Raw genomic sequence first — 57,671 nt, 5'->3', positions numbered from 1 at the left:
GGCAGCAATCAAACGCCGGGCGACACGGTCACTATCAGCGACAGCAACGGCATGATCATCGGCACCGCAGTGGTGCAACCCGACGGTAGCTGGTCGGTTTCGACGACCACGCCATTGGTTGACGGTACGTATGACATCATCATGGTTGTCAATGATCCGGCGGGCAACGCCAGTCTTCCCTCCGACCCGCATACAATCACCGTCGAAACCGCGGCGCCTCTGGCTCAAGCCATTGTCGAAAGCATGGACAAGGATGCCGGCGCCAGTGACTTCCTGACCAATAACGGCAGCGCCGGCCGCTTGATCGAAGGCTCGCTGACATCAGCACTGATTGCAGGCGAAAAGGTTCAGGTTTCCACCGACGGTGGTACGACCTGGTTCGATGCACTGCTCAATGCTGACGGTACCTGGAGCTTCCTCGACCTGACAGCGCACACGGGCGACTGGACTATCCAGACGCGGGTGGTGGATGCAGCGGGCAACTTCACTACCAGCAGCCAGGATGTCTTTCTGGACACCGTGGGCCCGAGTGCACCGACTTCCCTGGACTTCAATGGCTCGGTGGTCACCGTTAACTTCGATGGGAATGGCTTAGAAGTAGGCGACAAGGTTCAGGTCGTGGTCGGGGATCAACGTTTTGAAGTTGAGCTGACGCAAGCGCAGATCGATGCAGGATCAGTGGACGTCACGACGGTTGCTGGCGCGGCGATGACCAACTCCGAAGCACTGATCATCGATGCGGCGGGCAATGCTTCTCAGCATCTGATGCCTGAATTGGAGGTGCTTGATTTTGATAGCGTGCCGGTGGGGGGAGTTCCAGCCGGTGGTACCCAGGATTTTGGAGCCTTTCTGTTCAATTGGGGGGGGGGCCACGCCGACCACACAGCCAGTGGGAGTTCTGGCGGCAGGCACCTCTTTCTCCAATTTCACTACGCCTACAACTGGCTTGGGTGTGATTCTCCAATCCAGTGTCGCCAATCCCATTCTCACCCTTGGTGGTGGCGTAGAGGCTGGCGCCATGTCATTTCTGATTGGGGATATCGATCAACCTGTCACGTTGAACTTTCTTGATGCGGGCGGCAACGTCGTGCACACCGTAAGTTTCAACCCAGCGGCGGGTATCCAGGAAGTGAACTTCCAGCTTCCAGGCGGCAAGACATTCGCATCGGTCGAATTTGTCGGTCCCGCAGGTGGGGATTGGGTGTGGCTAGATAACTTCAAGTTCTCCAATGGCAGCTTCAACCACATGGATCCCCCGGCCACTCAAGAGATCGATGGCACCGGTGCCTACTATGGCGACGATGTAGACAACGTATTTACAGTGAGCGACACCGCCCACTTGAATGACGCCAGCAGCGTCATCAACGGCGAAGCCGGCGTCGATACCTTGAGCCTCACCGGCACTGGCCAAGTCCTGAATCTGAACAACATCGCCGGCAAGCTTGAGTCCATCGAAGTCATCGACATCACCGGCACCGGCAACAACACATTGAATCTGTCGTTAGGCGATGTCCTCGCACAGGGCGAGACCTCGTTGTTTGTTGATGATGGCCATGTGCAAATGATGATCAAGGGCAACGCCGGCGATGTGGTCAATCTGGATGATCTGTTGTCAGGCACCAACGATCCCGGTGACTGGTCCGCCCAAGGCAATGTGACCGTCGCTGGCGTGATTTACAACGTATACAGCCACTCTTCGGTGGATGCCGAACTGCTCGTGCAACAAGGCGTTACCACCAACCTGGTGTAAGCCTGGCGAGTTTGCCGTTTCTTTCTTTTTGAATAATCTCAAGCGGGCACCGAAGGGTGCCCGCCGTGGAGTCATGAGCATGGTCAAGCGTATTTCTCTGTTAAAAATCGCACTGTTGGGAATGGCATTGTGCAGCGCGCCCAAGGTGTTGGCTGTTGAAGCCTTCGGCAGCAACTACTCGGCAGTTGCCCCGGTGTCTTCTGCGCAAGCGCAAGTAGTGGTGTTCCGGCCTGCGACGAGCGATTCCCCAAACGACGCGATCAATGTGTATGTGGACCGTAAGTTCCACGCAGCGCTGTTGCCCGGTGGTTTCTCGACATTATGCGTTGCCGCCGGCGCGCACACACTCAGTGCAAGCCGACACGATGCGCATTCCATTAACCTGGCAGGTGGCCTGACCTATTTCCTTGAGCTCGATGACGACATCACTCAACCTTCGCAGTTCGTCAGACAGGACAAGGCCGAACAACAGCTGGCCGGTATGCGTCAGCAAATTCAGGCGCTGTCTCGGGCATCGACTGTGCAGACTTGCAACTATCAACAGGAAGCCGTAACTGCCTTGAATTAAGTCTGGCAGTTTCAACGTGTGGATAGCACTGCCGCGAAACGGTGGGCTATCCGCGAGTTGGCAAGTGCAAATCAGGATAATTCCTGTATCGCTAAAAGTGCGGCGCCGTTATTTTTCGGTCGTTACATCATTGAAGACTAGCGGTGGACATGGGTGCATCATTGACGTCGGATCGAACGCGACGCTCGGGCAAATTTGACTGGTCAATGGGAGCGAGAATACGTTGATTATCTACTATGTTGGGTAGGTTGGAGCTTCATGGAACTCAATCGGAAGAAGCCTAGTGAGCTATTATCTATTTTTGGAGTGCTACGGAAAGACCGGAAACCGCTTGCTACCGGCGCGCTCAGGGGCCCTTTTATCAGATACTGGTTAGTCCATGACCGGTGTCCACCAATCCGGTCTTTTGTTCCATCAGCTGAACTGCAAGTGTGCAAATACCATTGAGTCCGGTTGAGCGATCAGCCTTTGGTGCGATGGGATAGCCGGGTGGTCCAGTTGAGACACGCAACATACCTATACACATATCGCTTAGACGAAGTACATACTTACGCAATCACAATATGGTTGCTGTTCATATCCCATGCTCTTAATGTAGCCCTGCAGAGCACTACGTCGTCAAAAAATTGAAAACGAGAGGTGTGCCCGCATTCGTGTCCCGAAGCGCTCTCATGAGAGCCGCATGCAGTGGTTCTAGGATCGAGAGGATCACCAGTTATATGCAGGGCCAGCGGGTGGTTGTGCGTGTCGACGCGCATCGCTGATGATGCATACGGTCAACAGCGTCGGCGCTATATACGCCGGTCATTGTTTTACATTCACGACTTTAAGACAGGTCTTGCATCGCGGTTCGCAAGGGTCAGAGTATTTTATGGGTGCCATTTAAATAATTGAGCATCAATCATGAATTACTCATTACCTACCAGCAGTATGATGAGAGTGTTGGTCGCCGATCCTAACTTCGAACAACGGGTTGTCATTGACAAATCTTTAGGGTTTTTAGGGTATTTTAGAGTCTGCCCTGTTGCGTCTTTTGATGAATTGATCAATCTGACCCATTACAGTCCAAATTTTTATGATCGTTTTGATTTGCTGATTATCAATGCTGAACTTGTTTCAAGTGCGGGGCGTGACGTTGTTAACTTTGTCATGAATAATCCTCGCTTGAAGCATGTGCTTATCTCCGGCCCTCATGGTCGGCCAAAGGATTACCAACCATTAACCAGCGGTCCGCAGCATCAGGTGCGGCTGGTCGATACGGTCAACTACTATGTATTGGTCGATTTTCTCTTGTTGATAGATAAAACCTTGAAATATAGAAGAGTGAGTGAAATCCGTGCCTGTGTTGCGGATGCTCAGTATCCGGTTACGAAACATCGGATAGCGGGTTTTCAGTCATGAGTGACGGTTGGAGGCATCCTGGCAATCTTGCAAGTCATTACGCGATGAATAATCGAATACTCATCGTCGAAGATCACCCGGCCGTTTGCATGGCGCTGCGCATTTTGCTGGCCAGCGAAGGGTTCGATGTCGTGGCAGAAACGGGTGATGGTGCGCAGGCGCTGGAATTGTTGGAGACACTTGCGCCCTCCACCATGATATTGGACCTGGGCATCGCCTCGATGGATGGGCTGACAGTTATCAGTGAGGTCACCGCCAAACGCTTTCCAGTGAAAATCATTGTGTCGACGGGGCGGTTGTCCACCAACCTGGATGTGCATTGCATGCAGCTGGGCGCTCACGGGTTTGTCGACAAGAAAAAAGATTTGTCGGAGTTGATCCATGCGGTGAGGGCTGTCCGAGTCGGTGAACTCTATTTTCCGACTTTATCCCCGTCACAGAGCAATACGAGCCACTGGATCAATTAGCGTCCCAGGCTCAAAGGCTTTTTCAATCGAGTTGTTAACCCATCAGGGCCCTACCACTTTTCTGCGCTACCGTTGGCGCCTGCGCAAATGCATAGGGTGACGATGCCCAGCCCCTCCTATGCCGACTCAATACCCATCCTCAATTTCAGCGCCTTGGTTTAAGTCCCCCTTATTTCGGTTAGTCCCCAGCTGTCAGTTCTTGGGTGCTTTTTGAGACAAGTCTCGTTTTCGTGTCTGGGCGCGCGGGTCAAAATCCCCTTCACCCAGGAAACACCATGATCCGAAGGCAACGCCACTCCAGGAGCATTTGATTTCTGAGTGTCACCCATGAGCGTCGCCGCAGGCTTACCAAAACTCAGGACTTCGTGAATGTCGACTACTAGCTCGTCCGAAAACCCAGTCACGGATGCTCAACCCGCACCTTTGCCCCAGGCCGAAACTCAAGCCCATACTCAACCCCAAACCCAGGACACCTTGCTGCAGTGTGTTTCCTGGCTATGTGATTACTACTCAACAGGGCGTTCGTATCAGGCATTGACGGCGGGGCTGCCCAAGGCCGGGGTGCTTTCTCCTTCTTTGGCGCTTGCAAGCTTGGCCAACGCCGGGCTGTCGGCGGGGCTGGTGGAGCGTCGGGCGCAGGCGTTGCCGGCGCAACTGGTGCCGATGATATTGCTGCGCAAGGATCATGGCGGCTGCATTTTGCTGGAGCGCCGCAAAGATCCGGCGGACAAGGATAAGCGTGCCTTTGTGTATTCGGTGATCCTGCCCGAGATCAGTAATGACCCCGTCGAGTTAAGCCAGACCGACGTGGATGAGCTGTACGCAGGCTTTGCCATTCTCGCCAAGCTCAAAGCCAAGGTAGACAAGCGCGCCGGGGAAGAACTCGCGAAGCCGGCCGGCCATTGGTTGTTGAGTACCCTGTGGCGTTATCGCCGTTATTACCGCAGTGCCGCGATCGGTGCGGTGCTGATCAACGTCCTGGCTTTGGCCAGCATCTTTTTCACCATGAACGTCTATGACCGCGTGGTGCCCAACCAGGCGTTCGTGACCTTATGGTCGCTGGCAATCGGTGTCGCCATCGCGATGGTCTTCGAGGCCATCGCCCGTTACGTGCGCGCGCATCTGCTGGACGTGGCGGGAAAGAAGGCCGACCTGGTGCTGGGGACGTTGTTGTTTCGGCAGGCCCTGTCGATTCAGATGGAACACAAACCGGCGTCTTCCGGATCCTTTGCCAACCAGTTGCGCGAATTCGAAGCGGTACGTGATTTCGCGACCTCGGCAACTTTGGCGGCGATCTCGGACCTGCCCTTTGTCTTGATGTTTGTCGCTGTGATCTTCGTCATCGGCGGCCCACTGGGTTGGATTCCGTTGTTACTGATTCCTTTGATCATCGGCATCAGCATCATTATCCAGTGGCCATTGGCACGAACCATGAAGGAAAACCTGCGCGAGTCCTCACTTAAACAAGGCGTGCTGATCGAGTCGATCGAAGGCCTCGAGACACTCAAGGCAGTAGGCGGTGAAGCCTATATGCAGCGTCGCTGGGAAACCTTCAGTGCCTTGTCGGCTGCGACCTCCATGAAGTCTCGGGAACTCACGAGCATAGCCACCGGTACGGTCGCATTCTTTCAGCAGATTCAGACCGTTGCCTTGATTGTGGTCGGCGTCTACCTGATTGATGCGGGCGACCTGACCATGGGCGCCTTGATCGCCACAGTGATGCTCGCCGGTCGAGCTACGGCGCCGCTGGGGCAGGTGGTGGGCCTGGCTGTGCGTTTTCAGCAAGCGAAGGCGGCCATGCAATCGCTCAATGGTCTGATGGCGTTGCCGGTTGACCGCGATAGCCTGCGTGAGTACCTGCCCAAACCCATGATCGAAGGCCAACTGACGCTGAAAAATGTCGGCTTTGCTTATCCGGCACCACCAATGCAGCCAAATCCTCCAGTGCTGCAAGGTATCAACCTGAGCATCGAACCGGGTGAGCGAGTGGCGATTCTCGGCCGCATCGGGAGTGGAAAATCCACGCTGCTGCGCGTGATGGCGCGTCTGTATTCACCGGTCGACGGGCAAATGTTCAGTTCAGGGTTGGACGTCAATCAGATCGACCCGGCCGACTGGCGCAAGGCATGTGGTTACGTAGGACAAGACGCTCGCCTGTTCTACGGTTCATTGCGCGAGAACGTCATGATCGGCCGCCCTGAAGCGACCGCCGATGAGTTTCTGCGGGTGTTGCGATTGAGTGGGCTGGACCAGGTGGCCGCCCGTCACCCGCAAGGCATCAATCTGCCGATCGGTGAAATGGGTGAAGGTTTGTCGGGGGGGCAAAGGCAGTTGGTGTCCCTGGCCCGCACGCTGCTGGCGCGTCCGCAGCTATTGCTGCTGGATGAGCCGACCAGTGCCATGGATACCCAGACCGAGGCGATGTTTTTGCAACATCTGCAAAGAGCGACGCAAGGGCAGACCCTGGTGGTGGTGACGCACCGTCCCTCGCTGCTGGCCCTTGTCCAGCGCATCGTCGTGGTCGAGGACGGCAAGGTCGTCGCCGATGGGCCCAAAGACACTGTCCTTGCCGCGATGAACGCCAATAACCGCAAACCGACGGCTGCGAAGGGCGCTGCCGAACGTCCCGCTTCCGGCAGCGCGTCATCCATGACTGTGCACGCGACAAGACCTGCAGCTGTGCCGGTTGCCGAGGCCGGATCGACAACATCGCAGGTGGCTCAATGATCAGGAAATTCTTTGGGCGCAGTGAGAGCGCCGCGCTGCAACCCGGCGATGCCGCGTACATGAACGACATTCAGGAATCGCTGCTGACCCAGACCACGCCCGGTTCGAAATTGATATTGCATCTGATCGGCGCCGTCCTGATCGGGGCGCTGGTGTGGGCGTATTTCGCCCGAGTCGAGGAAATCACCATGGGTGAAGCGAAGATCATTTCCAAGAGCCGCGAGCAAATCATCCAGAGCCTCGAGGGCGGGATCCTCGCGGAAATGAACGTGCGCGAAGGCGACGTGGTGGAGAAGGGGCAGGTGTTGCTCAAGATCGATCCGACCCGTGCCCAGGCCAGTTATCGCGAAGCCTTGTCGAAGGTCATTGGTCTGAAGGCCAGCATCACCCGGCTGCGGGCGGAGGCTTATCAGCAGCCCCTTGAGTTCGAAGAGATGGTGAAAGCCGACGAGGCGGTGGTGCAGCAAGAAACCCAAGCCTACAACGCACGTAAAAATGCCTTGAACGAGAGCATCAGCGCGCTGCAGAAAAGCTACGCGCTGTCCAGCCGGGAGATTCAGTTGGCGGAGCCGCTCGCGGCAAAAGGATTGATGTCGGAGGTGGAAATCTTGCGTATGCGCCGTCAGGCCAACGAAATCAAGTCGCAGATCGTCGAGCGGGTCAACCGCTATCAGGCCGAGGCCAACTCGGACCTGGCCAAGTTCGAATTGGAGCTGTCGCAAACCAGCGAAAACCTGGTCGGCCGGGCTGATGTGGTCGAGCGCACAACGGTGACGGCGCCGGTGCGTGGCACGGTGAAGAACGTGCGTGTGAATACCCAAGGCGGTGTGATCCAGCCCGGCGAGCCCATTCTGGAAATTGTGCCGTTGGAGGATCAGTTATTGGTTGAAGGAAAAATCCGCCCGGCCGATGTTGCGTTCCTGCGACCGGGCCTGCCGGCCACCGTGAAAATCACGGCTTACGATTACAGCATCTATGGCGGCCTGAAAGGTCAGGTCGAGCACATCAGCCCGGATACTTTGAAGGATGATCAAAAAGCCGCTGCCGGTCGTCCCGACGATACCTATTACCGGGTGCTGGTACTGACTGAAACCAGCTCGCTGGAAGCGGGAGGCAAGTCCTTGCCGATCATTCCCGGAATGGTCGCCTCTGTGGAAATCCGCACCGGCGAGAAAACCATTCTCGACTACCTGCTCAAGCCCGTGCTCAAGGCACGGGAAGCTTTTCGGGAGCGATAGACATGGTGCGTAATTCTTGCAGTTTTCCACTGAATTCGATTGCTCGGTGGGTATCGGTATGGGTACTGGCCGGGATGCATGTCGGTGTCACGCAGGCTGACGACGAACTGTTGCAGTTCACGCCGGAACCGACGTCAGCGGAACAGCGCCGGCCCGCCGCTGCGAGCAGTGCGGCAAAGAAAGTAGCCAATGACGGCACGCTTGCATTCACCCCGGTGGTGCCGGCGGGCAGGGCGTCCATTGAGAAGGCCTCTGAGGTCGATTCCGTTGTATCGGGCAAGTCAGGCGGGCGGGTTACTGCCCGGGAGCCTTTGCGTCAGGCGGACCCAAAGGTCGGCAGCGTCTCCGCCCTGGCTTATACCGGTCTGCCGAGTCGTATGGCTGAGCGTGCACGCAATGGCCATATAGTCGTCGGCCCGTCGGAGCGGGAGTTGCAGGCGATTTTCCGTCGAGCGGTGGAGGCCGCTGTGGCGCGCAGCCCCGCCGTGCTGCGTTCCAGCGGACAGCAACAGGCCGCGGTTTCCGATGTAGAAGCGGCAGAGGGGCAACGTTGGCCGCAGATTGATGTGGGCACCCAGACCCAGGCCTTGCAGTTCGGCAAAGGCTCTGAAAACGAGCAGGGTTCCGGCGGCGTCAATGTGGCAGTGTCAACCATGCTGTATGACTGGGGGCGGGTGGACAATACGATTGAAAGTCGCAAACGGTTGGCCTCTGCCGCCGATGAAAATCTCGCCGCCGAAAAGGAAAACATCGGCTTTGAGGTGGTGATGACCCTGGTCGAACTGGGCAAGCAACGCATCATTGGTGATCTCAGCCAGGACTTCGCCAACCGCATGACAGAACTGGTGGATATGCTGGCCGGCATCGTGGCTGTGGACCCCGGCCGCACAAGCGAATTGACCCAAGCGAAGGCGCGGCTACTGCAAGCCCAGGCCCTGCGCGATACGGCGGGGGCGAAGGCGAGGGATGCTGAAATCACCTTGCACAAGCTGGTGGGCGAGCGCCAGGTCGCCATTCCGGACAAGCGCGAATGGAACATCGGACTCACTGATCTGCAGCGATTGTTGGCTGCCGCGCAGAATCACCCGACCATTCTTCAGGCTGCCGCGCAGGCAGAATCGGCGGAGCTCGAGGCAAAAGCTGTGCGAGCGTCGGGTTTGCCGCAACTGAACTGGATCGTCAGTAAGAACACCGCTGAAGATTCACTCGGCCGCGAGCAGGCGTGGCAGACCAATCTGAGCATGAGCTGGGCCGCGTTCCGCGGTGGCTCGACCCGCGCCTCGGAGCGGGCGGCCCTTCAGCGTGCCGACGCCAGCCATCACGAAACCGCTCAGCAGCGTCGGGATTTGGAATTCAAGATTCGCACCGCTGACAATGATGCACGTACTCAACTGGAGCGGGCCGAGTTGTACCGCAATCTATCGGTGGAATCAGATCGTATTCGCGAAGCCTTTTACTTACAGTGGCACCATTTGGGAAAGCGCACCCTACTTGACGTTCTCACGGCCGAAAACGACCATTACGGCAATCAGGTCAGTGAAATCACCAATCGCTTTGATGGCTATCAATCTATCCTGCGCCAATACGCCAGTGCCGGGACGCTCACACAGTGGTTGCAAGGCAGGGAATGAACTTCAAAAGCCGTGGACGCACATCTTACGTAGTACCCATGACTTGTGTTTCCGCTTATTCAGGATCTAGATCCCTTTGAAAAAGATGCCCGTTTTCCACTTGTGCATTTCCTTCTGCCTGCTGTGTTTTTTGGCTCTCGGACAAGCTGCTGCTTTTGCCGCCACCGAAACGCGACTGATCGTGCGTACGCCCGAGCTTGCGCCGTCCGTGACTTTCAGTGCCGAGACTCAGGCATGGCTCGCTTCCAGATCTTCGGTACAGATAGCCTATTGGGGGAGGACGCGCCCGCCGCTGTTCTTGGGGCTCGACCCCGACGGGTTCGAAGGGGTGACAGCCGACATGCTCGGGTTGCTGCAGCAAATGTTGGGAATACCCTTTCGCTTGCTACATTACCCGACTCGGGATGAAGCCTTACAGGCGATGGCGAAAGGTGAGGTGGACATGTTGGCCTTGAGCGATGTCGCCGAGGATGACAGCCAACTGTACACCGCATCCAAACCTTACCTGCTGAACCGCGATGTCATCGTCCGACGGGTCAATCAAGCCCACAAATCTACCGTCGACTTGAGTGGTGAACGTCTGGCCTATATTGCCGACAGCAGTACATCCGTGAGCCGACTGAAAGAAAAATACCCTAACAGCAAGCTCGTTCCCTATGCCGACTACTTGAATGCGATAGCGGGCCTGGCCTATGACCAGGCAGATGTCGTTATTATTGACTGCGTGACCGCGGAGTTTCTGATTGCGCGCTTTTACCGTAATGAACTTTACATTGCCGGTGACGCTGCCAGCGGCAGCGTTGCCGATCTGGACTTTGCTATCAGCAACCGTCGGCCGCAATTGCTGGAGGCAATCAACCAATCGCTCAACGCCATTCCAGTTGCCAGCATCTTGCGTATCACCTCGCGCTGGGGTTTGAACAATAGCTTTGTGGTTCCTCGTCCTTCATTGACTCTGACTCAGAAGCAATCAGACTGGATCGCAGCACACAAAAATCTCAAGGTTGGGGTCTCCAGTTCCTCTGCGCCGCTTACCTTCTTTGACGAAAATAACCAGTTCAAAGGGTTTGGGGCCGATGTACTGAACAAAGTCAGCCAGTTGACCGGCTTGACGTTCGAGATTGTCCGTCACAGCGGCGTCAACGAAATGGTAGATCAATTACAGGACAATAAGATCGATTTGATTGCGGCGTTAAGCAAAGGGGAGCATTCAATTAATCCGAAGCAGTTCAGCCGCTCTTATCTCGTCAGCCCATTCGTTGTGGTTACCCGACGAACCGAAGCAGGTATTCGCAGTCTGGGTGAACTCAGTGGCTTGCGCCTTGCGATGGTATGGGGCAATCCCGTGTCACCCTGGGTCCAGGAGCACTATCCCAAAATCCATCAGGTGACTGTGCGAAGTGCAACCGAGGGCATTGAGATGCTTGCTGATAAAGAGGTCGAGGGTACCGTCGGCATCAAGTTCAGTGCCGACTACTTCATCTCGCAGCATTTCAACGCCGATCTGCACGTCGCGTCCGTCATCGGGTCTAGCCCGGCAATGATCTCCATGGTCGTATCGCCAGCCAATCAGACCCTCAAGGACATCATCGATGTCGCGTTGCTGGCCATCCCGCCGGAAGAATTGTCGGAAATGTCCGATCGCTGGCGCTACAACGCTGCACCGGCCGTGGCCAGCCCCTGGAATACTTACAAGGATAATGTGATCCAGGTTGTGATTGGCGCGGCCTTACTGCTTCTGGTGTTTCTGGCATGGAACTACTATCTGAGGGTGCAGATCCAGAAACGAGAGAAAGCCGAGCGTGATCTCGAGGATCAACTGCAATTCAACCGCACGCTTCTCGATGGCGCGCCAGTGGCGCTTTATGTGCGCGACATGCAGGGGCGACTGATTCAATGCAATCAGGCCTACCTGAATTTCTTCAATGCCACCCGCGAAAATCTGATGGGTAAAACCCTGATGGAAAGCCAGGTGTTCAGTGACGAGCTCAATGCCAAATACCATCAGACTTATCTCAACACTCTGGAACATGGGCAATCCGCCTTTACCGATATTGACGTTGAAGTACATGGGCAACGCCATCGTGTCTATCACTGGCTGCTGCCATTCCACAATGCCGATGGCCAGTACATCGGGGTGATCGGCGGCTGGCTCGATATCACTGAACGCGAACACCTGATAGAGCAATTAAGCCTGGCCAAGGAAACGGCGATGGAAGCCAATCGCTCCAAGTCAGTATTCCTCGCCAGCATGAGCCACGAAATTCGTACGCCCGTCAGTGCTTTGGTGGGCTTGATCGAACTGCTGCGCCTCAAAGGCGCCAATGCCGAGGATATTGAAGAGAGCCTGGAGGTCGCTCATCAGTCGGCCAAGTCCTTGCTTTCACTGATCGGCGATATTCTCGACCTTTCCAAGATCGAAGCAGGCGAAATGAGCATGGCGCCGCGGCCGACGCATCTGGGAGAGATGACTCAATCGATATTCCGCCTGTTCGACACCAATGCGCGCAAGAAGAATCTCGACTATCGATTGGTCACCGAGGTTCAGCATAGAGGCGTCATGATCGATGCGTTGATGCTCAATCAGATCGTCGCGAACTTGTTGAGCAATGCGATCAAATTCACCGATCGGGGCAGCGTGCAGTTGATGCTGCGCGAGTTGCCAAGCGAGACGGAATCCGGTCGTGCCCGTTATGCCATTCAAGTCAGCGACACAGGAAAAGGCCTGAGCGAGACCCAATGCCAGGAAATATTCGAGCCCTTCGTGCAGGCCGATCCGCAAGCAAACCGCGCCGTGGGTACGGGCTTGGGCCTGAGCATCTGTGCCAGTCTGGCGAAGCTGCTGGACGCGCAACTCAAGGTCGACAGCCAGTTGGGGCTGGGTTCGAGCTTTACCCTGATTTTCGAGGCTGAAGTGGTGCAGGTTGAAGACAGTCTGGCATCGCCGGCACTCGAATCCTCCCATGACCACAAACTGAAGATTCTGGTGGTAGAAGACCACGCGCCAAACCGCTTGTTGCTGTGCCGGCAGCTGGAGTATCTGGGGCATGAGGCTTGGCCTTGCGACGATGGCGAAGCGGCGCTGGCTCAATGGAGAAGCGCGCAACCGCCTTTCGACCTGACTATTACCGACTGCAACATGCCCCGTATGGACGGTTACCAATTGGCCCGTTTGATGCGTGAGGATGAGCAGCAGCGAGCAGTGCGTCTGCACCCGGTGTTTGGTCTGACGGCCAACGCTCAATCGGAAATCATCGAGCGCTGTCTCGAGGCAGGAATGACCCGATGTCTGTTTAAACCGGTGGGAATGGAAACCCTTGCGTTACTGGTTGCAGAAGTGGAACAGACCAGCAAGCGTCGAGTCCAGGCAGAGATCGGTGGTGATAGCGAACTCGACAAAATCAGGCTGCTGAGCCCCGAGTCCTATGCGCCTCTGGTGAACGAAATCGTGCAGACGCACCGTTTGGACGCTGACGAACTGGAACGCTTGGTAAAGGAAGGCAATTGGGATGATTTAGCCAGACGCTCCCATAAAATCCGGGGCGGCGCGCATCTGACGGGCGATCGTGCATTGGACGCCGCGTGCCTGGAGCTTGAGAGACTGGTTACGGAGGAGGGCGAGCCGTTGCGGTGTCGGCAGCAGGCGCAGGCCGTAATCGCTTGTCTTCAGGCTCTTGAGGTCCAGTTGCTGCAGGGCTTGCCGTCGTAAAGTCCGCTGCAGTTGGATAAGGCATACAAGAGAAAAATGTTCAGACGTCTGAAGAACTTTGGCACGCGGGTCTACTCCCGCTAGGCCGTGGAATTGTTTTTGAACTCGCCGAGTATTTTGAGATAAGTCTCATACCACTATCTTGAGGTAGTTAACTATCCTCGAGCTCACGAAGTCTTAATAAACGTTGCTCAATTGCAATCGCTACCCCATTTCCACTAATGGAGGTTTTTCATGGCTATTCGCGCAGTAGTATTTGATTTCGGTGGGGTTCTTTTCGATTGGAGTCCGCACCATCTGTATCGCAAACTGATTACTGATGACCACGAGCGCCAGTGGTTTCTGGAGAACATCTGCACTCAAGTCTGGAACACCGAACAGGATGCCGGACGAACCCTGGTCGAGGCGACTCACAGTCTCACCCAGCAGCATCCGGAGTATGAGTTCTTGATCAAGGCTTACTACGACCGCTGGCACGAAATGTTGAAGGGGCCGCTATCCGCGGGAGTGGACATTCTACTGGCGCTGTACGAAGCGAAAATGCCATTATTCGGCTTGACCAACTGGTCGGCGGAGACCTTCCCCTACGCCCGCAAGCACTATCCGTTCCTGACCTGTTTTAGCGACATCGTGGTATCCGGCGAGGTTAAGCAGATCAAGCCGGATGCTGCGATCTACCACACCAGCCTTGGCCAGATACGCACTCATCTGCCAGATATCCAGCCTGGTGAAGTGGTGTTTATCGATGACGTACTCGGCAATGTCGAGGCCGCTATCGCACTCGGCTGGCGCGGCATTCACCACGTATGTGCCGAACAGACTCGTGGAAGTTTAGAGGCATTGGGCATCAGAGCTTGGTAAAAACTTAAGCGCAACATTCCGGCGGTAGTTGTGGCCTTGACGCCGCCGATATCTCAAATGTTTTCAGACCGTTCCTACATTCGCGAGCGTGCTCTTTTGGGATTAATAGTTTTGTTCGCCTCTAGCAAGTTACAGGTGAACAATCTCCATTAATCTACTGGTGATAAATATCTTATGGATACCCCAAAAAAGAGCCCGGATACGCCTGATACATCAAAAAATACGAATGATGCTGAGTTTCGCGGCACAGTCATTCCTTCGGTTGGTAGTGCTCCCTTGCGGGATAAAATTGCCGCGGAGCAGGATAGTTTCGCCGGTGACAGGCTCATCAAGCAAACCGCTGAGCAGATGCAGACGGGTTCCAGCAATTCGGCAATGACCGATGTTGTAAACAACTCAATTGATACCTCAGTGAGCAAATTGGGCCTGTCGATCACCAGTGCCATTGATAATGCCGGAGGTGGGGCTGTTCAGGTCGGCAATGGCGCCACAATTGATGACGTACGTCCAACACTCAGAGGCGAGGGCGAGCCTCTCACTCGGATTCAACTCTTCAGCGATGGCAAACACGTGGGCAATGTCGTTGTCGACCAACTGGGTTACTGGCAAATAACGGTATCCAACATTTACGCTCTTGAGCCTGGAGAGCATGTGTTCACGGTGGTTGATGCCGCGGGCAATGTCTCCGAACCTTTTACGCTCATAGTCGACATCCCTGAATCGTCTCGACCAGTCATCGATGTGGTGGTTGATAACGCTGGTGTGCCGGTTGACATCGCTAATGGTGGTACGACAGACGATAGCACTCCGACGATCCAGGGGCGCGGAGAACCGGGCAACCAAGTGTTTCTGTATGACGAGGATAGGTTGATCGGTTCTGCATTCGTCGGGCCGGATGGCAGGTACTCCATTGAACCTGGCAGCCGGCTGGCGCCGGGCGAGTACAACCTCAGGGTGTTCATGAACGGCATTCCATCGCATTTATTCACACTGAATGTGACCGATGAAACCGAGCCATCCAAACCGATGATCGACTCAGCTTTTGACGATCATGGAATGGTGGGTGAAATTGCCATTGGCGGTACCACTGACGATACGACACCAACCTTGCATGGCAAGGGTGAGCCAGGTTCTCAGATTAGGGTTTTCGACAACAATAGTTTCATCGGTTACGTCGATGTGGACTCTGCGGGAAACTGGACCTTCATTGTTCCGCCGCGGGTACCGGGTGAACACGTGTTTACCGTAGAGAACACGACAAGCGCAGGAATTGTAACGTCCGATCCGTTTACTTTGAACATAGACGCACCGGACTCGGCCAAGCCGGTGATCGAGTCGGCCTTCGACAATTTCGGTGTGATCGGTGATGTCGCCAACGGCGGCACGACCGACGATAAAACCCCGACCTTGAGTGGCAAGGGCGAGCCGGGTACTCAAATCAAGATTTACGACAACGGTCGCCACATCGGTTATGCCATGGTCCAACCTGATGGCAACTGGATGTTCCCCATTCCCCAGTCGCTGGTGCCTGGCGAGCACGTGTTCACGGTAGTGAATGCTGGCGTCAGCTCTGATCCGTTCACCGTGAACGTTGGCGCACCGGACTCGGCCAAGCCGGTGATCGAGTCGGCCTTCGACAATTTCGGTGTGATCGGTGATGTCGCCAACGGCGGCACGACCGACGATAAAACCCCGACCTTGAGTGGCAAGGGCGAGCCAGGTACTCAAATCAAGATTTACGACAACGGTCGCCACATCGGTTATGCCATGGTCCAACCTGATGGCAACTGGATCTTCCCCATTCCCCAGTCGCTGATGCCTGGCGAGCACGTGTTCACGGTAGTGAATGCTGGCGTCAGCTCTGATCCGTTCACCGTGAACGTTGGCGCACCGGACTCGGCCAAGCCGGTGATCGAGTCGGCCTTCGACAATTTCGGTGTGATCGGTGATGTCGCCAACGGCGGCACGACCGACGATAAAACCCCGACCTTGAGTGGCAAGGGCGAGCCAGGTACTCAAATCAAGATTTACGACAACGGTCGCCACATCGGTTATGCCATGGTCCAACCTGATGGCAACTGGATCTTCCCCATTCCCCAGTCGCTGATGCCTGGCGAGCACGTGTTCACGGTAGTGAATGCTGGCGTCAGCTCTGATCCGTTCACCGTGAACGTTGGCGCACCGGACTCGGCCAAGCCGGTGATCGAGTCGGCCTTCGACAATTTCGGTGTGATCGGTGATGTCGCCAACGGCGGCACGACCGACGATAAAACCCCGACCTTGAGTGGCAAGGGCGAGCCAGGTACTCAAATCAAGATTTACGACAACGGTCGCCACATCGGTTATGCCATGGTCCAACCTGATGGCAACTGGATCTTCCCCATTCCCCAGTCGCTGATGCCTGGCGAGCACGTGTTCACGGTAGTGAATGCTGGCGTCAGCTCTGATCCGTTCACCGTGAACGTTGGCGCACCGGACTCGGCCAAGCCGGTGATCGAATCGGCCTTCGACAATTTCGGTGTGATCGGTGATGTCGCCAACGGCGGCACGACCGACGATAAAACCCCGACCTTGAGTGGCAAGGGCGAGCCAGGTACTCAAATCAAGATTTACGACAACGGTCGCCACATCGGTTATGCCATGGTCCAACCTGATGGCAACTGGATCTTCCCCATTCCCCAGTCGCTGATGCCTGGCGAGCACGTGTTCACGGTAGTGAATGCTGGCGTCAGCTCTGATCCGTTCACCGTGAACGTTGGCGCACCGGACTCGGCCAAGCCGGTGATCGAATCGGCCTTCGACAATTTCGGTGTGATCGGTGATGTCGCCAACGGCGGCACGACCGATGACACCAAACCACTCTTGAGTGGCCAGGGCGAACCCTTTACCCAACTCAAGGTTTACGACAAAGGCAATTTCCTCGGTTATGCCAATGTCGACCATATGGGCAAGTGGATTTTTAATGTGGTGTACCCACTCGGGAAGGGCGAGCATGTATTCACGGTGGAAGGCGCTGGCGTCAACTCGGACCCGTTTACACTGACCATTAGCGAACCGGATTCAGTGAAGCCTGTGGTTGATACCGTGATCGACAATATCGGTGACACGAGTGTCATTGTGAGCGGTGGCACTACTGACGATGCGCGGCCCACTTTCAGTGGCCACGGTGAGCCGTCCACGATCCTCTTTGTCTATGATAAAGGCGAGCCGATCGGCAGCGTAGAGGTAGGGGCGGACGGTAGCTGGAGTTTTACCAATCATGCCAAAAGGCTGGGCGAGGGTGAGCATGTGTTCACTTTTGTCGGCGCTGGAGTGACCTCAGATCCGTTTGTGTTGAATGTGGAAAATGTTCCCGAATCGCGTGCTCTGACCATCGACAGTGCTTTCGATAGTGAAGGTCTCGAGACCGGGACTGTTGAGAGCGGTGCGACGATCGATGACCAACTTCCGATGTTCAGCGGGCGCGGAGAACCTAATGCGCTGTTGTGGATCTACGACAACTATCAACTGGTTGACCAGGTTATTGTCGATGCGCAAGGCAACTGGACATTCGAGCCCGAGAAGCTCAATAACCTGGATCCGGGAGAGCATATTTATATGGTGCTCTCTGACGGGGTGTATTCCGAGCCATTCGTGTTGAATGTAGTTGAGGCCGGCGCCATGGTGGGGGGGGAGGAGGTTGAGGTGTTGACGTCCGATGACCTGCCATTGATGTCTGAGTTACTTCAACCAACTGACGAACTGTTTGCTGGCGAAGCTGACATCTCGCCAGTGGGTGAAGGTGGTTTGGAGCTGTCCGCCGATGAATTCGACGCTAGCCTGAATCATGGCGGATCACCTGTCGAAACGAATGGCAGCATTGTTGTAGCAGTCCCACCTGTAGAGTCGGCGGAGTTGTGGCAGCAACAACCGTATACGCTCTAAGGTAAGGCGTTGGGACGGCCGTCCTGCAATAGGACGGCCGTTTTTGCTGTACCCCCCCCCGCCTTGGTGGGAGGTGCTGCAGGCTGTGATTTTTGATCTTTCTTTTGAGTAGATCGCGGTGGCGTTGAATCCGACGGTCCTCAAGCATGTTGTGGCGCTGTGGGAGCAACTTGGAGACACATCTTATATCGGCGCAATTGCATTGGTTGTGACCAATGAAATCTATCCCTTCATCCTTCATATATTGCTGACTTGCCAGCCACGTAAGCGGCTGGCGATTCCATCTTGCTGACTTGCGCCGGTTGAGCGCCCGATCTTACTACCCCTGTAGGAGATATCGGCCGCCCTCGGCGAGCCCAAAACTTGTGGCAACCAGTTAGTGGGTTTCCAGGTTCATCAAACCACTACAACTGAGGTCTTCCTTAGGCCCCTGCCTTGTGGCGTCAATTATCAGAGTGGAGCCGCATCTTTCATTGGTGTGCCTCGGATAAACGCTCAAGGTCGCTGGTATCAGGCAGCTCACCGGCGATGGATTCAAGAATGTCGGTCACGGTCAAGAGACCGATAAATCCGTCACGCTCGTTGACTACAAACGCGATATGAGTCGACTCTCTACGCATTTGCTCGAGTGCATTAAGAATCGTGAGGCTTCCCGACAATCTGAGCGCGGGGCGTGCTAACTCTACAATTTGCAACTCACTGCCCGCGAGTAACGCTTTGAGCACATCTTTCTTGTGAACGAAAACCTGAATTAAACTCAAGCGTCCATTGCTGCTGACCGGCAATCTGGAATGGGTAGATTGCATCAAGGCACGTTCCAGATCTGTCCGCGGACTGCTCAGATCGAGCTGATCAATATCATCGGCAGGTGTCATGATTGTCCGAATGCTACGTTCGGCCAGCCTTAGCACCCCACTGATCATGACGCGTTCGCGTCGATCAAACACCGGTTCTTCGCTCTCGCTGTCGACCATGTCAACGATCTCATCACCAACCTCATCGAGCTCCAGTTTTTTACCTCCCAACAGACGCATAACGGCGTGTGCCGTTCTGACGCGCATCGAGTGCTGCCCCTGCAAAGACTTTTTGCGACGTGCACGGGCAATCTGGTTGGACAACTCGATGAGGATTGAGAAGCCAATGGCCGCGTAGAGATAGCCCTTTGGAATATGGAAGCCAAGACCCTCAGCCGTAAGACTGAAGCCGATCATCATCAAGAATCCCAGACATAGCATGATCACCGTGGGGTGTGAGTTGACGAAATGGGTCAACGGCTTACTGGCGACAATCATGATACCGATGGAGAAGATAACAGCGATCATCATGATCGAGAGTTCATCAACCATCCCTACGGCGGTGATCACTGCATCCAGCGAGAAGACCGCGTCAAGCACCACAATCTGCAAGACGATCGGCCAGAACAGCGCATAGCTGACGTTGCCCGTACGTTGCGCTACATGCCCTTCGAGGCGCTCATGAAGCTCCATCGTCGCTTTGAACAGCAGGAACACACCGCCGAACAGCATGATCAGATCTCGGCCGGAGAACACATGATCAAATACCGTCACCAATGGCTTGGTCAGCGTTACCATCCAAGAAATACCCGCAAGCAGGCCCAGCCGCATAAGAAGTGCAAGCGAAAGCCCGATTAGTCGTGCCCGGTCGCGTTGCTCTGGCGGCAATTTGTCAGCAAGAATTGCAATAAAAACAAGATTGTCTATTCCGAGGACCAGCTCCAACACGATCAGTGTCAGCAAACCAAGCCAAGCGGTAGGGTCAGCAATCCATTCCATAATTAGTTACTTGCTCTCAGAGGGAGGGGTATTTTTATTAGTCGTTAAAGATGTAGCACGCAGAGAAAATACCCGCTAGAGAGCGAGTGTTTTCTCTTCGTTAGCAAAGTTCCGTCAGCGCTCTTCGAATTGTTCGAGCGCTCGAGCCAGGCTTGCATCTGAAAGTTCCCCTAGATGACTGCTAAGTAATTTTCCATCTGCACTGTAGAACAGGGTCGTTGGTAACGCCATCGAACCCACGACCTGGCCAAGTCGTCCGCCTCCGTCAAATAAAATGTTACTCAGGTTTAGCTCCTGGCTGGAGAGGAACTTATTGACAATGTTCGATCCCTCACCTTGGTTCACGAAGAGAAAGTTCACGTCTGGACGCTCTTCCTGAGCTTTCTGCAGCACGGGCATTTCACGACGGCACGGTGGGCACCAGGTGGCCCATAAGTTGATCACTAGTGGACGCCCCTGGTAGTGCGTGAGTTGTACGGTCTCCCCTGTGGTCGTGCGCACAGGTATTTCCGGTAAGCGCGTACCTTGCTCGTAGACACTCAACGATAGTGTCCCGAAACCCCACAGGAGCATGCCACTGATCACCGACGCCGCCAGTGGCCGACGCAGGATGGCGCTTTTCCAACCCAGGATCAGAGCCCCCAATACCCCCGCGATAATGCCCGGCAACGGGAGAAAACCGCCATCACGCATATCGATGATGCGCCAGAGGTCAGTCCCGTAGTGTTCCCTGTAGATCAGAACAAAGCTCGCTCGGGCTACCAGAAGCCCCAGCATCAACAGCCAGAAAAGTACCGAGTCCAAGCGTTCCCCACCCTTTTTGGCCACTTGACGTCCAATCAGGGTAGCGACCACTAACGCGCTGATCAGCAACAGATGGCTCAGCGAAATGACAAAACTGCCAATATTGAATGTAAGCATCAACGACCTTCCTTAGCTTGGTTCCAGCTCTGAAGAAACGCCTCGGCGTCAACCTGCCCGGTAATACGCTGACTACGACGCTCCTCTGCGTCCGGCCCGATCCATAAAAAGCTCGGAGGGCCCGGTACCTTGTAGCGGCTTAACAACTCACGGCTATCAGCGTTGTCAGCGGTGACGTCCAGGCGTAGCAGCCGTACATCCTTCAAAGCGTCCATGACGGGGGTTTTGCCGAACACTTCCTTTTCCATCACTCGGCAAGACACACACCAATCGGCGTAATAATCTAACAGCACCCATTGACCACTTGCCTTCGCCGAGTCCAGTTCATTCTGTAACTCAGTTGGAGACTTGATGGTGGAAAATGCATCATGCCCAGATGGTTGCGACGCAGTGCTGGCAGTGCTGGCAGTGGTTGCGCTGTAGACCTTCAAGGGGCGCCAGAGATCATCGGAGCCGCCGGCAGCACCGACGGCAAGCAAGCTACCCCAGACACCGAATACGACCGAAGCTATACCGAACATATGAGTCGTCCGGGTTGCTGCCTGGCGTTGATGCCAGGCAGCATAAGCCAGGATCAGCGAAAGCGTGCCCCACAGACCGATCCAAAGCGATTCATCCAACACCGGGCGCAACATGTAGATCGCTGTAGCCAGAAACAGGAAGCCGAAAGCGCCTTTGAGCAGGTTCATCCACGCCCCTGGCTTGGGCAGGAAGCGGTTGCCGACAGTGACGAGCAATAATAAGGGCAGGCCAATGCCTAGGCCCATGGCAAATAGAATAAGACCGCCGTGCAGTCCGTTACCGCTTTGCGCGATGTACAACAGCGCACCGGCCAGGGGGGCGGTCATGCATGGACCCACCAATAGTCCGGACAACGCGCCCAAGATGCCGGCCCCCACAAGGCTGCCACCATTACGCTGGCGGCTGGCGTTTTCCAGGCGATCGCGAAGGGCAGCGGGTAACTGCAATTCGAAAAACCCAAACATCGGCAACGACAGCAGGATGAAGATCGCAGCAAAACTACCCAGCACCCACGGTTGTTGTAGTAACGCCTGGAGGTTGGCACCCAGCATGGCGGCGAGCACTCCCATGGCTGCATAGACCAACGCCATACAAAACACATAGCTGCCAGCCAAGGCAAAACCGCGCCACGGGCTTGCGCCGCTGCCAACTACCAACCCTGCAAGAATCGGCAGCATGGGAAGAGAGCAAGGGGCAAACGCCAACAGCAAACCCAGACCGAAGAAGATTAGCAGGCTCCAGCCAAGAGCTCGTTGCTGAAGGCCACTGGCAAGCGCCTGATCGGGTGCTTCGGCAGGAGTGGTTGCTGGCGGGCTACCGCCTAGGTCAACGACCACCGACTGCGGTGGATAGCACAAGCCGGCATCGGCACAGCCCTGCCAGCTGACTTTGATTTTACCGCGGGCCTCGGCTGGAAGCTTCAACTCCAGCCCCTGCCGATAGACTTGCTGGGTGCCGAAAAACTCATCGCTGTGAACTTCACCGTCAGGAAACGGCGGAGCGTTTTCTTGGGCCAAGCCATCGAATGTTAAACGTTGTTGATACAGGTAGTACCCGTCGGCGACTTGCCAGTAGAGCTGAGTTTCCCCTGAGGAAAGACGCTGAGAACTGAACGTAAATGCTTTTTCTGCGGGAAGAAACTCAGGTTTAACATCAAATAGACTGTCTCCTGCATGGGAAAAGCCTGATAAGAGCATTAACAGTAGAGTAAACAAACGGTACATAAGTAGGCTCTTTCTTGAGAACTTGTGAAGGGTAGCACGAGGTGATTAAGCTGAAATTAAAAATAAACTGTTATTAGTCCGTGCCCGCGCACTACTGCAGCGCTATATGAAATTGATGAATACCAATCAATGGGATCTATTTAAATTGTGACCGCTAGGTATTACTTGCGCGGCATGAGTCATTTCTCGACGGCCACCTGGTAAGTTGGACAGCGTCTGTCCCCCGCCTGCATTCCGCCGCACTGCATAGGAATGAATAATCGGTTGTTATTTACTAACTTTGACGCGATTGCGGATCAACTTCATTACGGTCAGAAGGAAGCCGGTACAAATACGACCGCTAGCGTCGCAGTGATCCTCCCTCCGATCACCGCGGTGCCAATAGCCTGCTGGTTCGCCGAGCGGGTACCGGTGGCTATTCCCAATGGCACCTGCGTCCATTAAGAAATAAAGTCGCGATGAAAGAAATAGCAGACATGCCTTGTCATGGCGGCCATTACCAATAAATTCGCTAGTTCAGGAAAAGTGGTATATCGGAGACTGCTCGACTGACTACCTCTGACCTTTTGCTGCCTGCCGCCGGGGCGCGATCTGAAACTCTAGTTCGCAACCCTTTCGAAAAAATTGATCAGCCTAATCTAAGCCCGGTCATTCCACACATTATCGCTGCCGAAATCACGGCGCTCAGCAATACTCCAGACCACCAAAGTCGATTTGCTGTCGAAATTTTAGCGCCATGGGCAAGCATCAGTACGCGCAGTCCGCAGACTAAATGTGCCAACACGAAGAAAACACCAAGCGCGTAGTGCGGCAGAAGCCTAATGTTCCAGGCATCGTGAATCAACCCAGTAGGCAGTCCCGCGGCGAATGCCCAGTCGGTAGGGATGTCTAGCCAAGTCCTGGCGAAGATGAATACCGAGTTCATGTGTCCCAGGATAAATATTGACATGAACACTCCTGTCGCAATCTGGAACATCCGATAACGATCAGCTGATGTTTCGCTCCATGTCCATACGAGGCGCAGACCGCTGAATATCTGGAATAGCATTACGACCACTAAAAGTGGCTCGAAGACTTTTGCTCGATAAATTGTCCGGCCGATATCCATTACGGCTGCGTGTGCTTCGGGGCTAATGAGGCCAAACAGATGGTTGAAAATATGAAAAAGAACGTAAACCGCCGCAATAGATCCTGCGATCCCATGAGCCACTCGCAGACGTGAAGACGTATGGGGCTGCTGTACGATGACAGCGTTCGTGCTTCGAGACGCCCAATATCCAAATAACAACCAAGCAGGTGTCCAGATCCATGTGTCTGGAATTTTGCTGCCGCCCATATAGGTGAGCACACCGAAGAAGACATAAACCGTTGGTGCGGTCACTGCGAACAAAGCAAATCGCCGCGCGCGAACATTTTGCGCAGTTGTGGTTGAGGTTTGCTGGGGACGACTCGCGATCAACAAATTGATCAGCGGTACGGCGAAGGCTGCGACCAGCAGCAAAGCTGCCAGTAAAGTAGCGCCAGCGGGGATTGGAGCGACTTGGGTATTAGCGACTGATGGGGTGACGGACCAGTGGAAGGCATCGAGAATCCAAGGATATATAGCTGCCGTTAATGCCGCTATCCACACCGTCAAGGTTGTACCAATAAATGGCTTGCTGCTTACGAGCGCACCCTCCAGTTTTGAGTAGGTCGGCATCGTGGTGCTCCTGCTGCCGACGCACTACGGCCTTCGACAATCTTCAGTAGTTATTTTTGGAACCGCTTACAGTTGCTGGACGAAATGCATTCCTTTCGCCAACAAACCTTCACGAAAATAGAAACGTTGTGCCAGATGCCTATCCAGTCCGGTATCGAGTACGAGGTAGTTGCAACCAAGTTGCTTGCCTTCGTCGCGCACGCTTTCCAGCAGTCTCGCTCCCAGTCCTGAATTTCGTAGTGCAGCATCGATAACCAGATCGTCGACGTAGATAAAACGCCCATAGAGCAGGTTTTCGGACTCCCGAAATCCGATGAGTCCTGCCAACTGCTGGTCCTGCCAGAGTCCTGATAATCGATACCCCTCATGGGATTGGCGATTGAACTGTTGGGTAAATGAGGTCACGTCGCCCAAGTTAGGCCGTAGCTGGCGCATTAATTCAAATCCAGCAGTGATCTCAGCTTCGCTTTGCAGCATTTTGAACACCCACCGTTGCATACGCGCCGTCTCACCGAAGATTAGGCGTTACAGCGTATCGATCTTATGGCTTATCCTGTAGGGCCAAAAATCGTAAAAATGACTAGGACATTCAGGTGGACAATCTGCTGCTTAAGGGCGAAGTAGTACCTGCACTCTATCGTCAAATTTACTTGCGCTTCCGTGCGTCGATCGCTGACGGTAGATTGAAACCTGGCGATCGAGTGCCTTCAATCCGGGCGCTAGCATCGGAGCTGAATCTGGCCCGAGGCACTATCGAGTTGGCGTATCAGCTATTGATTAGTGAGGGTTACCTGCTTGCACGTGGGGCGGCTGGAACGGTTGTTTCTCCGCTGATTAAATCGATACCAATTTCTTCTAAATCATCACATGTCTTATTGCCGCAGTATTCACTCATCCATTCCGGGGAGCTTCCGCAGCCATTTCAAATGGGATTGCCCGCCCTGGATGCCTTCCCTCGAAAGCTATGGAATCGAATCGCTTCATACGAATTGCGCAACTCATTTTTGGATGGCGCAATTTACCCTGACGCCAAGGGGCATGCGTCGTTACGAAGGGCGGTCGCGGGCTATCTAGGAGTTTCCCGAGGGATAACCTGCACCCCGGAGCAAATTTTTATCGTCGCCGGCTACCGCGCAGGTCTTGATCTGATAAGCCGCAGCCTTTTGCAACCGGGCGATAGCTGCTGGGTTGAAGATCCAGGATATTTTGCAACTCACGACTTTCTTCGAGAGGCTGGCGCCACCTTGGTACCGGTTCCGGTTGACAGTGATGGGATGGTTGTCGAAGCTGCTGTTGAGCACGTTCCTGATGCTCGTTTTGCAGTAGTGACGCCTACTCACCAAAGCCCACTGTGTGTAGCGCTGTCGATGCCGCGCCGCCAAGCATTGTTGGAGTGGGCAAACCTTAAGCAAAGTTGGATCATTGAAGACGATTATGACAGTGAATATCGCTATCACGGTCGGCCCCTACCCGCACTCAAGAGCCTGGACGTGCAAGACCGCGTTTTATACTGCGGTACATTTAGCAAAGTGCTGTTGCCGGGGCTGAGATTGGCTTATTTGGTGGTGCCAGAAACACTAGTTCCACGCTTCGCTGAGCTGGCCGACAAAATGCAAAGTCATTGCCCTCAGCTTTGGCAGGTGACGACTGCTAAGTTTATTGAGGAGGGACACTTCGGGCGACATCTTAAGAAAATGCGGAATTTGTACGCGCATCGGCGACAGCTGCTGGTAGATGCATTAATCGAAAAACTGGAGCATCGCCTGTGTGTCGATCATCAAGTAGGGGGGATGCATCTGCTGGCGCGTCTTGATAAGGGCGAGGACGACCGCGAAATTTGTAGACGAGCTAAACTCGCCGGGCTTCGTGTTGAAGCCTTGTCTAAATGGTACCTGAAAGCAACGTCTGTACATGGCTTGCTCTTGGGTTTTACCAACGTAGTGGACAAGGAGCAGGCATCGGAGCAGGTAGAGCGACTTGTTCAAATAATGTAGGGAGAAAACTTAATAGCGATGCTCTAAATAGTAGACCGATTATGATGTCCACAGGTGACTGCCTCCGCAGCAATTGCAATCTAGTTGAACTGAGAGATCGTCATTCGTCAGTCTGTATCGTCCACAGTGGGTGGACGGCTCATGAATTCGGATTCCCAATCTGCAAAGGCCCGAACTCGTTAAACAGATGGCGGATTTAGGGATATACCAAGCTGATTGGAAAAATCTTCAGTTTCCAGTTTGGTAGTACCTCCACCAGATCCCCAGACATTAAGTAGGGCGCCGCTTCCGCGCGTGGCGCGAATCCGACTCCCGATCCGGCCAAGCATCCGGCTAGTCGCTCAGATAAATCTTTGGGGACTGAGCGCATAAACCTCTCAGCCTTCATAAATTGTGGTCAATTTCTTAAAGCTTTTCTTAAACCAGCCAAAGAAACCCACCTCTAGCGTCGTGTACGCCTTTGGGCATGGGGTTGAGCAAAGTGGCACAAAGGGCAGGCGTCAGGGCGAGAGACGCGGAGTGGAGCAATGGCAGTCCCGATACCTCGAGAGCCACCCTCCATTGTGCTGTTCTTTAAAATCTAATGACTCCATTTTATTTTCTAATGACCACCGAAGGTAAGGTAGGCATTAATTGCAATAGGCTGTATAAACTAAAATTTTATAATGTCACTTATGGAAACGTTTCAGACGTATCTCATGTTTTGTGCGGAGCGCGGGGGCGGCAGCTTCGCCCACTCAATGCTGGAGCGATACCAGTTGTGAAGTAAGACTTTCGCCAATCCGAACGTGCGTCTCGGAGTGTGGCTTTTCAGCGCTGCACCACGGTAATCCCTCTAGCAATATCCCTGTATCACGACAATTTCACACATGGCGCCTTGCCTGTAACGTTCCTGCCAGACGGCTGGTTATGCCTAGCTGACTCCATTCTTTATGAAAAAAATTCCAATCGTAGTGAAAAGTCATGGGTGTGGCGACTAGGGTAGGGCGCCTGTCCGCGCTTGCCAAGGGGCGCTGCGCATTTTGATCATTAACTTGTCAGTTACGGTCATTGAGTGACAGCGATGCGACTCTTAGTCTGTCGAACATGACTGACGGGGGACACAGAGCTCCCGCAATTTCCGTGATTGCTCGTTGTGGAGTTACCGATGACCGCCGCTCATTACCCGCACCTGCTGGCCCCGCTGGACCTGGGTTTCACCACGCTGCGCAACCGTACCCTGATGGGTTCGATGCACACTGGCCTGGAAGAGAAACCGGGCGGTTTCGAGCGCATGGCGGCGTACTTCGCCGAACGTGCCCGAGGCGGCGTCGGCCTGATGGTCACCGGCGGGATCGGCCCGAACGACGAGGGCGGTGTGTATTCCGGCGCGGCCAAGCTGACCACCGAGGAAGAAGCGCTCAAACACCGCATCGTCACCCGCGCGGTGCACGAGGCGGGCGGCAAGATCTGTATGCAGATCCTTCACGCCGGCCGTTATGCCTACAGTCCGAAGCAGGTAGCGCCGAGCGCGATTCAGGCGCCGATCAACCCGTTCAAGCCCAAAGAGCTGGACGAGGAAGGCATCGAGAAGCAGATCAGCGATTTCGTCACTTGCTCGGTACTGGCACAAACCGCCGAGTACGACGGCGTCGAGATCATGGGCTCGGAAGGGTATTTCATTAACCAGTTCCTCGCTGCGCACACCAACCACCGTACCGACCGTTGGGGTGGCAGCTACGAAAACCGTATGCGCCTGCCGGTAGAAATCGTGCGCCGCGTCCGGGAAGCGGTCGGACCGAATTTCATTATCATTTTCCGTCTGTCGATGCTCGATCTGGTCGAGGGTGGCAGTACCTGGGAAGAAATCGTCATCCTGGCCAAAGCCATCGAGCAGGCCGGTGCGACCATCATCAACACCGGCATCGGCTGGCATGAAGCGCGGATCCCGACCATCGCCACCAAGGTGCCGCGTGCGGCATTCAGCAAGGTTACGGCCAAGCTGCGCGGCTCGGTGAGCATTCCGCTGATCACCACCAACCGCATCAACACCCCTGAAATCGCCGAGCAGATTCTCGCTGAAGGCGATGCCGACATGGTCTCGATGGCGCGGCCGTTCCTTGCCGACCCCGACTTCGTCAACAAGGCTGCCGAAGGGCGTGCCGATGAAATCAACACCTGCATCGGTTGCAACCAGGCGTGCCTCGACCACACCTTCGGCGGCAAGCTCACCAGTTGCCTGGTCAACCCGCGTGCCTGCCACGAAACCGAGCTCAATTATCTGCCGGTGCAGCAGATCAAGAAAATCGCCGTGGTCGGCGCCGGGCCTGCCGGGTTGTCCGCTGCCACCGTGGCTGCCGAGCGCGGGCATCAAGTGACACTGTTCGATTCGGCCAGCGAGATCGGTGGCCAGTTCAATATCGCCAAGCGCGTACCGGGCAAGGAAGAGTTTTTCGAGACCCTGCGCTACTTCAAGCGCAAGTTGCAGACCACCCACGTCGAGGTGTGCCTGAACACCCGTGTCGATGTGGCCAAACTGGTTGAGGGTGGTTACGACGAGATCATCCTCGCTACTGGCATTGCGCCGCGTGTGCCGGCGATTCCGGGCGTCGAGAATGCCAAGGTGTTGAGCTACCTGGATGTGATCCTCGAGCGCAAACCGGTGGGCAAGCGTGTGGCGGTGATCGGTGCCGGCGGTATCGGTTTCGACGTGTCGGAATTCCTTGTGCATGAAGGCGTGGCCACCAGTCTGGATCGTGCCGCGTTCTGGAAAGAGTGGGGCATTGACACTCATCTTGAGGCCCGTGGTGGTGTGGCCGGGATCAAACCTGCGCCGCATGCGCCGGCCCGTGAAGTGTTCCTGTTGCAGCGCAAGAAAACCAAGGTGGGCGATGGCCTGGGCAAGACCACCGGCTGGATTCACCGCACGGGGCTGAAGAACAAGCAGGTGCAGATGCTCAACAGCGTCGAATACCTGAGCATCGACGATGAAGGCCTGCATATCCGCATCGGCGAAAGCGGCGAGCCACAGCTGCTGGCGGTGGACAACATCGTCATCTGCGCGGGGCAGGATCCGCTGCGTGAACTGCATGACGGGCTGGTGGCCGCCGGGCAGAACGTGCACCTGATCGGCGGTGCCGACGTGGCGGCGGAGCTGGATGCCAAGCGGGCGATCAATCAGGGTTCGCGTCTGGCCGCCGAACTCTAAAACCACACATCTCCACTGTTGATCATTCCCACGCAGAGCGTGGGAACGATCAATAAACCAAAATCAAAAGATCGCAGCCTGCGGCAGCTCCTACAGGGGATTTTCTGGCTGTTAGAATGTGATCTTTTTCAGATTTTGCCTTGCCCATGTTTTTTCCATCCCAAGCTCCCCTCGAACATCTTTGTCTGGACTGGCTCACCACCGCCGGCATCGAAGTCGCGATCCTGCGCCTCGATCAGATCGACCCACTGATCAGCGGCAACAAGTGGTTCAAACTCGTCGAACACCTCAAAGCCGCCGACCACGCAGGCGCCGACGGCATCATCAGCCTCGGCGGGGCGCATTCCAATCATCTGCATGCCTTGGCCGCGGCGGGCAAGCGTCTGGGGTTCAAAACCGTGGGGCTGTTGCGTGGCCATCCGCAGGAAACGCCGACGGTGAAGGATCTGCAAGCATTCGGCATGCAACTGCATTGGCTGGGTTATGGCGGCTATCGGGCGCGGCATGAACCGGGTTTCTGGCTGCCGTGGCAGGCGCAATATCCGACGCTGCATGCGGTGCCGGAGGGCGGTGGGGGATTGCCTGGAGCACTGGGCTGCGCAGCACTGAAGGTTCAGGTCGATGCGCAGTTGAGCGATCTGGGCTGGATCGATTACCACGGTTGGTGGCTGGCTTGCGGCACGGGAACGACGTTGGCTGGGCTGGCGCTGGTCGAGGCCGGCAAGCGTCCGGTGTACGGCGCGTTGGCCGTGCCTGACGACCACGGGGTCGCGCCACACGTCGAGGCGATCGTTCGCGAGGCAGGCTTGGCCACAGCGGATTACCAGTTGCTCGACGCCAGCCGAGGCGGTTTCGCCAAGGTCGATGCGCAATTGCTTGGCTTCATCGAACAGACCGAACAGCTCAGTGGTGTGCCGCTGGAGCCGCTGTACACCGGCAAGGCGTTACTGGCGCTCAAGCAGCAGGTCGAAGCGGGCCGGTTTGCCAGCGGCACGCGACTGATCTTCGTGCATACCGGCGGACTCCAAGGACTCCGAGGCTTCAACCGTAATTCCTGAGTAGAAGCGAGCACCCTGTGGCGAGGGGATTTATCCCCGATGGACTGCTTGGCAGTCCCGCGGCTTGATGGGGTTGCTTCGCAACCCGTCGGGGATAAATCCCCTCACCACGATGGCGTTTCCATTCCGGACAATCAGCGATCCGCCCGTTTTGGCATCATCCGTAGCAACGTGTTATCCCTCACCACGTAATGGTGATAAATCCCCGCCAGCGCATGCAGCCCGATCAGCCAGTAACCTGCCGTGGCGATCAACACATGCCAGCCTTCAACCTGTTTGGCGAACGCCTTGTCCTCGCTTACCAGCAGTGGCAGATCGAAACCATAGAACATCACCTGATGCCCCTCGGCGCTGGTGATCAACCAGCCGAGAATCGGCATGCCGATCATGAACAAGTACAACGCCCAGTGCATCAAACGCGCCAGCAGGGTTTGCCATTGCGGCGAAGCCGGGAAGATTTTTGGCGCCGCGCCGACGCTGCGGGCCAGCAGGCGAAACCACACCAGCACGAACACAGTCAGGCCCAGCATGTAGTGGGCTTCTTTGATCAGCGTGCGTCCGCCACTGCCCTTGGGGAACAGACCACGAAATTCCATGCTGGCGTAGACCAGCACCAACAAAACCAGCATCAACCAGTGCAGCAGGACCGATACGGTGCTGTAGCGAGATTCGGAACTTGTCCACGGCATACGGTGTTTCCTCACAGATCAGGGTCGAAACGGGCCGTTCTTGGGCGACGGCATGTTTTAACTGTAATCCGCTTTGACGGATTTGCCTGAGGCTGATCGGTCTTTCAATGCGCTGAATCAAGGTGCAGCCAAAAAAACGCCCCTGTCGATAAGACAGGGGCGTTTTTTCATACGGCGCGGGGCAGATCAGCTCGACTGCGGCATCTCACCATTGGCCAGACGCTTGTTGATGTCGGCAATCACTTCCGGCAGATCAGTGATGGTGTCGATCATGTAGTGCGGGCGCGAGCTTTCGAACAACGCGTGGATGCGCTTGCGTTCGCTGGCCAGCTCATCGCTGCCCAATGCACGGAACCCTTCGTAATCCAGACCCAGCGCGTTGCCCGAGCAGATCAGCGCAACCGTCCACATCCCGGCGCGACGGCCCTCAAGAATGCCTGGCACGGTGTCGTCGATCTTCACGCAAGCGCCGACATCATCGATGCCCAGCGCGATCACGTTGGCCAGTGCCTGGGCTGGCCATGGGCGGCCATTTGGCACTTCGTCGGTGGCGACCACGTGGTCGGCGACGTAGCCATTGGTGGCGGCCAGTTCCACGACTTTATCCATCACCGGTTTCGGGTAGCCGGAGCAGGAGCCGATCTTGATCCCTTGCTGGCGCAGGTTGGCGATGGTTTCCAGGGCGCCGGGAATCAGCGCCGAGTGTTCGGCGATTTTCTCGATCTGCAACGGCATGAAACGGTTGTAGATCGCGGTGACGTCATCGTCGGTCGGGGTGCGGCCGAACACCTTGCGATACCGCTCGGCGACCTGCGGCTGATCGCACAGGGTGCGGATGTGATCCCACTTGCCCATACCCATCGGCCCACGGGCTTCTTCGATGGAGACCTGGACGTCGAACTCGGCGAACGCTTCGACGAAGATCTGCGTCGGGGCGAAAGAACCGAAGTCGACCACGGTACCGGCCCAGTCGAGGATGGCGGCTTGCAGTTTGGTTGGGTTGGTGTAGTTCATGGCGAAAATTCCTGAGTTGGCAATGCAATTCAAAATGTGGGATTTGTGGTGAATCAGATTTCGAGGACTTCCATCTCGCGCAGCACTTCACCTACCGCCGCGACCGCTTCGCGCATCTGCGCCGGGCTGACGTGGCCGATGCAGCCGACGCGGAAGGTTTCGACCTGGGTCAGTTTGCCGGGGTAGAGGATGTAGCCCTTGGCCTTGACCCGTTCGTAGAAGTCCTTGAACTGATAACGAGGATCGGTCGGCGCGTGGAAGGTGGCGATGATCGGCGCCTGAATCGCTGCCGGCAGGAAGCTGCGCAAACCGAGTTTGGCCATCTCTTCCATCAGCGCCTGACAGTTGGCGGCGTAGCGCGCATGCCGCGCCGGCAGGCCACCTTCTTCGTTGTATTGCAGCAAGGCTTCGTGCAGCGCCGCGACCACGTGGGTCGGCGGGGTGAAGCGCCACTGGCCGGTCTTCTGCATGTAGGTGTGCTGGTCGAACAGATCCATCGCCAGCGACTGCGAATTACCGGCGGCAGCGGCCAACGACTCTTTACGAGCGAAGACAAAACCCATCCCCGGCACACCTTCCAGGCATTTGCCAGACGCTGCGATCAGTGCGTCGAAAGGCACTTGCTGCGCATCCACCGGCAAGGCACCGAAGGAACTCATGGCATCGATGATCAGGCGTTTGCCGTGTTGCTCGATAACCTGGGCAATTTCCGGCAACGGATTGAGGATGCCGGTGCTGGTTTCGCAGTGGATCAGCGCGACATGGGTGATATCACTGTCGGCGCGCAGCAGACGATCAACGTCGGCAGCAGTAGTCGGTTCATCTTCAGCGGTTTCGAAAGTGCTGAACGAACGGCCGAGCACTTCGCAGATTTTCGCCAGACGCTTGCCGTAGGCACCGTTGATCAGCACCAGCACCTTGCCGTCGCGGGGTACGAGAGTGCCGATGGCCGCTTCGACCGCAAAGGTTCCACTGCCCTGCAACGGCACGCAATGGTGAGTGGCGGCGCCGTTGAGAATCGCCAGCAATTGCTCGCAGAGGCTGGCGGTCAGTTGGTTGAAGCGGTCATCCCATGACCCCCAGTCGACCATCATCGCCTGGCGGGTGCGGGCCGAAGTGGTCAACGGGCCGGGAGTGAGCAGGATGGGTTCGGCAATACTCATTCGTGTGTCCTCGGAAAGCGCTGTGGGATGAAGCTACGGGGCATACGTTGCAATTCGCCGTTGCATCAATCAAATTGTTTGTTGTTATGCCAGCCATCAGTGAGGGTTATTCATGAACTTGTTCCAACTGCGCGCCTTCGACGCCGTCGCCCGTGAAGGCAGCTTCACCCGCGCCGCCGCGCGGTTGTTCATCAGCCAGCCGGCGGTCACCGGGCACATCAAGTCGCTGGAGGAGCACTACCAGATCACCCTGTTGCGGCGCACCGCGCGACGGGTGGAACTGACCGAGGAGGGCACCAAACTCGCAGCGATCACCCGGGCCATGTTCGGTCTGGCGGAAGAAGCGCAGACGATGCTCGAAGCCAACCGTCAGTTGCTGACCGGGCGCCTGGAAGTGGCGGCTGATGGGCCGCACATGGTCATGCCGATGCTCGCCAGCCTGCGCGCGCGGTATCCGGGGATTACCGTGAATCTGCGTCTGGGCAATGCACAGGAAACCCTCGCCGCACTGTTATCGGAGCACGCCGATGTCGCGGTGCTGACTGAAGTCGAGCCGCGCAAGGGACTGCATCTGCAAGCACTGAATGAATCTCGGATTTGCGCGTTGGTGCCGGCCGGACACCCTTGGGCAGAGCGTGCCGCAGAGGTGAAGCTCAAGGAACTTGATCAGGTGATCATGGTGCTGCGCGAGCCGAGTTCGATTACCCGGCGCACGTTTGATCAGGCGTGTGCGCAGGCGTCGATCCATCCGCGTGTGCTGCTCGAACTGGACAGCCGCGAAGCGGTGACGGAGGCCGTAGCGGCGCAGTTGGGGGTTGGCGTGGTGTCGTCGGTGGAGGTCAGCCATGACCCACGAGTGGTGGCGATTCCGATTGTCGGCGAGGGGCTCGTGAACCGGCACATGATTGGCTGCATGGAGCGGCGGCGGGAGTTGCGGTTGATTCAGGCGTTCTTCGGCTTGGCGCCAGTCTGATACACCGCGACGCACTCATCACTGGCTACACAAGACTTTCGCGAACCATATCGAGAAACGTCGCGACCACCCGCCGCGAACTCTGCTCACGCAAACAGACCAAGGTTTCGGTCAATCTGCGGGTGCAATCGGTAATCGGCAACGCGCATACCCGCGAATCCGCGCCAAACTCCGCCGCCGAAACAACCCCCACACCAATCCCGACAACCACTGCTTCCCGCGCCGCTTCCCGCCCCTCAACCTGAATCGCCGGGCGAATGCGAAACCCGGCCCGGGCCATTTCCTCTTCCAGTGTCTGCCGCGTCACTGAACCGTGTTCACGCAACACCAGCGGCGTGTCGTCGAGGTCCGCCAGGCAAATCGATTCACGCTCCGCCCACGGATGATTGCGCGAAACGAACGCCACCATCGGATCGTTGCGCAACGGCACGCTGAGCAAACGTTCATCACTGACATCCCGACCCAGCAGCGCCAGATCGGCCTGATAGTTGAACAGCCGAAACAGCGATTCATCGGTGTTGCCCGTCTCGATCTTCACGCTGATCCCTGGATAGCGCTCGCAGAACCGCGCAATCTGCGGCAGCACATGCACCGGCGCATCCACCGCCAGAATCAGGCTGCCGGTCTGCAAGGCCTGGGATTCCTGAAGCAGCTCCTGCGCTTCGGCTTCAATCACAAACAGGCGCTGAGTAATCGCCAGCAAGCGTTCGCCGAGGTCAGTCAAACGCACGGAACGTTTATTGCGATGAAACAATAAAACGCCGAAGCGTTCTTCGAGTTTGCGCACCTGGTCGGAAATCGCCGGTTGCGTGAGGAAAAGCCGCTCGGCGGCTTTGGTGAAGCTTCCATGTACGGCCACGGCATGGAAGGCTTTGAGCTGGGCGTGGGACACCGACATGTAGCCTCCAGTAACAAGCTGAGCTTATGTGTGAAATACGATAAATCGATTTTATTTATTAAACAGTAATTGCTTTGATCCGCTCACGCCATCGATGACTGCCCGATCGGACAGCAGCGTTGGCGATGAGCCTGTGCGTGCAACAGCAGGACTCATCTGACCGGTATCGCTTTAGGGATGGGGTGATATCGCAGTGCTCAACAATAAAAAACACAGGCGTTTACTTAACGATTCTGCCGGCACACTCACACCCTGAGGTCAGAACCACAATGAACAAGCACATCGGCAGCATTGCGCGTTGGCGCATGCAGATTTTCGCTATTACCTGGCTCGCGTACGCCGCTTTCTACTTCACCCGCAAAGCGTTTTCGGTGGCCAAACTCGGCATCGGTGAAGACCCGAACTTCATGCTCGACAAAATGACCATGGCCAATCTCGATGCCATCTATCTGGCGGCTTACGCGATCGGCCAATTCACTTGGGGCATGCTTGCCGACCGCTTTGGCCCAAGGGTTGTGGTGCTCGGCGGATTGCTGATTTCCGCTGCGGCGGCACTGGTGATGGGCAGTTTTGCAACGTTGCCGATCTTCGCCACCTGCATGTTGATCCAGGGGTTGGCGCAGTCCACCGGTTGGTCGGGGTTGTGCAAGAACCTCGGCAGTTTTTTCCCTTCCGCACAACGTGGGCGAGTGCTTGGGTTGTGGAGTTCCTGCTATGCGTTTGGCGGTCTGGTGGCGTCGCCGTTCGCCGGTTGGTGGGCGTACACGCTGGTCGGCACCTGGCACGCGGCGTTTATTTCCAGTGCGGTGGTGGTTGCGGTCGTGGCGGTGTTGTTCTTTATCTTCCAGCGCAACAAACCGGAAGACGTCGGTCTGCCAGCGGTGGAACCGGAGCCTGAACTGAGTGCTGAAGAGATCGAAGCCAACAGCAAACTCAGCGTTTGGGAGCCGCTGAAGGAGATCCTGCGCAACCGCACGGTGTTGGTGCTGGGGCTGGCTTACTTCATGTTGAAACCGGCGCGTTACGCGATTTTGCTGTGGGGGCCGGTGATTGTCTTTGAGCAGATGCCCAGCGTCGGCAAGGTGGGGGCAGCGATCATTCCGACCTCGTTCGAACTGGCCGGGTTGCTCGGGCCGATCATGATCGGCTTGGCCTCGGACAAACTGTTCGGCGCCCGGCGCATGCCGGCCTGTGTGCTGAGTCTGCTGGCGCTGACCGTAACCCTGGCGCTGTTCATGGCCGCCTTGCAAACCGGCAGTGTGTTGCTGGTGGTGGCGCTGCTGTTTGTCATGGGCCTGACCCTGTATGGCCCGGACTCGATGATCAGCGGCGCGGCCGCCATCGACTTCGGTAAAGCCAAGGCTGGCGCTACCGCTGCCGGATTCGTCAACGGCTGCGGCTCGGTCGGCGCGGTGCTCGGCGGTTTGCTGCCGGGTTATTTCGATACGGTGACGGTGTTCATCGTCTTCGCCGGTTGCGCGCTGTTCTCGGCGCTGGTGCTGATCCCGCACTGGAACAGCCGTCCGGTCGGCGTGATGGAGCCGCGCGCGTCCATCCCCAATTGCCCGTTGACGATCAAACCTCTGCGTTCCTGAAACCCTTTGCCTCGCGGCCTGCTGCGGCGTTCGCGGCAGGCTGTGTCGTGGCCAACTGACTGGAGAATCCCATGAGACCGTTTTGGCTGGAGCAGGCCTTGCAGGCCGATGCGTCCGCAACTTGCCCGCCGCTGCAAGGCGAAGTGCGCAGTGACGTGTGCATTGTCGGCGGCGGTTACACCGGGTTGTGGACGGCGATCATGCTCAAGCAACAGAACCCCGAACTCGATGTGTTGTTGATCGAAGCCGACATCTGTGGCGCTGGCGCCAGTGGGCGAAACGGCGGTTGCGCGCTGTCGTGGTCGGCCAAGTACTTCACCCTCGAGCGCTTGTTCGGCGTCGAAGAAGCGGTGCGGCTGGTCAAGGAATCGGAGCGCAGCATCCACGCCATCGGCGAGTTCTGCGAGCAATTTGGCGTCGATGCCGATTATCGCCTCGACGGCACGCTTTACACCGCCACCAACCGCGCGCAGGTCGGCTCGACCGACGCCGTGATCGCGGCGCTGGAGCGCAACGGCATCAACTCGTTCAGCCAGCGCCCGGTGGCGGATATACAACGCATGGCCGGGTCGAGCAAGCATCTGGAAGGCTGGTTTTCCCCGGCTGCCGCCAGTGTGCAACCGGGCAAACTGGTGCGCGGGTTACGGCGGGTGGCGTTGCAACTTGGGGTGAAGATCCACGAAAACACCGCAATGACCGGTTTGGAGGAGGGCCGCCCAGCGCGTATTCACACCGCGAACGGTAGCGTGATCGCCGACCGCGTGGTGCTGGCAATGAACGCGTGGATGGCCCGCGCGTTTCCACAGTTCGAGCGCAGCGTGGCGATCGTTTCCAGCGACATGCTGATCACCGAGCCGCGCCCGGATCTGCTGCAGGAAATCGGTTTGACCAGTGGCGTCACCGTGCTCGATTCGCGGATTTTCGTGCACTACTACCACAACACTCCCGACGGCCGGATCATGCTCGGCAAGGGCGGCAATACATTTGCCTTTGGCGGGCGGATGCTGCCGGTATTCGATCAGCCATCGCCGTATGCCGGATTGCTCAAGCGCAGTCTTGGCGATTTCTTTCCGGTGTTCGCTGATGTCAAAGTCGATGCAACCTGGAACGGGCCGTCCGATCGCTCGGTGACTGGTCTGCCGTTTTTCGGCCAGATGAGCAACAGCGGTAATGTGTTTTACGGTTTTGGGTATTCCGGCAGCGGCGTGGGGCCGTGTCACATGGGCGGGCAGATTCTCGCCTCCTTGGTGCAAGGGCTGGATAACCCGTGGACGCGCTCGCCACTGGTCAATGGGCCGCTGGGTTACTTCCCGCCGGAGCCGATCCGCTATCTCGGATCGTTGATGGTGCGCAACGCCATCCGCCGCAAGGAGCGCGCCGAAGACCACGGGCGCCGGCCCCGGCATCTGGACGTGCGCCTGGCAAAATTTGCTGCGGCGGCGGGCAAGGCTGACAAAGGCTGAGCACACCACTTACCTCTGGAGCTGCCGAAGGCTGCGATCTTTTGATCTTGATGGTTAAAAGCAAAATCAAAAGATCGCAGCCTCGTTTCACTCGACAGCTTCTACAGGTTATGTCGCGCGATTGAGCAACCAGTCGAGCAACAAACCGCTGTCGGACGCGGGTTGTGTTGCCCGGGGTTTGGGATTGCGGGTGTAGCCCAGGCACAGAATCGGTCGGTCGGGATCGCTGTCGAGGAAGCTCACCCATACTTCGCTGCCGGCGCCGGGCAACTCATCAGGCGTCATTCGGCCATTGGCTCGGGTCATGGCGATCGGCAGCCAGATCGCTTCGGTGTCGGTGGCTGGTGATGGTTCCGAGGGCCATAGCCTGACGGCGATCCGGCCGAGTTCGTCGAACCGCGCAGTTTGCCCCAGCGTGCCAATGACCTCTGCCAGATGATAGCCGGCGACACTTGGGCGCCGTTGTTTGAGCGGCGGGCGAAAGTCGGTGGACCAGGGCTGGGCGCTGAAATCGTTGTAATAACGGTGCACCGTCGGGGTAGGGTCAAGGATCGATGGATGTTGTCCATGATGGCGGATGGAGGTGATTCGCCATTGCTCGTTGAAGTGGCTGATCGGATGCTCCGTCACCTGCAACAAATGCCCACTGAGCAAGCCGATACAGTCGCTGCGTCCGTTGATCGAGCGATGCTGGCAACGTTGTCGCTCCAGATGCCGACGACTGCGCTGTTCACTGTAGCGCTGCTCCAGCGAGGGTAGCGGTGTGGGTGGATTTGACGGGGTCTGATTGGCGGCATCGTCGCCGAGAGTTTGCTGCCCTCGATTGCGTACGGCGTGGAGCGTCGGAATCGGCGCGGCGTGGTGATGCTGGAACAGCTCACTGATAGTCGGCGAGGGCGCTTGCTCATCAGCCTTGAACGGCAGCAGCGCCGGTTCTTGCGGCAGGCTCAGGCTGTCATCGGCAAACACCACAACGTGCCCGTCGGGCCTGTGTTCGAAGTGATAGTGGATGCCTTCCTCTTCGCAAAGTCTGTGCAGCAGCGCCAGATCGCTTTCCTCGAACTGGATGCAGAACGGCCGCACCGGGTATTGCCCCACGGTCATTTCAATCCTGTAGCTATCGCCGGGCAGCGCATTTTCAGTGAGCAACTGCTGGAGAATCTGCGGCACGCTCAGTTGCACGAACACGCGCCGATTACTCCGCCGGGCCAGGCTTTGCAGGTGGGGCACCACTATCAGGCGATAGCCGATCCGGTGCGTTCCGCGATGTTCGCAACTGGCGCTGTGGATGATGCCGTGAACCCCGTGATGATCGTCCAGGCGCAGAAATGCCGGTTGCTGCAACAGCGTGCCTGGCGCCACGGCGGGTGCCAGGCCGATCAGCTCAATGTCGAAACGGTAGGGCTGGTTAAGCGCTTCCTCGCCTTTGAAACGCAGCACCGGCAGGCATAACCCGCTGGCGGTCAGGGTAAGGGTGAACGGACTTTCCTTGTCATTGAGCATTCGAACAGGCTCTGTCAGGCAATACGGGCCTCAGAGGGTACGAAACCGCAGCGCAGAATGGTCATGTCAAAGGCGTTTTTCAGAATTGCCCTACAAGCACTGGTGAAGAAGTCGATTCCGCATTGGATTTTTTTGGTCGATTGCCGACTTTAGGCCGTATAAACTTGCCGCCACGCGTCGGCCAATAGATGTCTCGGCGCCACAGATCAAGAGAGTGAGTAATGGGCGCACAGTGGAAGGTTAAACACAAAGAAGCGGCAGCCAACGCCAAGGGCAAAATCTTCGGCAAACTGGTGAAAGAAATCACCATTGCTGCTCGTAACGGTGCCGATACCACCACCAACGCACACCTGCGTCTGGTGGTCGAACAGGCCAAGAAAGCCTCGATGCCGAAGGAAACCCTGGATCGCGCCATCAAGAAAGGCGCCGGTCTGCTGGGCGAAACCGTGCAATACCATCGCGTGACCTACGAAGGTTTCGCCCCGCACCAGGTGCCGCTGATCGTCGAGTGCGTCACCGACAACATCAACCGCACCGTCGCGGAAATCCGCGTGGCATTCCGCAAGGGCCAACTGGGCGCTTCCGGTTCCGTGGCTTGGGACTTCAACCATGTGGGCATGATCGAAGCCTCGCCGGACACCCCGGACGCCGATCCGGAAATGGCCGCGATCGAAGCCGGTGCTCAGGATTTTGAAGAAGGTGAAGAGGGCGCAACCCTGTTCCTGACCGATCCGACCGACCTGGATTCGGTGCAGAAAGCCCTGCCGGAACAAGGTTTCACCGTGCTGTCGGCCAAGCTTGGCTACCAGCCGAAGAACCCGGTCAGCGGTTTGAGCGATGAGCAGATGGCTGAGGTTGAAGCGTTCCTGGAAGGCCTCGACAACCATGATGACGTGCAGGATATGTTTGTCGGTCTGGCTGGCTGATTTGTTTCGCCATTAATGGCCACATCGCCAGCAGGCTGGCTCCCACAGTTGAAATGCATTCCAATGTGGGAGCCAGCCTGCTGGCGATTGACCGCGTAGCGGTCACTGCTTCTCCAGTACCTCAATCACTTCACTGAACCCCGGCCGCCCCAGCACGTCCGCCTGACAGCAGCGCCGCTGCAGTTCTTCCAGTACCCCACGGCGATCATCACTCAACCCCGAGTCGATGCGCGCCAGCAATTCTCCAAGCAAAATCCCGAACGCCCGCACTTCAATGCGTTGCAGCGCGCGGGTTTCGAAGTTGTCCGTGGTGGCATGGAAAGACGCCGCACCGAAGTCCCCCAATAAACAGTCGCCCTGATCGTTCAACAGAATGTTGTGCCCGTAGAGATCGCCGTGGGTGATGCCTTGCTGATGCAAATGCTCGGCTGCCGAAGCGATGCCCTTGGCAATGCGCAGCGCCACATCGGCGCTGAACCGGCAATTATCGGCATACACGTCCCGTGAGCAGGAGGCCAGGCTCGGCAACGCCGCCAGATTGAGGAAACTCGGGTCAATCAATTGCATCACCAGCCCCTGCTGTCCGTCGGGGTGGCCAGTGATACGGCCTTCCACCCGGATCAGATTCGAGTGCAATCCGGCGGTGATGCAGGCGTTCATTTCGTGCAGCGGCGAACCGTCGCTGGTCATCTCGCCTTTGTACAGCTTGACCGCGACCGGTTGCGCCGAGCCATCGGCGCGCTGCCAGATCGCCCGGAAAATCACCCCAGAGGCGCCTTCACCGAGTTGTTGCTCCAGACGCAACGCCGACCAGTCGATCTGCGGCGTGGCTTCAAGGGCGGCGGCGTCGGCTTCGGTTTCCAGCGGATTACCGGCGTAGGCCAGCCACGTCAGGCTCGGCAGCGTCAGCAGAAACTGCGGTAACTCGGTCAAGCGGTTGGCGGCGATGCGGATCAGTTCCAGTCGATGGCAGTTGCCCAGGGATTGCGGCAGCGATTGCAACTGATTGCCCGCCAGCATGAGTTTCTGCAAGTAAGGACGTTCGCCCAGTTCATTTGGCAGGGTTTCGATGCAGTTGTCGGTCAGGATCAGCCAGCGCAGCAGCGGGGGCAGGGCGGCACCGGGCACATCGACAATGTGGTTGGCCTTGAAGCCGATCATCGTCAGCGCGGTGCATTGGCCGAGGCAAGCGGGCAGTTCACTGAACTGGTTGTCGGAGCAGAAAAGCACGCGCAGGCGGGTCAGCCGATGCAAATCATCTGGCAGGCTGCTCAAGGCGTTGCCGCTGAGGTTGAGCACCTCCAGCGTTTCGGCCAGATCGAAGATCTCCGGCGGGAATTCGGTCAGGCCGCAGGACAGATCCAGCCGCGTGATGCCCGACAGTTCGCCGGCGCGCAATTGAGCAAGGGTGTGCATGAAAGTCTTCGCAATAGAGGGGTCGCTGGGAATGGGCGACATGATAGCGGCAAAGCTGTAGTTGCAGGCTGCTCCAGATCTTTGGAACGTTATCAGGCGTGCACTTCTTGCAACTGTCCCAACCGACTCCGCGTGCGGGCCAGGTCGATAGCGTTGCCCGCCAGGCTTTCGCCCAGCGGCAGCCTACCGAGCAGCGTCAGGTGTTTGTCCTGGTCGTAAAGCACGTCGATCAGGTTGATGAAGCGCTGTTGCGCGGCGATCGAGCATTCGGCGAGTTCGGGCAAGTCATCGATGACCCATTGATCGAATCGCCGACACATTTCCAGAAAATCCATCACCGCCGTTGGCTGTTCGCACAGGTCATTGAAGGTAAAGCCAACACGCCGCTCCTCGCACAGGCGTGCCTGAAAGTGTCGGGTGCCAACCGCTAACGACAGGGGCGGCGCATCTTCGGGCGGCAGGTTGAGGGCCTGGCGCTGGGCTGGCGTGGCTGGCCACACGTAATGACCTTGGGTGAATACCTGATGCAAATGGTTGCGCGCCAGACTTCGATAGTCGTGAGCCCCACCCACTTCCATAACCTGCATGCGTGAGTTGATCAGCTCGATCACCGGTTTGAAACGAGCGTGATAGAGCTGGTTGGGCAGCAAGCCTTCCGGCGGATAGTTGGATGTCACCAACAACAAAATCCCGCGTTGGAACAACGCCTTGAACAGCCGTGTGATGAGCATCGCATCGCCAATGTCATGCACATGAAACTCGTCGAAACACAGCACCCGACAGTCGTGCAGCAGTTCATCGAGCGTGAGGGTGAGGGCATCGTCATGCTGGCGATGACGGAACATGCCCTGGTGCAGTTGCGCGAAGAACTCATGGAAATGCAGGCGGCGTTTCTGCGTGATCGGCAGCGCCTGGAAGAAACCATCGAGCAACCAACTCTTGCCGCGCCCGACGGCGCCGTACAGGTACAGACTCGGCGGCGTCTGCCGTGATGCACCGAACAGCAGACTGGCCTGCTGCGCCATGCAGTCGATCACGCGCTGCTGGCTCTGGCTGAGGGTGTAACCCTGGCCGTGAGCCTTGTTGCGGAAGTAATCGCGGATCGACCGGGCACTGGCGTCATGGCCTGCGCTGGCAGGCAGACCTTTGCCGAACAAACGGCGCAACGCCAGCCAGCGCTGGGTCAGTGGCGATCGTTTCGGCGGCTGGGCGCTCACTCTGCGGTCACTCCGTATTCGTCAAACCGGCTCCCGGGAGCGCGGCGGCGTAGTGTAACCAGACGCGGAGTCAGCCTTCCACCGCAGCCGGTCGAGAGTGGGCGGTCATTGAACAATATTGTGCGGTTCGTACAGCTATTTTCAGCGACAGGATCCGACGTGCTGCCAACCTTTCGAAACATATCCCCGACTATCCGTGGATCCAATCGACTGGCGCAATCGTCGTCCGTTGCTAATCTGAAACACATTAACGACCTTCGGGTGATCCCTGACAAGGAATGGGACAGTGAATGCACGTGTGGTCATGGGCCTGCTGGGTGTGCTTGTTGCACCCGCATACGCGACGGATCTTCAGGTCGAAGTGCGGGTCGATGTGCAGCGCGGCTGCCAGTTGATCGGCCAGCAGCGCGAGGCCGGTATCGAGCAACTGGGTGTGCTCGACTTCGGCAGCACAGCGCGTCTCGACGATCCGGCAGGGCCACTGGCGGCGGCGCTGACCAATCAGCGGCTGCCGCGTCTGGAGTGCAATCCGGACACGCCGTATCAGATGCGCGTCGATGGCGGTTTGCACGGCGGTGTCGGCGAAGTGCGTTACATGGTTGGCGATGCGGGCAGCAAGCCGATTCCTTACCGGTTGTATCAGGACGCCGCGCGGCGCGTGCCGTTGGTGGTGGATGTACCGGTCAGCGGTCGAGTGCCGGACAGCGGCACCGTTGAGTTGCCTTTGTACGCGCGGATCGAGCGTTTGGCGCAAGTCCCCCGGGTCAGCCGTTACTCGGATCTGGTCAAAGTCACGGTCACCTGGTGATCGCAGGGTTTTAGTCGGCAATCCAGCGGATTCGGGTTGCGCAGGGAAGGCGTTCAATGATGAGCGCGGTGGTTGAGTCATCCTCAGGGAGCAGGGAAGGGCGAAATGGCAGGCAAGCACTGGGTGGTCGTGGCGGCAGGTACGCTCGCATTACTCGCTGACGACGCGCAAGCGGCGGTGAGCGGGCAGATTCATGCGCGGCTGATCCTGATTGCCGGCTGTGAAGTGACCAACACCAGCAATCCCTCCAGCCCGGTCAGCGATTTTGGCAAGCTTGATTTCGGCCTTCAGGGCCCGACCTGGAACGCGCCGATCAACGCTAGCCTCGACAGCGACAGCAGCGGCAAACTCAACGTCGCGTGCAACCCTTCGGTCACCGGTTTCACCGTCACCATCGACGGTGGCGCCCATGGTGACGGCAATACCCGGCGCCTGAGCAACGGCCGCCAGACCATCCCTTATCAGCTGTTTCTCGATGCCTCCGGCAACCAAAGCTACAGCATCGGCGAACAACACAATTTCGCTGTCACCAGCGGTGCACAGATACCCATTCCGGTATTTGGCTCGGTGGTGGCGAATACCCGCGCGGTTCCGGCAGGGGTCTATACCGACACCCTGACGGTGACGCTCGACTGGTAACCCCGTAGAGGACGGACACCATGCGTACGTTTGCATCAAGGATAGGTTTGTCGCTGCTCGGCCTGACGCTGGTTTCCAGTGCCCATGCCGCCACCACTGTCACCGGCCAGATCACCTCCAGCCTGATCCTGATCAGCAGCTGTCAGGTCAACGGCGCTGGCGGCTCCACCGGTCTGAACTTCGGTGCCTTGAACTTCGGCACTGCCAACAGCCTGTTCACCACTGCCACCGGGCAAGTGCTGGGCGGTGGCGGCGGGGCGCTGTCGATTCTCTGTTCCAGCGGCACCACGCCGACGGTGAAGGTTCGTGCCGGTTCCCATGACGGCATGTCCCCGGGCGGCACGCGCGCGCTGTACGACGGTGTCGCTAACTACGTGCCGTACGACTTGTACACCGATGCCGGGCATTCGCAGCTGTTGGCGATTGACGGCACGATCAATCTGGCCGCCAGCACTGGCGTAGCACAAACGGTGAACATCTATGGTCAGGCAGTGGGCAAGGCCGGTTTACCGGCGGGGACCTACACCGACACTGTCGCTGTTGAACTGACGTTCTGATGCCATGCGCCGGCATGGCTGCATCGCGCTGCTCCTGCTTTGTGCGGGCAGTGCGCCGCTGCCGCTGACCGCGGCGACGAGTCAGAGCTTCCAGGTCAGCGCCACGGTCACGGCGGGGTGTCTGGTGGTGGGTGGGGTGTCGAACTATGGAGGGCTGAATTTCGGCTCGCGTTCAGCCCTGGCCACCGGCACGGTGCAGGTCGCGTTGACCGGTGGCGTGCAATTGCAATGCACGCCGGGGGTGACATTGAACATGAGCGTCGATGGCGGCCAGTACAACAGCAGTGGCCGGCACATGCAGGTCAACAGTGGAAGTGCGCGGGTGGCGTATGCGCTGTTTCGCGATGCCGCGTACAGCCAGAGCCTGGGCATCGGCCAGAGCGTAGCGGTGGCCTACAGCGATGCGAACAACATCAGCCTGCCGATTTACGGTCAGGTGCAATTGCCGGGCAATCAGCCTGGGGGGACGTACAGCGACGTGCTGCAGGTGCAGCTGTCGTGGTGAGGCGAAGGTTGTTCGACAGGGAGCGGTTTTATGGGGTCAGTTACATCTCGGCACTTGTTCATTCAGAGCGCAATGTTGGCGCTGTCCATGTTCGCAGCAGGCCATACGCAGGCGGCCAGTTCGGTATTGATCTGGCCGATTGATCCGGTGCTTGAGGCCGACCAACAGGCCAGCGCGTTGTGGCTGGAAAACCGAGGCAATGAAACCGCGAATCTGCAGATTCGCGTCTTCGCCTGGAGCCAGAACGGTTTTGCAGAGCAGTACCAGAATCAGCGCGACGTGATTGGCAGCCCGCCGGTGGCGAAGATCGAACCGGGGCAAAAGCAATTGGTGCGCCTGACCCGAACCAAAGACGTACCGCCGGGGCAGGAACTGGCCTACCGCATCATCATCGACGAAATCCCTTCTGCACAACCGGCCTCCGCTGACGGTGGCAAAACGGCGGCGGCCATTCGTTTCCAGATGCGTTACTCGGTCCCGCTGTTTGCCTACGGTGCGGGGCTGTGGAGCAAAGAGGACAGCACGCGCCCACGTGATCCCAAAGGCATCGGCCTGCCGCAGTTGAGATGGCGCACAGTGGCGGTCGACGGCCGGCCTTATGTGGAAGTGCGCAATCAGGGTGCGGTCCATGCGCGGCTGACCGACGTGGCTATCAAACAGGGTGGGCAGAGCAAACCTGTGGCTGAAGGCCTGCTGGGTTATGTGCTGCCGGGGGCGGTGATGCGCTGGCCGGCACCGGGTTCGCTGGCCGGTGATTCGGCGTTGCAGGTGCGGGTCAATGGTGCGCCCCAAGTGCAGAGCATCACCCCGGCACGCTGAGGATTCGAGTCCCAATAGCTGGCGTCGGTTAAAGCAGTATCAGGAGGATTGAGTCCATTGACGGACGTAAAGCGCGTATGAGCCCAGGATGGGCTCGCCGTATTCAGCGTCCGTTGTGGCTCATGACCGGCGCTTGTTGCCTGGTGTTCGTTCAACCAACCGGGGCCGGCGAGCTGCCGCCACCGCCCAGCGGCATGGAGGCCGTCAGTGATGCACAGTTGTTTCTGGAACTGGTGGTCAACCAGATGAATACCGGCCGCGTGGTGGCGGTGGAGCAGCGCGGTGGGCGACTGTATCTGCCGGCCACGGCGTTGCGCGAAACCGGTATGAAACTGCCCGATAACCTCGGCGTAGAAGTCGACCTCGACGGTCTGCCGGGGCTGCACAGCGATTACGACAGCGTCGGTCAGCGCTTGCTTCTCGACGTACCGCCGGACTGGCTGCCGGAGCAATTGATCGGCAATCGCCAGGCCTATCCACGAACCCCGGCATTGAGCAGTTTCGGCGCGCTATTCAACTATGACCTGTACCTCAACGACACCGACGATGCCGGCACGTATCTGGCGGCCTGGAATGAAGTGCGGCTGTTCGACAGTTGGGGCACCTTGTCCAATACCGGGCAGTATCGGCGCACCTTGTCCGGTGACTCGGTGAACACGCTGAACAACGGCTATCTGCGTTATGACACCACGTGGCGTTACTCCGATGATGAGCGAATGCTCACCTACGAAGCCGGCGACGTGATCAGCGGCGCGTTGCCATGGAGCAGTTCGGTTCGGCTGGGCGGCGTGCAGTTCTCCCGGGACTTCGCGGTGCGCCCGGATCTGGTCACCTATCCACTGCCGCAGTTTGCCGGCGAAGCGGCGGTGCCGTCCTCGGTGGATCTGTTTATCAATGGCTACAAATCCAGCAGCGCCGACCTGCAACCTGGGCCGTATACGCTGACCAACATTCCGTTCATCAATGGCGCTGGCGAAGCGGTGGTTGTGACTACGGATGCGCTGGGTCGGCAGGTTTCGACCACAGTGCCGTTCTATGTCACCAGCAGTTTGCTGCAAAAGGGTTTGAGTGATTTTTCCGTGGCCGCCGGTACGTTGCGTCGCGATTACGCCCTGAAGGATTTCAGTTACGGGCCGGGCGTGACCTCTGGCAGCCTGCGTTATGGCGTCAGCGACACTTTCACCCTCGAGAGCCACGCCGAAGCCGCTGATAGCCTGACCCTCGCAGGGCTCGGGGGGAACCTGCGGCTCGGCAATTTCGGCGTGCTCAACAGTGCGATCAGCCAGAGTCGTTTCGAGGGCGACGGTGGCGAGCAATTGAGCCTGGGTTATCAGTACAGCAACCAGCGCTTCAGTTTTTCTTATCAACGCCTGCAACGGCACGATCAATACGCCGACCTGACCGTGGTCGACAGCCCCTACATCAGCCTCAGCCGCCGCAGCGAACAGGCCACCCTGAGCCTCAATCTCGAGCGCTGGGGCAGCCTCGGTGCCGGGTATTTCGATGTGCGCGCGGCTGACGATTCGCGCACGCGCCTGCTCAATCTGAGCTGGAGCAAACCGCTGTGGCGCAACAGCAGTTTCTACCTGTCTGCCAACCGCGAGATCGGCGACAGCAACTGGGCGGTGCAGGCGCAACTGGTGATTCCGTTTGACTTGCGTGGCAGCCTGGCGATCAGCAGTGAACGCAGCAATACCGGGCAGACCCAGCAGCGGATCAACTACAGCCGCGCGGTGCCATCCGAGGGCGGGGTGGGCTTCAATCTGGGTTACGCCAAGGGGGACGGCGCCGATTACCGTCAGGCTGACGTGACCTGGCGTCTGCAATCGGTGCAGTTGCAGGCCGGGGTTTATGGTACCTCGGACGCCGAAACCCGTTGGGCCGATGCCAGTGGCTCGCTGGTGTGGATGGATCAGCAGGTGTTCGCCGCCAACCGCATCGACGATGCGTTTGTCGTGGTCAGTACCGATGGTTTTGCCGACATTCCGGTGCGCTATGAAAACCAGCAAGTGGGTCAGACCGACAAGAACGGACATCTGTTAGTACCGTGGAGCAGTGCTTATTACCGTGGCAAATACGAAATCGATCCGCTGAATCTGCCGGCCAACGTGCGTAGTCCGAATGTCGAGCAGCGTATCGCGGTTCGGCGTGGCAGCGGGTACTTGCTGGAATTCCCGCTGGCCCGGGTGATCGCGGCGAGCATTGTGTTGGTCGATGCACAACAGCGTGAATTGCCGCTGGGCGCAGGCGTGTTGCATGAACAGAGCGGCACAAACACGGTGGTCGGGTGGGACGGGTTGGTCTATCTGGAAAATCTTCAGGCGCAGAACTCTTTAAAGGTCACGCTGGCCGATGGCAAAACCTGCAAGGCGCAGTTCAGCGTGGACATGGATCAGAGCCAGGTGCCGCTGATTGGTCCGTTGGTGTGCCAATGATCGGCGTCCGTTTGTGTCTGTGGCTGGCGCTGATGCTGCCGGGGGCGGCGCAGGCCTTGTGTTCAGTGGTCAGCACCACGCCGGCGGCCTTCGGTACGCTCAGTTCGATTGCCGTACGCACCACGTCGCAGCCCAGCTCCACCCTCAATGGTGGTTTGAGCTGTACGGGTTCTCTGTTGACGTTGTTGAGCAACAGCGACCACTTCTGGGCCACCGTCTCCTCGCCCCAAAGTGGCCTGGTCGGGCCGACAGGTGATGTCATCGGTTACACGATCTACGCCAACAACAGCACCAGTTACCCGCTGACGCGGGGCACGGCCTATGACTTCGCCCGCAATGGCATCATTGATGCCTTGGGGCTGCTTAACGGGACGACGCCGAAAACCGTGCCGCTCTATCTGAGAACGACCATCGGCAGCAACGTTGCTGCCGGGGTGTACACCGAGACCCTGAGTATTTTCTGGAACTGGAATTACTGCTCGGGGATTGGCATCGGTGCCATCTGCCTCGGGCGCGATATCAACAATGGAACCACCACGTTGACCGTCAACCTGACCGTTTCCAACGATTGCACGATTACCGCGCCGAACATCGCGTTTGGCAGTGCGCCGGTGGTCAGTGCCTTTACGCCGGTAACCGGGCAGACCATCAATCTGGCTTGCACCAAGGGCAGCGCCTACACCGTGGGCTTGAGCGACGGTCAGAACCCGGTAAGCGTGGGTGGGCGACGGCGGATGATCTCCGGCGGCAACTACCTGGCCTATGACATTTTCAAAAGCGCCGGCACGACGCGTTGGGGCAGTGTCGGCACTGCACGTCGGGCGAGTACCGATGCCGAGGTCAATCCGGGTAACGGCTTGGGTACCGGCAGCCAGATTTTCAATTACAACGCAAAGATCTACACCGACCAGACCACACCGCCGGCGGGGACGTATCTGGACAATGTGGTGCTGGATGTCGGTTTCTGAGCACGCGTGTTTCAGAATTGCAGCGATTGCTTGAGCTGTTGCGCCGCTGGCGTGTCAACCGGGCTGACCATCGCATAGTTGTACCCGCCACCCGACCAATACTCGGCCTGCAAATCGCCGTCACTGCGGCTGCCACGGGGCAAAAAGGTGTTTTTCGGCCCCGGCGGTCGCACATAAAAACTCACCTTGTGCCCACCGCGATCCTCATACATCACCATCGCTGCCGGACCTTCATCGGTGCTGAGCAGGCGACCACTGACCGGTTCAAATCCGGCCGACTTCAGGTCTGGCAAGCGCCCCGCCTGATTGAAATAGCGGTCGAGCCAGCGCTGCATATCGCCGTCGCCATCGACCTTGTAATCGGCCGGCAATATGCCTTGCTGGGCAATCAGTCGATAGGCCTGCAACGCATCGGTCATCGGCAATATGGAGGCGCGCACGAGGGTCATTTCCCGCGCCTGCCAGCCACTGAAACCGCCGACGCTGACCGCGATCAGCAACACTGCAGCGCTGGCCAGATGGCGGCGCGACTGAAGTTTGCGGCGCTGACGTATCATCGACGGATCAAGCGCCGGATTGGCCGGTTGCTGTAGCGCGCCACTTAGCGCCGCACGCAGTTGCTGGGCGTCCTGTTGCCAGCCGCGCACTTGCGCGGCTTCATCCGGGTGGCTGGCCAGCCAGGTTTCCAGCACACGCCGGTCGGCGTCGCTGAGCTGGTGGTCGACGTAAGCGTGCAGGTCACGCTCGCTGGGAGGCAGGCTGATCATTTGAGTATCCGCAAAGAAGGGCTGCTGATTTCGCCGTCGCTGAGTTGGCGCAAGGCCTGGCGGGCGCGGGACAGGCGCGACATCACGGTGCCGATCGGGGCGCCAAGGATCTCGGCGACCTCTTTATAGGAAAGGCCTTCAACCGAGACCATCATTAGCAGGGCGCGTTGCTCGGTGGGCAATCGGTCGAAGGCTTGCAGGGTCGATTGGGCGATCACCGTGCGCTCCACCGAAGGCTCGACGTCGTCGCGACCGGTAAAAAACTCAAGCATCCGTGCATAGCGGCGAGAGCGGCGATGAGCATCGAGAAACTGTCGATACAGGATCGCAAACAGCCAGGCACGCAGGTCGCCCTCGGCGCGTTTATCGCCCCAACTCGACAGTGCCCGCTCCAGGCTCGCCTGTACCAGATCGTCGGCGCTGCTGCTGTTGCGCGTCAACGACACGGCAAAGCGGCGCAATCTGGGAATGATTTCTCTCAACTGTTCGTCGAATTCGCTCATGAGTTTCTGCTAGTCACTACGCTGTGGACTAGGGAGACGTCCGTCGTTGGAGGTTATTCCACGTTCGGAAAAATAAATACCGGGCCGTGGAATAAACCCTGACGGGGTGCGTCTTGCTGATTCTTCCTATTTGTGGCCGATGGCCCTGGAGTTATTCATGGTTGATCGCACTTCACCCACAGGCGGGCTGCAGCGCCCGCCACTGAGTGCCGCGAGCCTGATTTTGCGTCTTGGCGGCATAGCCGTGGTGGTTGCAGCAGTGGCCGGGGCGTTTGCCTACGTGCATGGCAACTTTGACCCACAACGTCTGACGCCCAAGGCGCTGGTCGATGTATTGGAAAAGAACAACGGTGTGCATCCCGGGTTCCGCCGCAATCACGGCAAGGGCGTTTGCGTCATCGGCCATTTCGAGAGCAGCGGCGAGGCGCGAGCGTTCTCGACCGCGCAGGTATTCAACGAGCCACGCACCCCGGTGGTGGGGCGTTTTGCGTTGCCAGCGGGCAATCCTTATGCGCCGGACAGCAGCGTACCGATTCGCAGTCTGGCGCTGCGTTTCACCCAGGCCAACGGCCAGCAGTGGCGCACCGGGATGAACAGCATGCCGGTGTTTCCGGTGGGTACGCCCGAGGCGTTCTATCAACTGCAACAGGCGCAGTCGCCGGATCCGGCCACCGGCAAACCGGACCCGGCCAAGGTGCCGGCATTCTTCGCATCGCACCCGGAGGCCGTGCCGTTTCTCACTTGGGTGAAGACCGCCAAACCGTCGGCCAGTTACGCCACCGAAACCTATAACAGCATCAATGCCTTCTATCTGGTGGATGCCAGCGGGAAAAAACAGGCCGTGCGCTGGAGCATGAAGCCTTTGGCTCAGGACGCTGCAGGCGCCACCGCTCCCGAGGGCGGCGACTTTCTGGAGAAAGACCTGGTGCAACGCATGGCTGCTGCACCACTGCGTTTTCAGTTGAATATCACCTTGGCTAACGCCGATGATCCGGTGAACGACGCCAGCAAAACCTGGCCCGAGGGTCGCAAGGTGTTGAATGCCGGCACGTTGGTGCTGGAGAAAACACAGCCGCAACTGAGCGGCGAGTGCCGTGACATCAACTACGACCCACTGGTTTTACCGGCCGGGATTCAAGGTTCCGACGATCCATTGCTGGCCGCTCGCTCCGCCGGTTACGCCGATTCCTACCTGCGCCGCACCAGCGAAGTCAGCCAATTGCCCGCCGCCAAACAGGAGGCTCGCCCATGAGCTCGCAACCGACTCATTTCGCGCTGTTGGCGCGGCTGCTGCACTGGCTGATGGCGGTGATGATCATCGCGATGCTGTTTATTGGTGCCGGAATGGTCACCTCTGTCTCAGAACGGCATGAATGGCTGATCAATCTGCACAAGCCGTTGGGTATCGCGATTCTGGCGCTGGTGATCGTACGTTTGTTGGTGCGTTTCTCGACGCGCCAGCCACCATTGCCGGCGGATCTGCCGGACTGGCAAGTGCTGGCCGCCAAGGCTTCGCACGTCTTGTTGTATGCGTTGATGCTGGTGTTGCCGCTGCTCGGTTGGGCGATGATCAGCGCCTCGGGGGAGCCGGTGATGCTCAGCAGTTCGTTGCAGTTGCCGTCGATTGTGCCGGCCGATGCGCAGGTGTTTGCGTTTCTGCGCAAAGCCCATGGGTATCTGGCGTATCTGTTGTTTCTGACCGTGCTGCTGCACCTGGCGGCGGCGTTGTTCCATGGCTGGGTGCGCCGCGACGAGGTACTCGACAGTATGTTGCGTGGGCGGGACCGCAGTTAGCCCGTTTGGGTGGCGCATCGTTCAGGTGCGCCGCTTTTCAGGGTCAGCCACCAGTAGCCCAGCGCGACCGCGTTGATGCCTGCACCCAGCAGGCACACGCCAGTCCAACCGGCCCACGCATACATGGCGGTTGATCCGATTGAGCCCAACGCGCTGCCGATCGAATAAAACAGCATGTAACCGGCGGTAAGGCGGCTTTGCGCTTCGGGGCGCACGCTGTAGATCATGCTCTGGCTGGTGACGTGCACGGCTTGCAGGCCTAGATCCAAAGTAATCACTCCAAGCAGCAACGCCCACAGCGAGGATTGGGTGAGGGCGATCGGCAGCCACGAGCCGAGCATCAACAGCAGCGAAAGCCCGCTGACCCATTGGCCCAAGCCTCGGTCGGCCAGGTGTCCGGCGCGCGCGGAGGCCAGTGCGCCTGCTGCACCGGCGAGTCCGAATAATCCGATTTCGCTGTGGGAAAGCGACAGCGGTGGGGCGGCCAGTGGCAGCACCATCGGCGTCCACAACACCATGGCGCTGGCGAAGGTCAGCAGAGCGAGCAGTGCGCGTTGGCGCAGAACCGGCTCTTCCTTGAACAGGCTGAATACCGAGGCGATCAGTGCGCTGTAACGTGTCGCCGGTTGCGGCGCTTCTGCTTTGGGCAGCACGCGAAACAGCAGCAAAGCCATCACCAATGTCAGTCCCGCCGACAACCAATAGATGGCTCGCCATCCGGCCAGATCGGCCATGGCTCCGGCGACCGTGCGCGCCAGCAGGATGCCGACAACGATGCCACTGGTAACGACGCCGACTACGCGACCGCGTTGTGCCGGATCTGTCAGTGTCGCCGCGTAAGCCACCAAGACTTGAGTGACCACCGCGAGCAAACCGGTCAGCGTCATGCCAAGCAATAACCAAAGACTCGTGGGGGCCAGCGCGATAATCAATAACGCCGCCGCTGACAACAGCGTTTGCGTGACGATCAACCGTCGTCGATTCAGCAAATCACCGAGCGGCACGAGCAATACCAGCCCAACGCCGTAACCGATTTGAGTCAGCGTAATGACGATGCCGATGGAGGCCGGCGACATGGCAAACGCCTCGGCCATGGCATCCAGCAGCGGCTGTGCGTAATACACGTTGCCCACGGCCAGGCCGCAGGCGACGGCGAAAAGCAGCACGACACTGCTGTTAAGTGATTGAGATTTCATACCCGGATTCCCTTTTGGGTTTCAAATTAAAACCAGAATCAAGGTATGCACTCTGGTTTTAATTTGCAACCACCTATATCGAATCCATGAACAGCACAAAGCAAAAGATCGCAGACAAGCTGCGATCTTTTGGTAACGCGGGGAAGGGTATCAGCGCAGGGTATCGACCATGTCGGCGATGGTGGTCAGCACGTCTTTGCCCAACTGTTTCGAGCGTTTGCCCGACCAGCCGGTTTCCGCATTCGGTGCGTCGTCGTGATCCTTGAACGGCATTTCGAGGGTCAGTGACAGACAATCGTACTTCTGGCCGACGCTGTTGCACGCCAGGGTCATGTTGGCCTGGCCCGGTTCGTCACGGGTGTAGCCGTACTTGGTCTGGAACTCTTTGGTGGTGTGTTTCAGGTGGCTGCGGAAATGCTCTTCGAGCTTCTCGATCCGCGGTGTGTATCCCGGATTGCCTTCACAACCGGCGGTGAACACGTGGGGAATGGTTTCGTCACCATGGGCGTCCAGAAACAGATCGACACCGTACTTTTCCATTTGCTGCTGTACGAACAGGACTTCAGGACTGATCTCCTGACTGGCATTCTGCCAGGCACGGTTCAAGTCCTGGCCCATTGCGTTGGTGCGCAGGTGGCCATGGAAGGCGCCGTCCGGGTTCATGTTCGGCACCAGGTAAAGATCGGCGCTGGCGAGTAATTTGTTCAGCACCGGGTCATCGTGTCTTTCCAGACGCTCGATGATGCCTTCCATGAACCATTCGGCCATGTGTTCGCCAGGATGCTGTTGGGCGATGATCCAGACTTTGCGCTGGCCTTCGGCACCGCTGCCTTTGCGCAACAGTTGAATGTCGCGACCTTCGACGCTCTTGCCGGTCGCCAGCAACTCGGTGCCGGCCTTGGTCAGGGCTTGTTCGATCAGCCAGTCGTGACGGCCACGGCTGTAGGGTTCGAAATAGGCGAACCAGGCGTGGGTCTGGGTGGCTTCAAGGGAGAAACGCAGGCAGTCGCCTTCGAAAATCGTTGGTACGCGGAACCAATTGACGTGGTCATAGGACGCTACGGCTTGATAGCCGGGCCAGCCCTTGGCGTAGGTGGACTGGCTGGCGTTGTTCAGGCGAAACCAGTGTTCCTGGCCGACGTGCAGGCCGCTGGCCTTGAAATGGAACCACTGGAAATGCGCGCTGCGGGTGTCTGGGCGGATGGCCAGAACCGGGTTGAGCGGATTGCTGATGTCGATGACTTGGATATTGCCGCTATCGAAGTTGGCGCTGATATCGAACGAAGATTTGGCCACGGTCATAGTCGATTCCTGAATATGATTTTTATGGCCGTTACTTTACACGCAAGACAGCGGTGAAACCGAGGGGAATTACGGATGTTGGCGGGGGGCGTCCTCCATGACGCGGACGCAGCTTAGAAGCTATGCGATTGATTCTCAAGTGCTAATTGTCATTAGTTTGCCCCAATGTGGCCGGGCTTCGCTTGCCAACCGATATTCTTTTGATATTATCCGCGCCATCGAATTTGCAGTACCTAAAGACTTCATTAGCCTGAAGCCATAAGCCCGAAAAACGGGCAAAAAAAGACCCGGCAAAAAGCCGGGTCAAAAACCGTGATTAGCCTGATGAGGAGATAGTCCAGAAGACCGACCTAAGGTCTCTGGCCCATCGACTGATCTCGCGACCAGCTGCTTGCAATAATAATCATTATCATTTACAAGTCAAATGTTTTTATCTGCGCGATTGGAAAACTCTTTCCTGTCCGTCCGAATTCCTGTCCCTCAGACTTCATCGCCATCGATCGAATGGTCGACCATCGCCCGCGCCATATCCACCATGTGCACCACCGAAAAGGCCAGATCGCGACTCGCGCCTTGCAGGTTTTCTGCTGCCTTGAAGGCAGTGGCGGCCGCGCAGCGCAACAGATCGGAAGCGTGCACCAGAGCTTCTTCGCCGCTGAGGTGGCGTCTGACATTGAAAAAGCGTTCATCCACCTCAGGTTCTGACACAGCTGGTTTCAAGTAATAATCCAGGGCTCGCTGCGCCGCCGCGTTGCCTTGTGGCGAGGTGAAGGTGGTGTCCATTTGCAGATCGGGCAAGTCTTTGCTGCTGATATTCATGATGAAGAGCCACTCCTTGTTCGATTGGAAATCCGTGCCTTCAGGATAATACGATGTGTAGTTGTGACTAGAATTTAAATACTACAATATGTGTTTTGCCGGCCGAAGGCGTCCGCGTAAGGTGCCGCACATGGATAAATGGATTGAGTTGGTCAAGGCCAAGATGAGTGAACTCAAAATCACTCAAACAGAGCTCGGAGAGCGCGTCGGTATGTCCCAGGGCGGGATTGGCCATTGGCTGAACAAACGCCGGGAACCGGGCATCACTGAAATGAACCGCGTGCTGCAGGCGCTGGGTATGGACTTCCTTGAAGTGGTGCTGGTGATCCGCGAGCCACAGGAAGCGCCTGACGATGACATGCCGCTGGCGCAGAAGTACAACCCTTACTTCCGATACCCGGTCAGCGATTGGCGCGCACCGTGCGAGGTGCGTGAGAGCGGTTCGGCAGTCTATGTGCCGACAAAGGATAAACAGCGCTTCGAACTGACGGACTACCACGCCCGAGGTGCTGCGTTCTGGCTGGCGGTGGCGGGGGATTCGATGACCGCACCCAGTGGCCCGAGTATTGCCGAAGGCACGCTGATCCTGGTGGATCCGGAGGTGGAAGCTGTGCCCGGCAAGCTAGTGATTGCCCAGTGGCAGGGCAGCGAAGAAGCGATATTTCGCAAGCTCGACGAAGAGGGCGGCCAGCGTTACCTGGTGCCGCTCAATCCGACCTGGCCGAAGGCCCTGTTCACCGATGAGTGTCGAATCATCGGTGTCGTGGTTCAGGCAACGGCGCGATTCTAGTCAGATCGATCCTCGCCCGGCGTAGGATCGATCCTCCATTCACACCTCTTCCAGTTCGACCAAAGCGCTGCCTTCGCCGACCATTTCACCTTCCTGGCAATACAGCGCCTTGATCACTCCTGCATGTGGCGCACGGATGCTGTGCTCCATCTTCATCGCCTCCAGCACCACCAGTTGCGCACCTGCTTCGACCGATTGTCCTGCTTCCACCAGAACTCGCACGATGCTGCCGTTCATTG

General features: G+C 57.6%; 46 protein-coding genes (2 of these 46 running past the window's edge). 28 read left to right on the top strand and 18 right to left on the bottom strand.

The genetic code is table 11. From position 1 onward, the window contains the following. The 11 genes from ACA069_RS18170 to ACA069_RS18120 form a co-directional block, all read left to right on the top strand. Nucleotides 1-1,071, top strand: the end of a protein-coding gene (locus ACA069_RS18170; protein WP_497614745.1) for an Ig-like domain-containing protein. The gene continues 1,599 nt to the left of window position 1, outside the view; the window shows 1,071 of its 2,670 coding nt (coding positions 1,600-2,670); the start codon falls outside the window, past its left edge; the stop codon is at nt 1,069-1,071. Further along, nucleotides 1,019-1,750 carry a hypothetical protein gene (locus ACA069_RS18165; protein WP_497614743.1) on the top strand — a complete coding sequence of 244 codons (732 nt, stop codon included), beginning with the start codon at nt 1,019-1,021 and terminating at the stop codon, nt 1,748-1,750. Before ACA069_RS18170 ends, ACA069_RS18165 begins: the two co-directional genes overlap by 53 nt. Nucleotides 1,751-1,829: 79 nt before the next feature. Further along, complete coding sequence (locus ACA069_RS18160; RefSeq protein ID WP_497614741.1) at nt 1,830-2,318, top strand: hypothetical protein; 489 nt, start codon at nt 1,830-1,832, stop codon at nt 2,316-2,318. Nucleotides 2,319-3,221: 903 nt separating this feature from the next. Next, entirely contained in the window at nt 3,222-3,719 is a 498-nt protein-coding gene (locus ACA069_RS18155) for a hypothetical protein (RefSeq protein WP_497614739.1), read from the top strand. Beyond that, the gene (locus tag ACA069_RS18150; RefSeq protein WP_497614737.1) at nt 3,716-4,186 is read left to right on the top strand and encodes a response regulator; all 471 of its coding nucleotides are present in this window, start codon (nt 3,716-3,718) and stop codon (nt 4,184-4,186) included. Before ACA069_RS18155 ends, ACA069_RS18150 begins: the two co-directional genes overlap by 4 nt. 369 nt (nt 4,187-4,555) lie before the next feature. Beyond that, the gene (locus tag ACA069_RS18145; RefSeq protein ID WP_497614736.1) at nt 4,556-6,913 is read left to right on the top strand and encodes a type I secretion system permease/ATPase; all 2,358 of its coding nucleotides are present in this window, start codon (nt 4,556-4,558) and stop codon (nt 6,911-6,913) included. Then, on the top strand, nt 6,910-8,151 hold the full coding sequence (locus tag ACA069_RS18140; protein WP_497614734.1) for an HlyD family type I secretion periplasmic adaptor subunit: 1,242 nt from the start codon (nt 6,910-6,912) through the stop codon (nt 8,149-8,151). Before ACA069_RS18145 ends, ACA069_RS18140 begins: the two co-directional genes overlap by 4 nt. Nucleotides 8,152-8,225: 74 nt before the next feature. Further along, nucleotides 8,226-9,782 carry a TolC family protein gene (locus tag ACA069_RS18135; RefSeq protein WP_497614732.1) on the top strand — a complete coding sequence of 519 codons (1,557 nt, stop codon included), beginning with the start codon at nt 8,226-8,228 and terminating at the stop codon, nt 9,780-9,782. A gap of 85 nt (nt 9,783-9,867) precedes the next feature. Then, nucleotides 9,868-13,491: a transporter substrate-binding domain-containing protein gene (locus tag ACA069_RS18130; protein WP_497618264.1), complete on the top strand. Its 3,624-nt coding sequence runs from the start codon at nt 9,868-9,870 to the stop codon at nt 13,489-13,491. 234 nt (nt 13,492-13,725) lie between these two features. After that, nucleotides 13,726-14,352: an HAD family hydrolase gene (locus ACA069_RS18125; protein WP_497614730.1), complete on the top strand. Its 627-nt coding sequence runs from the start codon at nt 13,726-13,728 to the stop codon at nt 14,350-14,352. A 174-nt stretch (nt 14,353-14,526) separates the two neighbouring features. Beyond that, nucleotides 14,527-18,276 carry an Ig-like domain-containing protein gene (locus ACA069_RS18120; RefSeq protein ID WP_497614728.1) on the top strand — a complete coding sequence of 1,250 codons (3,750 nt, stop codon included), beginning with the start codon at nt 14,527-14,529 and terminating at the stop codon, nt 18,274-18,276. A 470-nt stretch (nt 18,277-18,746) separates the two neighbouring features. Here the strand turns inward: ACA069_RS18120 and ACA069_RS18115 are convergent, their stop codons facing one another. From ACA069_RS18115 to ACA069_RS18095, 5 genes are all read right to left on the bottom strand, one after another. Beyond that, a complete protein-coding gene (locus tag ACA069_RS18115; RefSeq protein ID WP_497614726.1) occupies nt 18,747-20,069 on the bottom strand; it encodes a TerC family protein in 1,323 nt (440 codons plus the stop codon). A 114-nt stretch (nt 20,070-20,183) separates the two neighbouring features. Next, nucleotides 20,184-20,990 carry a prolipoprotein diacylglyceryl transferase family protein gene (locus ACA069_RS18110; RefSeq protein WP_497614724.1) on the bottom strand — a complete coding sequence of 269 codons (807 nt, stop codon included), beginning with the start codon at nt 20,988-20,990 and terminating at the stop codon, nt 20,184-20,186. After that, nucleotides 20,990-22,735, bottom strand: a complete 1,746-nt coding sequence (dsbD, locus tag ACA069_RS18105; RefSeq protein ID WP_497614723.1) for a protein-disulfide reductase DsbD — start codon at nt 22,733-22,735, stop codon at nt 20,990-20,992. The genes ACA069_RS18110 and dsbD overlap by 1 nt, the downstream gene beginning before the upstream one ends. A gap of 628 nt (nt 22,736-23,363) precedes the next feature. Then, nucleotides 23,364-24,434: a hypothetical protein gene (locus tag ACA069_RS18100; protein WP_497614721.1), complete on the bottom strand. Its 1,071-nt coding sequence runs from the start codon at nt 24,432-24,434 to the stop codon at nt 23,364-23,366. Between the two features lie 66 nt (nt 24,435-24,500). Beyond that, on the bottom strand, nt 24,501-24,911 hold the full coding sequence (locus ACA069_RS18095) for a GNAT family N-acetyltransferase (protein ID WP_497614719.1): 411 nt from the start codon (nt 24,909-24,911) through the stop codon (nt 24,501-24,503). Nucleotides 24,912-25,027: 116 nt separating this feature from the next. Between ACA069_RS18095 and pdxR the strand changes: the two genes are divergently transcribed. The 3 genes from pdxR to ACA069_RS18080 all read left to right on the top strand — a co-directional run bounded on the left by pdxR (nt 25,028) and on the right by ACA069_RS18080 (nt 30,673). Then, nucleotides 25,028-26,428: a MocR-like pyridoxine biosynthesis transcription factor PdxR gene (gene pdxR, locus ACA069_RS18090; protein ID WP_497614718.1), complete on the top strand. Its 1,401-nt coding sequence runs from the start codon at nt 25,028-25,030 to the stop codon at nt 26,426-26,428. Nucleotides 26,429-27,575: 1,147 nt separating this feature from the next. Further along, the gene (locus tag ACA069_RS18085) at nt 27,576-29,615 is read left to right on the top strand and encodes a 2,4-dienoyl-CoA reductase FMN-binding domain-containing protein (protein WP_497614716.1); all 2,040 of its coding nucleotides are present in this window, start codon (nt 27,576-27,578) and stop codon (nt 29,613-29,615) included. Nucleotides 29,616-29,761: 146 nt separating this feature from the next. Continuing rightward, the gene (locus ACA069_RS18080; protein WP_497614714.1) at nt 29,762-30,673 is read left to right on the top strand and encodes a 1-aminocyclopropane-1-carboxylate deaminase/D-cysteine desulfhydrase; all 912 of its coding nucleotides are present in this window, start codon (nt 29,762-29,764) and stop codon (nt 30,671-30,673) included. 134 nt (nt 30,674-30,807) lie between these two features. On the opposite strand, the gene ACA069_RS18075 is transcribed toward ACA069_RS18080, so the two are convergent. The 3 genes from ACA069_RS18075 to ACA069_RS18065 form a co-directional block, all read right to left on the bottom strand. Beyond that, nucleotides 30,808-31,362 carry a cytochrome b gene (locus tag ACA069_RS18075; RefSeq protein ID WP_497614712.1) on the bottom strand — a complete coding sequence of 185 codons (555 nt, stop codon included), beginning with the start codon at nt 31,360-31,362 and terminating at the stop codon, nt 30,808-30,810. Nucleotides 31,363-31,548: 186 nt separating this feature from the next. Next, nucleotides 31,549-32,376: a phosphonoacetaldehyde hydrolase gene (gene phnX / locus ACA069_RS18070; RefSeq protein ID WP_187680475.1), complete on the bottom strand. Its 828-nt coding sequence runs from the start codon at nt 32,374-32,376 to the stop codon at nt 31,549-31,551. A 53-nt stretch (nt 32,377-32,429) separates the two neighbouring features. Continuing rightward, nucleotides 32,430-33,539, bottom strand: coding sequence for a 2-aminoethylphosphonate--pyruvate transaminase (locus tag ACA069_RS18065; RefSeq protein ID WP_497614710.1), 1,110 nt, complete (start codon nt 33,537-33,539; stop codon nt 32,430-32,432). Between the two features lie 112 nt (nt 33,540-33,651). Here ACA069_RS18065 and ACA069_RS18060 point away from each other — a divergent pair, with 112 nt between their 5' ends. Beyond that, complete coding sequence (locus tag ACA069_RS18060) at nt 33,652-34,512, top strand: LysR substrate-binding domain-containing protein (protein WP_497614708.1); 861 nt, start codon at nt 33,652-33,654, stop codon at nt 34,510-34,512. 25 nt (nt 34,513-34,537) lie between these two features. Here ACA069_RS18060 and ACA069_RS18055 read toward each other — a convergent pair whose 3' ends face one another. After that, nucleotides 34,538-35,410 carry a LysR family transcriptional regulator gene (locus ACA069_RS18055; RefSeq protein ID WP_187680472.1) on the bottom strand — a complete coding sequence of 291 codons (873 nt, stop codon included), beginning with the start codon at nt 35,408-35,410 and terminating at the stop codon, nt 34,538-34,540. Nucleotides 35,411-35,679: 269 nt separating this feature from the next. On the opposite strand from ACA069_RS18055, the gene ACA069_RS18050 reads away from it, so the two are divergent. Continuing rightward, on the top strand, nt 35,680-37,005 hold the full coding sequence (locus ACA069_RS18050) for an MFS transporter (protein ID WP_497614706.1): 1,326 nt from the start codon (nt 35,680-35,682) through the stop codon (nt 37,003-37,005). Between the two features lie 71 nt (nt 37,006-37,076). Continuing rightward, nucleotides 37,077-38,468: an FAD-dependent oxidoreductase gene (locus ACA069_RS18045; protein WP_497614704.1), complete on the top strand. Its 1,392-nt coding sequence runs from the start codon at nt 37,077-37,079 to the stop codon at nt 38,466-38,468. A 108-nt stretch (nt 38,469-38,576) separates the two neighbouring features. Here ACA069_RS18045 and ACA069_RS18040 read toward each other — a convergent pair whose 3' ends face one another. After that, nucleotides 38,577-39,971: a type VI secretion system Vgr family protein gene (locus ACA069_RS18040; protein ID WP_497614702.1), complete on the bottom strand. Its 1,395-nt coding sequence runs from the start codon at nt 39,969-39,971 to the stop codon at nt 38,577-38,579. A gap of 221 nt (nt 39,972-40,192) precedes the next feature. Here ACA069_RS18040 and ACA069_RS18035 point away from each other — a divergent pair, with 221 nt between their 5' ends. Next, entirely contained in the window at nt 40,193-40,897 is a 705-nt protein-coding gene (locus ACA069_RS18035; RefSeq protein WP_187680468.1) for a YebC/PmpR family DNA-binding transcriptional regulator, read from the top strand. Nucleotides 40,898-40,999: 102 nt separating this feature from the next. On the opposite strand, the gene ACA069_RS18030 is transcribed toward ACA069_RS18035, so the two are convergent. Next, a complete protein-coding gene (locus tag ACA069_RS18030) occupies nt 41,000-42,313 on the bottom strand; it encodes a leucine-rich repeat-containing protein kinase family protein (RefSeq protein ID WP_497614700.1) in 1,314 nt (437 codons plus the stop codon). Nucleotides 42,314-42,405: 92 nt separating this feature from the next. Next, nucleotides 42,406-43,530 carry a cell division protein ZapE gene (gene zapE, locus ACA069_RS18025; RefSeq protein ID WP_497614698.1) on the bottom strand — a complete coding sequence of 375 codons (1,125 nt, stop codon included), beginning with the start codon at nt 43,528-43,530 and terminating at the stop codon, nt 42,406-42,408. A gap of 286 nt (nt 43,531-43,816) precedes the next feature. Between zapE and ACA069_RS18020 the strand changes: the two genes are divergently transcribed. The 7 genes from ACA069_RS18020 (at nt 43,817) to ACA069_RS17990 (ending at nt 50,261) form a co-directional block, all read left to right on the top strand. After that, entirely contained in the window at nt 43,817-44,338 is a 522-nt protein-coding gene (locus ACA069_RS18020; RefSeq protein ID WP_497614696.1) for a Csu type fimbrial protein, read from the top strand. A 105-nt stretch (nt 44,339-44,443) separates the two neighbouring features. Next, nucleotides 44,444-44,977 (top strand): Csu type fimbrial protein, encoded by a 534-nt coding sequence (locus ACA069_RS18015; protein WP_497614694.1) that lies wholly within the window; start codon nt 44,444-44,446, stop codon nt 44,975-44,977. A 20-nt stretch (nt 44,978-44,997) separates the two neighbouring features. After that, nucleotides 44,998-45,534: a Csu type fimbrial protein gene (locus ACA069_RS18010; RefSeq protein WP_305438669.1), complete on the top strand. Its 537-nt coding sequence runs from the start codon at nt 44,998-45,000 to the stop codon at nt 45,532-45,534. Between the two features lie 4 nt (nt 45,535-45,538). Continuing rightward, complete coding sequence (locus ACA069_RS18005) at nt 45,539-46,039, top strand: Csu type fimbrial protein (protein ID WP_123529335.1); 501 nt, start codon at nt 45,539-45,541, stop codon at nt 46,037-46,039. 30 nt (nt 46,040-46,069) lie between these two features. Continuing rightward, nucleotides 46,070-46,858, top strand: coding sequence for a fimbrial biogenesis chaperone (locus ACA069_RS18000; protein ID WP_497614692.1), 789 nt, complete (start codon nt 46,070-46,072; stop codon nt 46,856-46,858). 77 nt (nt 46,859-46,935) lie between these two features. Continuing rightward, nucleotides 46,936-49,293, top strand: coding sequence for a fimbria/pilus outer membrane usher protein (locus ACA069_RS17995; RefSeq protein ID WP_497614690.1), 2,358 nt, complete (start codon nt 46,936-46,938; stop codon nt 49,291-49,293). Then, complete coding sequence (locus ACA069_RS17990; protein ID WP_497614688.1) at nt 49,290-50,261, top strand: Csu type fimbrial protein; 972 nt, start codon at nt 49,290-49,292, stop codon at nt 50,259-50,261. The genes ACA069_RS17995 and ACA069_RS17990 overlap by 4 nt, the downstream gene beginning before the upstream one ends. 11 nt (nt 50,262-50,272) lie before the next feature. Here ACA069_RS17990 and ACA069_RS17985 read toward each other — a convergent pair whose 3' ends face one another. Beyond that, nucleotides 50,273-51,028 carry an anti-sigma factor family protein gene (locus ACA069_RS17985; RefSeq protein ID WP_489880289.1) on the bottom strand — a complete coding sequence of 252 codons (756 nt, stop codon included), beginning with the start codon at nt 51,026-51,028 and terminating at the stop codon, nt 50,273-50,275. Then, a complete protein-coding gene (locus ACA069_RS17980) occupies nt 51,025-51,531 on the bottom strand; it encodes a sigma-70 family RNA polymerase sigma factor (protein ID WP_187680457.1) in 507 nt (168 codons plus the stop codon). Before ACA069_RS17980 ends, ACA069_RS17985 begins: the two co-directional genes overlap by 4 nt. 157 nt (nt 51,532-51,688) lie before the next feature. Between ACA069_RS17980 and ACA069_RS17975 the strand changes: the two genes are divergently transcribed. Together ACA069_RS17975 and ACA069_RS17970 are read left to right on the top strand one after the other, a co-directional pair. Next, the gene (locus ACA069_RS17975) at nt 51,689-52,783 is read left to right on the top strand and encodes a catalase family peroxidase (RefSeq protein WP_497614685.1); all 1,095 of its coding nucleotides are present in this window, start codon (nt 51,689-51,691) and stop codon (nt 52,781-52,783) included. Beyond that, entirely contained in the window at nt 52,780-53,325 is a 546-nt protein-coding gene (locus ACA069_RS17970; protein WP_401268571.1) for a cytochrome b, read from the top strand. The genes ACA069_RS17975 and ACA069_RS17970 overlap by 4 nt, the downstream gene beginning before the upstream one ends. Here ACA069_RS17970 and ACA069_RS17965 read toward each other — a convergent pair. The 3 genes from ACA069_RS17965 to ACA069_RS17955 form a co-directional block, all read right to left on the bottom strand. Beyond that, on the bottom strand, nt 53,322-54,521 hold the full coding sequence (locus ACA069_RS17965; RefSeq protein WP_497614683.1) for an MFS transporter: 1,200 nt from the start codon (nt 54,519-54,521) through the stop codon (nt 53,322-53,324). The two genes, ACA069_RS17970 and ACA069_RS17965, sit on opposite strands and share 4 nt — an antisense overlap. Before the next feature lie 150 nt (nt 54,522-54,671). Then, nucleotides 54,672-55,823, bottom strand: coding sequence for a M14 family metallopeptidase (locus ACA069_RS17960; protein ID WP_497614681.1), 1,152 nt, complete (start codon nt 55,821-55,823; stop codon nt 54,672-54,674). 480 nt (nt 55,824-56,303) lie between these two features. Beyond that, complete coding sequence (locus ACA069_RS17955) at nt 56,304-56,642, bottom strand: DUF6124 family protein (protein ID WP_497614679.1); 339 nt, start codon at nt 56,640-56,642, stop codon at nt 56,304-56,306. A gap of 130 nt (nt 56,643-56,772) precedes the next feature. Here ACA069_RS17955 and ACA069_RS17950 point away from each other — a divergent pair, with 130 nt between their 5' ends. Next, nucleotides 56,773-57,432, top strand: coding sequence for a LexA family protein (locus ACA069_RS17950; protein ID WP_497614677.1), 660 nt, complete (start codon nt 56,773-56,775; stop codon nt 57,430-57,432). 39 nt (nt 57,433-57,471) lie between these two features. On the opposite strand, the gene ACA069_RS17945 is transcribed toward ACA069_RS17950, so the two are convergent. Further along, nucleotides 57,472-57,671: the final stretch of an acetyl/propionyl/methylcrotonyl-CoA carboxylase subunit alpha gene (locus ACA069_RS17945; protein ID WP_497614675.1), read on the bottom strand. 1,750 nt of this gene lie beyond the right edge of the window; the window shows 200 of its 1,950 coding nt (coding positions 1,751-1,950); its start codon lies off the right edge, out of view; it ends in the stop codon at nt 57,472-57,474.

The sequence above is a fragment of the Pseudomonas sp. LBUM1652 genome (assembly GCF_059716105.1).
The sequence above is the reverse complement of the archived record's forward strand: the minus strand, read 5'-3'. Positions and strand labels throughout refer to the sequence as shown.

Excerpts from the sequence above, each read along its gene's own strand:
- phnX (WP_187680475.1), bottom strand. The coding sequence starts at position 32,376 with ATGAACTACACCAACCCAACCAAACTGCAAGCCGCCATCCTCGACTGG.
- ACA069_RS18030 (WP_497614700.1), bottom strand. The coding sequence starts at position 42,313 with ATGCACACCCTTGCTCAATTGCGCGCCGGCGAACTGTCGGGCATCACG.
- ACA069_RS18040 (WP_497614702.1), bottom strand. The coding sequence starts at position 39,971 with ATGCTCAATGACAAGGAAAGTCCGTTCACCCTTACCCTGACCGCCAGC.
- ACA069_RS17990 (WP_497614688.1), top strand. The coding sequence starts at position 49,290 with ATGATCGGCGTCCGTTTGTGTCTGTGGCTGGCGCTGATGCTGCCGGGG.
- ACA069_RS18035 (WP_187680468.1), top strand. The coding sequence starts at position 40,193 with ATGGGCGCACAGTGGAAGGTTAAACACAAAGAAGCGGCAGCCAACGCC.
- ACA069_RS18015 (WP_497614694.1), top strand. The coding sequence starts at position 44,444 with ATGGCAGGCAAGCACTGGGTGGTCGTGGCGGCAGGTACGCTCGCATTA.
- ACA069_RS17965 (WP_497614683.1), bottom strand. The coding sequence starts at position 54,521 with ATGAAATCTCAATCACTTAACAGCAGTGTCGTGCTGCTTTTCGCCGTC.
- ACA069_RS18095 (WP_497614719.1), bottom strand. The coding sequence starts at position 24,911 with ATGCTGCAAAGCGAAGCTGAGATCACTGCTGGATTTGAATTAATGCGC.
- ACA069_RS18080 (WP_497614714.1), top strand. The coding sequence starts at position 29,762 with ATGTTTTTTCCATCCCAAGCTCCCCTCGAACATCTTTGTCTGGACTGG.
- ACA069_RS17995 (WP_497614690.1), top strand. The coding sequence starts at position 46,936 with ATGAGCCCAGGATGGGCTCGCCGTATTCAGCGTCCGTTGTGGCTCATG.
- ACA069_RS18135 (WP_497614732.1), top strand. The coding sequence starts at position 8,226 with ATGCATGTCGGTGTCACGCAGGCTGACGACGAACTGTTGCAGTTCACG.
- dsbD (WP_497614723.1), bottom strand. The coding sequence starts at position 22,735 with ATGTACCGTTTGTTTACTCTACTGTTAATGCTCTTATCAGGCTTTTCC.
- ACA069_RS18075 (WP_497614712.1), bottom strand. The coding sequence starts at position 31,362 with ATGCCGTGGACAAGTTCCGAATCTCGCTACAGCACCGTATCGGTCCTG.
- ACA069_RS17980 (WP_187680457.1), bottom strand. The coding sequence starts at position 51,531 with ATGAGCGAATTCGACGAACAGTTGAGAGAAATCATTCCCAGATTGCGC.
- ACA069_RS18130 (WP_497618264.1), top strand. The coding sequence starts at position 9,868 with ATGCCCGTTTTCCACTTGTGCATTTCCTTCTGCCTGCTGTGTTTTTTG.
- ACA069_RS18005 (WP_123529335.1), top strand. The coding sequence starts at position 45,539 with ATGCGCCGGCATGGCTGCATCGCGCTGCTCCTGCTTTGTGCGGGCAGT.
- ACA069_RS18000 (WP_497614692.1), top strand. The coding sequence starts at position 46,070 with ATGGGGTCAGTTACATCTCGGCACTTGTTCATTCAGAGCGCAATGTTG.
- ACA069_RS18060 (WP_497614708.1), top strand. The coding sequence starts at position 33,652 with ATGAACTTGTTCCAACTGCGCGCCTTCGACGCCGTCGCCCGTGAAGGC.
- ACA069_RS18065 (WP_497614710.1), bottom strand. The coding sequence starts at position 33,539 with ATGAGTATTGCCGAACCCATCCTGCTCACTCCCGGCCCGTTGACCACT.
- ACA069_RS17985 (WP_489880289.1), bottom strand. The coding sequence starts at position 51,028 with ATGATCAGCCTGCCTCCCAGCGAGCGTGACCTGCACGCTTACGTCGAC.
- ACA069_RS18050 (WP_497614706.1), top strand. The coding sequence starts at position 35,680 with ATGAACAAGCACATCGGCAGCATTGCGCGTTGGCGCATGCAGATTTTC.
- ACA069_RS18160 (WP_497614741.1), top strand. The coding sequence starts at position 1,830 with ATGGTCAAGCGTATTTCTCTGTTAAAAATCGCACTGTTGGGAATGGCA.
- ACA069_RS18140 (WP_497614734.1), top strand. The coding sequence starts at position 6,910 with ATGATCAGGAAATTCTTTGGGCGCAGTGAGAGCGCCGCGCTGCAACCC.
- ACA069_RS18150 (WP_497614737.1), top strand. The coding sequence starts at position 3,716 with ATGAGTGACGGTTGGAGGCATCCTGGCAATCTTGCAAGTCATTACGCG.
- ACA069_RS18045 (WP_497614704.1), top strand. The coding sequence starts at position 37,077 with ATGAGACCGTTTTGGCTGGAGCAGGCCTTGCAGGCCGATGCGTCCGCA.
- ACA069_RS18100 (WP_497614721.1), bottom strand. The coding sequence starts at position 24,434 with ATGCCGACCTACTCAAAACTGGAGGGTGCGCTCGTAAGCAGCAAGCCA.
- ACA069_RS17970 (WP_401268571.1), top strand. The coding sequence starts at position 52,780 with ATGAGCTCGCAACCGACTCATTTCGCGCTGTTGGCGCGGCTGCTGCAC.
- ACA069_RS17955 (WP_497614679.1), bottom strand. The coding sequence starts at position 56,642 with ATGAATATCAGCAGCAAAGACTTGCCCGATCTGCAAATGGACACCACC.
- ACA069_RS18155 (WP_497614739.1), top strand. The coding sequence starts at position 3,222 with ATGAATTACTCATTACCTACCAGCAGTATGATGAGAGTGTTGGTCGCC.
- ACA069_RS18165 (WP_497614743.1), top strand. The coding sequence starts at position 1,019 with ATGTCATTTCTGATTGGGGATATCGATCAACCTGTCACGTTGAACTTT.
- ACA069_RS18145 (WP_497614736.1), top strand. The coding sequence starts at position 4,556 with ATGTCGACTACTAGCTCGTCCGAAAACCCAGTCACGGATGCTCAACCC.
- ACA069_RS18085 (WP_497614716.1), top strand. The coding sequence starts at position 27,576 with ATGACCGCCGCTCATTACCCGCACCTGCTGGCCCCGCTGGACCTGGGT.
- ACA069_RS18115 (WP_497614726.1), bottom strand. The coding sequence starts at position 20,069 with ATGGAATGGATTGCTGACCCTACCGCTTGGCTTGGTTTGCTGACACTG.
- ACA069_RS18120 (WP_497614728.1), top strand. The coding sequence starts at position 14,527 with ATGGATACCCCAAAAAAGAGCCCGGATACGCCTGATACATCAAAAAAT.
- ACA069_RS17960 (WP_497614681.1), bottom strand. The coding sequence starts at position 55,823 with ATGACCGTGGCCAAATCTTCGTTCGATATCAGCGCCAACTTCGATAGC.
- ACA069_RS17975 (WP_497614685.1), top strand. The coding sequence starts at position 51,689 with ATGGTTGATCGCACTTCACCCACAGGCGGGCTGCAGCGCCCGCCACTG.
- ACA069_RS18055 (WP_187680472.1), bottom strand. The coding sequence starts at position 35,410 with ATGTCGGTGTCCCACGCCCAGCTCAAAGCCTTCCATGCCGTGGCCGTA.
- ACA069_RS18125 (WP_497614730.1), top strand. The coding sequence starts at position 13,726 with ATGGCTATTCGCGCAGTAGTATTTGATTTCGGTGGGGTTCTTTTCGAT.
- ACA069_RS18110 (WP_497614724.1), bottom strand. The coding sequence starts at position 20,990 with ATGCTTACATTCAATATTGGCAGTTTTGTCATTTCGCTGAGCCATCTG.
- ACA069_RS18010 (WP_305438669.1), top strand. The coding sequence starts at position 44,998 with ATGCGTACGTTTGCATCAAGGATAGGTTTGTCGCTGCTCGGCCTGACG.
- ACA069_RS17950 (WP_497614677.1), top strand. The coding sequence starts at position 56,773 with ATGGATAAATGGATTGAGTTGGTCAAGGCCAAGATGAGTGAACTCAAA.